This window comes from Pantoea sp. BR_17, assembly GCF_041955125.1.
GTDB classification, from domain to species: Bacteria; Pseudomonadota; Gammaproteobacteria; order Enterobacterales; family Enterobacteriaceae; genus Pantoea; species Pantoea stewartii.
Window position 1 is genome coordinate 56,302 of the sequence record NZ_JAVAXT010000008.1, and the last position, 57,671, is coordinate 113,972.

47 protein-coding genes and 3 tRNA genes (2 of these 50 only partly in view) are annotated in these 57,671 nt (G+C 55.7%); 15 read left to right on the top strand and 35 right to left on the bottom strand.

Features of this window, described 5'->3' with window-relative positions; all coding sequences use genetic code 11:
- Positions 1-399, bottom strand: the beginning of a protein-coding gene (gene cysI / locus RAC60_RS13645; RefSeq protein WP_324029889.1) for an assimilatory sulfite reductase (NADPH) hemoprotein subunit. It extends 1,323 nt beyond the left edge of the window; the window shows 399 of its 1,722 coding nt (coding positions 1-399); the start codon lies at positions 397-399; its stop codon lies off the left edge, out of view.
- Positions 399-2,201, bottom strand: a complete 1,803-nt coding sequence (cysJ, locus tag RAC60_RS13650) for an NADPH-dependent assimilatory sulfite reductase flavoprotein subunit (RefSeq protein WP_375093911.1) — start codon at positions 2,199-2,201, stop codon at positions 399-401. Before cysJ ends, cysI begins: the two co-directional genes overlap by 1 nt.
- 276 nt (positions 2,202-2,477) lie before the next feature.
- On the opposite strand from cysJ, the gene RAC60_RS13655 reads away from it, so the two are divergent.
- The 3 genes from RAC60_RS13655 to RAC60_RS13665 all read left to right on the top strand — a co-directional run bounded on the left by RAC60_RS13655 (position 2,478) and on the right by RAC60_RS13665 (position 4,557).
- On the top strand, positions 2,478-3,305 hold the full coding sequence (locus RAC60_RS13655; RefSeq protein WP_375093912.1) for an arylamine N-acetyltransferase: 828 nt from the start codon (positions 2,478-2,480) through the stop codon (positions 3,303-3,305).
- Between the two features lie 133 nt (positions 3,306-3,438).
- Complete coding sequence (queD, locus tag RAC60_RS13660; RefSeq protein WP_006120757.1) at positions 3,439-3,798, top strand: 6-carboxytetrahydropterin synthase QueD; 360 nt, start codon at positions 3,439-3,441, stop codon at positions 3,796-3,798.
- A gap of 159 nt (positions 3,799-3,957) precedes the next feature.
- Complete coding sequence (locus tag RAC60_RS13665) at positions 3,958-4,557, top strand: inorganic diphosphatase (protein ID WP_039338364.1); 600 nt, start codon at positions 3,958-3,960, stop codon at positions 4,555-4,557.
- A 33-nt stretch (positions 4,558-4,590) separates the two neighbouring features.
- Here RAC60_RS13665 and queE read toward each other — a convergent pair whose 3' ends face one another.
- The 7 genes from queE to rlmD all read right to left on the bottom strand — a co-directional run bounded on the left by queE (position 4,591) and on the right by rlmD (position 14,437).
- The gene (gene queE, locus RAC60_RS13670) at positions 4,591-5,262 is read right to left on the bottom strand and encodes a 7-carboxy-7-deazaguanine synthase QueE (protein ID WP_006120759.1); all 672 of its coding nucleotides are present in this window, start codon (positions 5,260-5,262) and stop codon (positions 4,591-4,593) included.
- 125 nt (positions 5,263-5,387) lie between these two features.
- Complete coding sequence (locus RAC60_RS13675; RefSeq protein ID WP_375093913.1) at positions 5,388-6,503, bottom strand: endonuclease/exonuclease/phosphatase family protein; 1,116 nt, start codon at positions 6,501-6,503, stop codon at positions 5,388-5,390.
- Positions 6,504-6,736: 233 nt separating this feature from the next.
- On the bottom strand, positions 6,737-8,032 hold the full coding sequence (gene eno / locus RAC60_RS13680) for a phosphopyruvate hydratase (RefSeq protein WP_006120761.1): 1,296 nt from the start codon (positions 8,030-8,032) through the stop codon (positions 6,737-6,739).
- Between the two features lie 76 nt (positions 8,033-8,108).
- Positions 8,109-9,746 carry a glutamine hydrolyzing CTP synthase gene (pyrG, locus tag RAC60_RS13685; protein WP_006120762.1) on the bottom strand — a complete coding sequence of 546 codons (1,638 nt, stop codon included), beginning with the start codon at positions 9,744-9,746 and terminating at the stop codon, positions 8,109-8,111.
- A gap of 229 nt (positions 9,747-9,975) precedes the next feature.
- Positions 9,976-10,764 (bottom strand): nucleoside triphosphate pyrophosphohydrolase, encoded by a 789-nt coding sequence (gene mazG, locus RAC60_RS13690; protein WP_033739678.1) that lies wholly within the window; start codon positions 10,762-10,764, stop codon positions 9,976-9,978.
- A gap of 89 nt (positions 10,765-10,853) precedes the next feature.
- A complete protein-coding gene (gene relA, locus RAC60_RS13695) occupies positions 10,854-13,085 on the bottom strand; it encodes a GTP diphosphokinase (protein WP_006120764.1) in 2,232 nt (743 codons plus the stop codon).
- Between the two features lie 32 nt (positions 13,086-13,117).
- Entirely contained in the window at positions 13,118-14,437 is a 1,320-nt protein-coding gene (rlmD, locus tag RAC60_RS13700) for a 23S rRNA (uracil(1939)-C(5))-methyltransferase RlmD (protein WP_375093914.1), read from the bottom strand.
- 87 nt (positions 14,438-14,524) lie between these two features.
- Here rlmD and barA point away from each other — a divergent pair, with 87 nt between their 5' ends.
- Positions 14,525-17,254, top strand: a complete 2,730-nt coding sequence (gene barA / locus RAC60_RS13705; RefSeq protein WP_375093915.1) for a two-component sensor histidine kinase BarA — start codon at positions 14,525-14,527, stop codon at positions 17,252-17,254.
- Positions 17,255-17,306: 52 nt separating this feature from the next.
- Here the strand turns inward: barA and RAC60_RS13710 are convergent, their stop codons facing one another.
- From RAC60_RS13710 to RAC60_RS13735, 6 genes are all read right to left on the bottom strand, one after another.
- The gene (locus RAC60_RS13710) at positions 17,307-18,443 is read right to left on the bottom strand and encodes a glycerate kinase (RefSeq protein WP_262959414.1); all 1,137 of its coding nucleotides are present in this window, start codon (positions 18,441-18,443) and stop codon (positions 17,307-17,309) included.
- A gap of 73 nt (positions 18,444-18,516) precedes the next feature.
- Positions 18,517-19,401, bottom strand: a complete 885-nt coding sequence (garR, locus tag RAC60_RS13715) for a 2-hydroxy-3-oxopropionate reductase (protein ID WP_133745657.1) — start codon at positions 19,399-19,401, stop codon at positions 18,517-18,519.
- Positions 19,402-19,419: 18 nt separating this feature from the next.
- Entirely contained in the window at positions 19,420-20,190 is a 771-nt protein-coding gene (garL, locus tag RAC60_RS13720) for a 2-dehydro-3-deoxyglucarate aldolase (RefSeq protein WP_033739566.1), read from the bottom strand.
- A 46-nt stretch (positions 20,191-20,236) separates the two neighbouring features.
- Positions 20,237-21,568, bottom strand: coding sequence for a glucarate dehydratase (gene gudD / locus RAC60_RS13725; RefSeq protein ID WP_375093916.1), 1,332 nt, complete (start codon positions 21,566-21,568; stop codon positions 20,237-20,239).
- Between the two features lie 10 nt (positions 21,569-21,578).
- On the bottom strand, positions 21,579-22,925 hold the full coding sequence (locus RAC60_RS13730) for an enolase C-terminal domain-like protein (RefSeq protein WP_375093917.1): 1,347 nt from the start codon (positions 22,923-22,925) through the stop codon (positions 21,579-21,581).
- Between the two features lie 9 nt (positions 22,926-22,934).
- Positions 22,935-24,278 (bottom strand): MFS transporter, encoded by a 1,344-nt coding sequence (locus RAC60_RS13735; protein ID WP_054633225.1) that lies wholly within the window; start codon positions 24,276-24,278, stop codon positions 22,935-22,937.
- A 510-nt stretch (positions 24,279-24,788) separates the two neighbouring features.
- Between RAC60_RS13735 and garD the strand changes: the two genes are divergently transcribed.
- Positions 24,789-26,348 carry a galactarate dehydratase gene (garD, locus tag RAC60_RS13740; RefSeq protein ID WP_375093918.1) on the top strand — a complete coding sequence of 520 codons (1,560 nt, stop codon included), beginning with the start codon at positions 24,789-24,791 and terminating at the stop codon, positions 26,346-26,348.
- Positions 26,349-26,435: 87 nt separating this feature from the next.
- Here the strand turns inward: garD and RAC60_RS13745 are convergent, their stop codons facing one another.
- The 4 genes from RAC60_RS13745 to syd form a co-directional block, all read right to left on the bottom strand.
- Positions 26,436-26,882 (bottom strand): flavodoxin, encoded by a 447-nt coding sequence (locus RAC60_RS13745; protein WP_033739574.1) that lies wholly within the window; start codon positions 26,880-26,882, stop codon positions 26,436-26,438.
- 12 nt (positions 26,883-26,894) lie between these two features.
- A complete protein-coding gene (gene truC / locus RAC60_RS13750) occupies positions 26,895-27,674 on the bottom strand; it encodes a tRNA pseudouridine(65) synthase TruC (protein ID WP_375093919.1) in 780 nt (259 codons plus the stop codon).
- Complete coding sequence (locus RAC60_RS13755) at positions 27,674-28,003, bottom strand: YqcC family protein (RefSeq protein ID WP_006120775.1); 330 nt, start codon at positions 28,001-28,003, stop codon at positions 27,674-27,676. Before RAC60_RS13755 ends, truC begins: the two co-directional genes overlap by 1 nt.
- Positions 28,004-28,580: 577 nt before the next feature.
- Complete coding sequence (gene syd / locus RAC60_RS13760; RefSeq protein ID WP_006120776.1) at positions 28,581-29,129, bottom strand: SecY-interacting protein; 549 nt, start codon at positions 29,127-29,129, stop codon at positions 28,581-28,583.
- 61 nt (positions 29,130-29,190) lie between these two features.
- Between syd and queF the strand changes: the two genes are divergently transcribed.
- The 3 genes from queF (at position 29,191) to xni (ending at position 32,362) form a co-directional block, all read left to right on the top strand.
- Positions 29,191-30,036 carry an NADPH-dependent 7-cyano-7-deazaguanine reductase QueF gene (queF, locus tag RAC60_RS13765; RefSeq protein WP_033739575.1) on the top strand — a complete coding sequence of 282 codons (846 nt, stop codon included), beginning with the start codon at positions 29,191-29,193 and terminating at the stop codon, positions 30,034-30,036.
- Between the two features lie 169 nt (positions 30,037-30,205).
- Positions 30,206-31,570 carry a nucleotide 5'-monophosphate nucleosidase PpnN gene (ppnN, locus tag RAC60_RS13770; protein ID WP_006120778.1) on the top strand — a complete coding sequence of 455 codons (1,365 nt, stop codon included), beginning with the start codon at positions 30,206-30,208 and terminating at the stop codon, positions 31,568-31,570.
- Positions 31,571-31,603: 33 nt separating this feature from the next.
- Positions 31,604-32,362, top strand: coding sequence for a flap endonuclease Xni (xni, locus tag RAC60_RS13775; protein WP_006120779.1), 759 nt, complete (start codon positions 31,604-31,606; stop codon positions 32,360-32,362).
- Positions 32,363-32,401: 39 nt separating this feature from the next.
- On the opposite strand, the gene rlmM is transcribed toward xni, so the two are convergent.
- The 4 genes from rlmM to RAC60_RS13795 all read right to left on the bottom strand — a co-directional run bounded on the left by rlmM (position 32,402) and on the right by RAC60_RS13795 (position 35,416).
- Positions 32,402-33,502, bottom strand: coding sequence for a 23S rRNA (cytidine(2498)-2'-O)-methyltransferase RlmM (gene rlmM, locus RAC60_RS13780; protein WP_375093920.1), 1,101 nt, complete (start codon positions 33,500-33,502; stop codon positions 32,402-32,404).
- Positions 33,495-33,890: a DUF423 domain-containing protein gene (locus RAC60_RS13785; protein ID WP_014605150.1), complete on the bottom strand. Its 396-nt coding sequence runs from the start codon at positions 33,888-33,890 to the stop codon at positions 33,495-33,497. The genes rlmM and RAC60_RS13785 overlap by 8 nt, the downstream gene beginning before the upstream one ends.
- 50 nt (positions 33,891-33,940) lie before the next feature.
- A complete protein-coding gene (locus RAC60_RS13790) occupies positions 33,941-34,858 on the bottom strand; it encodes a transcriptional regulator GcvA (protein ID WP_006120782.1) in 918 nt (305 codons plus the stop codon).
- A gap of 336 nt (positions 34,859-35,194) precedes the next feature.
- Positions 35,195-35,416, bottom strand: coding sequence for a YgdI/YgdR family lipoprotein (locus tag RAC60_RS13795; protein WP_375093921.1), 222 nt, complete (start codon positions 35,414-35,416; stop codon positions 35,195-35,197).
- 207 nt (positions 35,417-35,623) lie between these two features.
- Between RAC60_RS13795 and csdA the strand changes: the two genes are divergently transcribed.
- Positions 35,624-36,832 carry a cysteine desulfurase CsdA gene (csdA, locus tag RAC60_RS13800; RefSeq protein WP_006120784.1) on the top strand — a complete coding sequence of 403 codons (1,209 nt, stop codon included), beginning with the start codon at positions 35,624-35,626 and terminating at the stop codon, positions 36,830-36,832.
- A gap of 2 nt (positions 36,833-36,834) precedes the next feature.
- Positions 36,835-37,284, top strand: coding sequence for a cysteine desulfurase sulfur acceptor subunit CsdE (csdE, locus tag RAC60_RS13805; RefSeq protein WP_033739583.1), 450 nt, complete (start codon positions 36,835-36,837; stop codon positions 37,282-37,284).
- A gap of 105 nt (positions 37,285-37,389) precedes the next feature.
- Here the strand turns inward: csdE and tcdA are convergent, their stop codons facing one another.
- Both tcdA and mltA read right to left on the bottom strand, forming a co-directional pair.
- On the bottom strand, positions 37,390-38,190 hold the full coding sequence (gene tcdA / locus RAC60_RS13810) for a tRNA cyclic N6-threonylcarbamoyladenosine(37) synthase TcdA (protein ID WP_006120786.1): 801 nt from the start codon (positions 38,188-38,190) through the stop codon (positions 37,390-37,392).
- A gap of 49 nt (positions 38,191-38,239) precedes the next feature.
- Positions 38,240-39,388: a murein transglycosylase A gene (gene mltA, locus RAC60_RS13815; protein WP_039338403.1), complete on the bottom strand. Its 1,149-nt coding sequence runs from the start codon at positions 39,386-39,388 to the stop codon at positions 38,240-38,242.
- 204 nt (positions 39,389-39,592) lie between these two features.
- Here mltA and RAC60_RS13820 point away from each other — a divergent pair.
- The 4 genes from RAC60_RS13820 to dsdA all read left to right on the top strand — a co-directional run bounded on the left by RAC60_RS13820 (position 39,593) and on the right by dsdA (position 41,451).
- A tRNA-Met gene (locus RAC60_RS13820) sits at positions 39,593-39,669 on the top strand.
- Positions 39,670-39,731: 62 nt separating this feature from the next.
- Positions 39,732-39,808: transfer RNA gene (locus tag RAC60_RS13825), tRNA-Met, on the top strand.
- A 61-nt stretch (positions 39,809-39,869) separates the two neighbouring features.
- A tRNA-Met gene (locus RAC60_RS13830) sits at positions 39,870-39,946 on the top strand.
- 176 nt (positions 39,947-40,122) lie between these two features.
- Entirely contained in the window at positions 40,123-41,451 is a 1,329-nt protein-coding gene (dsdA, locus tag RAC60_RS13835; RefSeq protein ID WP_375093922.1) for a D-serine ammonia-lyase, read from the top strand.
- A gap of 117 nt (positions 41,452-41,568) precedes the next feature.
- Here dsdA and amiC read toward each other — a convergent pair whose 3' ends face one another.
- A complete protein-coding gene (gene amiC / locus RAC60_RS13840; protein ID WP_033739588.1) occupies positions 41,569-42,813 on the bottom strand; it encodes an N-acetylmuramoyl-L-alanine amidase AmiC in 1,245 nt (414 codons plus the stop codon).
- A 233-nt stretch (positions 42,814-43,046) separates the two neighbouring features.
- On the opposite strand from amiC, the gene argA reads away from it, so the two are divergent.
- On the top strand, positions 43,047-44,375 hold the full coding sequence (gene argA / locus RAC60_RS13845; RefSeq protein WP_033739589.1) for an amino-acid N-acetyltransferase: 1,329 nt from the start codon (positions 43,047-43,049) through the stop codon (positions 44,373-44,375).
- Between the two features lie 34 nt (positions 44,376-44,409).
- On the opposite strand, the gene recD is transcribed toward argA, so the two are convergent.
- The 9 genes from recD to RAC60_RS13890 all read right to left on the bottom strand — a co-directional run.
- Complete coding sequence (gene recD, locus RAC60_RS13850) at positions 44,410-46,263, bottom strand: exodeoxyribonuclease V subunit alpha (protein ID WP_033739591.1); 1,854 nt, start codon at positions 46,261-46,263, stop codon at positions 44,410-44,412.
- On the bottom strand, positions 46,260-49,799 hold the full coding sequence (gene recB, locus RAC60_RS13855) for an exodeoxyribonuclease V subunit beta (RefSeq protein WP_375093923.1): 3,540 nt from the start codon (positions 49,797-49,799) through the stop codon (positions 46,260-46,262). The genes recD and recB overlap by 4 nt, the downstream gene beginning before the upstream one ends.
- Positions 49,796-52,684 carry a pitrilysin gene (ptrA, locus tag RAC60_RS13860; RefSeq protein ID WP_375093924.1) on the bottom strand — a complete coding sequence of 963 codons (2,889 nt, stop codon included), beginning with the start codon at positions 52,682-52,684 and terminating at the stop codon, positions 49,796-49,798. Before ptrA ends, recB begins: the two co-directional genes overlap by 4 nt.
- Positions 52,685-52,783: 99 nt before the next feature.
- On the bottom strand, positions 52,784-56,161 hold the full coding sequence (gene recC, locus RAC60_RS13865; protein ID WP_325992067.1) for an exodeoxyribonuclease V subunit gamma: 3,378 nt from the start codon (positions 56,159-56,161) through the stop codon (positions 52,784-52,786).
- Between the two features lie 103 nt (positions 56,162-56,264).
- Positions 56,265-56,591 carry a prepilin-type N-terminal cleavage/methylation domain-containing protein gene (locus RAC60_RS13870; protein WP_172913418.1) on the bottom strand — a complete coding sequence of 109 codons (327 nt, stop codon included), beginning with the start codon at positions 56,589-56,591 and terminating at the stop codon, positions 56,265-56,267.
- On the bottom strand, positions 56,551-56,826 hold the full coding sequence (locus RAC60_RS13875; RefSeq protein ID WP_375093947.1) for a DUF2509 family protein: 276 nt from the start codon (positions 56,824-56,826) through the stop codon (positions 56,551-56,553). The genes RAC60_RS13870 and RAC60_RS13875 overlap by 41 nt, the downstream gene beginning before the upstream one ends.
- Before the next feature lie 6 nt (positions 56,827-56,832).
- Positions 56,833-56,955 carry a hypothetical protein gene (locus RAC60_RS13880; RefSeq protein ID WP_375093925.1) on the bottom strand — a complete coding sequence of 41 codons (123 nt, stop codon included), beginning with the start codon at positions 56,953-56,955 and terminating at the stop codon, positions 56,833-56,835.
- A complete protein-coding gene (locus tag RAC60_RS13885) occupies positions 56,952-57,479 on the bottom strand; it encodes a prepilin peptidase-dependent protein (RefSeq protein ID WP_081316783.1) in 528 nt (175 codons plus the stop codon). The genes RAC60_RS13880 and RAC60_RS13885 overlap by 4 nt, the downstream gene beginning before the upstream one ends.
- A protein-coding gene (locus tag RAC60_RS13890; RefSeq protein WP_033739681.1) for a prepilin peptidase-dependent protein crosses the window boundary here: on the bottom strand, positions 57,476-57,671 show its 3' portion. 275 nt of this gene lie beyond the right edge of the window; only the last 196 of its 471 coding nucleotides appear in the window; its start codon lies off the right edge, out of view; the stop codon is at positions 57,476-57,478. Before RAC60_RS13890 ends, RAC60_RS13885 begins: the two co-directional genes overlap by 4 nt.

A 57,671-nucleotide genomic window follows, 5' to 3' on the forward strand; every position in this document is an offset into this window, starting at 1 on the left:
CGTAGGTTTGACGTTCTTTTTCAGGATGCCGTGAAACTGGAACGTCTGACGGTTCGTCAGACGAATGCTGCCGTAAAGCGTTTTCTCGGTGGCAAACTTATCGATCGCCAGCCACTGGGTCGGCGTAATAATCCCACCCGGCAGGCGGCAGCGCAGCATCATGGCATGGCGCGGTTCCAGCTTTTGCTCGGCGCGTTCTGCGCGAATATCGCGATCATCCTGCTGGTACATGCCGTGAAAACGGATCAGCAGGAAGTTGTCGCCGCTGAAACCACCGGTCAGTCCATCCTCAAGATCGTCAAGAATGGTTCCACGCAGGTAATTGCTCTCTTTTTTTAACCGCTCTGCATCCGTCAGTTTGCCTTCAACCACCAGCGGTCCAGGGTATTTTTCAGTCATTAGTAAACGTCTCGCTGATAGCGGCGCTCAATGCGCAGCTCACTTAAAAATTCGTCAGCCGTTTCACGATCCATAGCACCGTGCTCGACCACCACATCCAGTAACGCCTGCTCAACGTCTTTTGCCATGCGATTTGCATCGCCGCAGACATACAGGTGCGCGCCATCCTGAATCCAGCGCCAGACTTCCGCACCCTTCGCGCGGATTTTATCTTGTACATATATTTTCTCTGCCTGATCGCGCGACCAGGCCAGATCGATGTGCGTTAACAGGCCGTCTTTAACATATTTCTGCCATTCCACCTGATACAGAAAGTCATCCGTAAAGTGCGGATTGCCAAAGAACAGCCAGTTTTTCCCGCTGGCCCCATCGTTATCACGCTGTTGCATAAAGGCGCGGAACGGGGCGATTCCGGTGCCCGGACCAATCATGATCACAGGTGCATCGGGATTCTCCGGCAGGCGGAAGTTATCATTATGTTCGATAAACACCCGGACTTCGCCGTCTTCTTCAACACGGTCTGCCAGCCAGGTTGATGCGCCGCCGCCGCGCTGACGTCCTTCGATATCAAAACGTACCGCACCCACGGTGATATGCACTTCGGTATCGGTCTCCGCCTGCGAAGAGGCAATGGAATACAAGCGCGGGGTTAAGGGACGCAGCAGGCCGGTCAGCTGCTCAGCCGTCAGTTGCGCAGGCGCCAGGCGAACCATATCGACAATCGGATAACGTTGCGCGTACTGTTGAAGTTTAGCTTTGTCATCCACCAGCGACAGCAGTTCATCGTTGCGGGATAAAGTGGCGTACTGCGCCACAATTTGCGCGGTGTTGACCGTTAACTCGAAATGTTTCTGCAGCGCCTCTGCCAGCGGCAGCGTCTGGCCCTGTACGTCAACCGGCTCATCGCCTTTTAACCACACCAGCTCCAGCAGTTCGCTGACCAACGCGGCATCGTTTTCATACCAGACGCCCAGCGCATCGCCGGGCTGGTAGCGCAAACCGGAATCGCCCAAATCAATTTCGATATGGCGGACGTCTTTATCCGAATCGCGGCCGGTGATTTTCTGATTGACCGATAAACTCGCGCTGAGGGGCTGCGTTTTGGAATAGGGGCTGGTGGACACTTCATTGACGCTGCCCGCCACGGTTGCCGCCGCCTGTGCGGGCGAGGCCGTCGGGACCCGTGCTTTCAGAATGTCGGTGAGCGCCTTGCGCCAGGCGCTGGCCTGCTCAGCATAGTCAACATCGGCATCAACCCGATCCAGCAGGCGTTCCGCCCCCAGCTCAGCCAGCCGTGTATCGAAATCTTTGCCCGCCTTGCTGAAGAATTCATAGGAAGTGTCGCCCAGACCCAGTACGGCAAAAGCCGCACCGTCCATTTTGGGCGCTTTTTTCGACATCAGGAATTTATGCAGCGCAACGGCTTCTTCCGGCGGCTCGCCTTCCCCTTGCGTGGAGGTCACCACAATCAGCAGCTTTTCCTGGCCGATTTGTTTAAATTTGTAGTCGCCGGCGTTTACCAGATTCACGGTCAGCTTTGCGGCCTGCAGGTCATCGCGGAGCTGTTCAGCCACCCGACGGGCGTTGCCGGTTTGCGAGGCGGAAAGCAGCGTAATCGCGGGCGCTTCAGGCTGTGCCGGAGCGCTGGCCACCGCCTGACCAGGCGCATGATTGACTTTGCCCCAGAAGTAGCCGGAGAGCCACGCCATTTGAGTGGTGGAAAAATCTGTCGTTGCTGCCTCTAAACGGGCAAGTTGCTCCAGAGAGAGCGGAAGCAGTGAACCTGGTGCCTGAGTCGTCATCGCGATAAAAATTCCAGTAGCAGAAATCCGGACCGAATAGTGGCGGAAGAGAGAGAAGGGTACAGCCAGCTATATTAACGATTAAAGACGCCTTCGACATATCAAATAACCAAAATGACTAAATGGTTTTTCAGATACAATTAATCGTTAAAAGTGGTAATTCTGACAGTCATCAACAGACTCAGGTAATCATCCTTCCCGCTCTGATTAATGGCGGGTGATTGCCCTGAATACGTGGCATAACGAATTGCCAACGCGACGATACGAGAGGATCGGGTGCCTGAGACAGTAACTGCATTATCGCCTGCGCTGACAGAGCGAATCCTGGATAAACTGGGCCTGGATCACTCCCCTGCCCCAGATGCGGCCGGACTTCAGGCGCTTTACCGCGCCTGGTGCCAGAAGGTGCCCTTCGACAATATCCGCCGGCGCATTCTCGCGGACGATCCTCCTTCCCAACCGTTGCCCGGCACCACGGCCGACGATTTTTTCACGCACTGGCTACAATTTGGCACCGGCGGCACCTGCTGGGCCGGTCATGGCGCACTCTTTGCGCTGCTCATGCAACTGGGATTTCGTGCGCAACTCGGTGTATCCAGGATGCTGTCCTCGCGTCCGTCCCCCGTCGATTCTCCCGGTCATGGTCTGCTGTTGGTCACCCTCAACGATCGTCCTCTGGTGGTGGATGCTACGATGCTTCATGACCATCCGCTGCCGCTTGAGGTGGCAGAGTATGCGCATCCCGTCTGGGGCACGCAGGTTCATCAGCAGGGCGACAGTTGGTTGATTAACTGGAAGCCGTTAGGTCGGGCAAGGCTGGATTGTCAGCTCCTGGCGCTTAATATCCCCTTCGCTGACTTTCAGGCGCGCCATCAAAAAAGCCGCAACACCAGTCGCTTTGACGGTGCACTGCTGATTCGTCGGGCAGGTCATGAAACACTCACCGGCATCGTTAAAGGTGAGCAGGTAGTAAGAGCCCAGGACGGAAGCGAAAGCTTCACGCCGCTGTCACAATCACAACAACATCAGTTGTTAATTGAACATTTCGGTATCGCCGAAGAAATCGTGGCGCGTCTTCCCGCCGACGTGTCGCACAACGGTTAACGGCTTTATGCCGGGTTAACGCCCTGATGCGCTTAACCATTCTGGCGATTGGCTGAGCAAACTGCGCTTAACGGGTGCGAAAAAGCTGCTTTTCAGGTAGAATTCGGCCCGTTTTTAATGCCTGAGAGCGATTATGTCTACCACGTTATTTAAAGAGTTCCAGTTCGAAGCCGCACACCATTTACCTAATGTACCGGCCGGACACAAATGCGGTCGTTTGCACGGTCACTCCTTCCTGGTGCGTCTGGAAATCACCGGCGAAGTGGATGCGCATACCGGCTGGGTGATGGATTTTGCCGAACTGAAAGCGGCCTTTAAACCCCTTTATGACCGGCTTGATCATTATTACCTCAATGACATTCCGGGACTGGAGAATCCGACCAGCGAAGTGCTGGCCAAATGGATTTGGGATCATATGAAGCCTCGCCTGCCGTTACTGAGCGCGGTCATGATCAAAGAAACCTGCACCGCAGGCTGTACCTACCGCGGTTAACCGGCCGCCCTTCGCCAACGGGCGGCTGATCGGGCACAGGGTTGATCAGTCGGCAGGGTTGCTGACATGTGCATTGTAACGTTCCGTCGGCTGTCATCCCGCTGTCATCTTTACCGACCAGGCTGTTCTCTCCTTCATTAAAGATCATGAGAATCAACAATGAACCTGAGAAAGCCTTTTCTGGCCTTGTCCGTTTTTATCACTGCCTCTGCCGCCGTGCAGGCGGAAAACATCCTTAACTTCCCGCAACCCGAAACGCTGCCGGACGCCTTCTATGCCGTCACGGAAATTCCGGCAGGCGGCATCATTAAATATGAAACCGATGCGAAAACCGGTTTCATCGTTGCCGACCGTTTTCAGTCCATGCCGGTTGCATATCCGGCTAACTACGGTTCGCTGACGCAATCACTGGGCGGTGATAACGATCCGCTGGATGTGATCTTCTATACGCGCGCCCCACTCGCCCCCGGGACACTCATTAAACTGCGCCCGATTGGCGTACTGAAAATGATCGACGGCGGCGAAGTGGATGACAAAATTGTCGCCGTACCCGCCAGTCATGTCGATCCAACCTATGATGCGATTCAGACGGTAGCCGATTTGCCCAAAATGGAGCAGCAGCGGCTGGAGGCTTTTTTTCGCGTTTACAAGGAACTGCCCGAGGGCCGTAAGAAGGTTGAGCTGAAAGGGTTTGAAGACGCGAACGCCGCAAAAGCGGAGATTAAGCAGGCTTATGAAACCTGGAAAGCGAAACAGTAAATGAAAAAGGCGGCCAGGGCCGCCTTTTTGCTGTCAGGCAATATTCAGGTATTTATGCGTCTGCATCGACAGGCGCCAGTTGCGCGCAATGCAGGTTTCGATACACAGTTTAGTCGCATCATCTTTGCGACTGATCGGCTGCAGCGCAATAATGCGCGCTTTCGTGTCCTGAATCCCGGCCAGTAAATCGTCTAAGGCCTCCACATCACGTTGCCGTGCTACCGGATGTTTGATCTCATCTGCACGGCTCAGCGCCTGTGCCAGGACATCATAACCGCCGCGCATATTAACCTTCGGCGACACGGTCACCCAGGTTTGTGCAGAGCAGTGGATTTCGTGGGTCCCGCTGGTTTCGATCTGGCACTGAAACCCTGCGGCTTCCAGCGCGTCGGTCAGTGGGCGCAAATCGTAGATGGCCGGTTCTCCGCCGGTGATCACAATGTGACGGGCCGTCCAGCCCTGTTGCGCGATGCTGCTGAGCAGCATTGGCACATCCGCGTTGCCCCAGGCATCGCTTTCCACCGTTTTAACCAGAATATCGCCTAATGCTGTTTCCCGATCCGCCTGTTTTTCCCAGGTGTGTTTGGTGTCACACCAACTGCATCCTACCGGACATCCCTGTAAGCGGATGAAAATCGCCGGCACGCCGGTGTAATAGCCTTCGCCTTGCAGCGTCTGGAACATTTCGTTAATCGGGTACTGCATAATCATCTCTGTGAAGTTTTAAAACGTGATTATCGCAGAACTCAGCGCTGAGATCATGTCAGGTGATGCTGAACCGACGCGATCTTCTGTGAACGCGCCAGGCGACAGGAGGACAGCAGGCGGGATCAGAGGGTCAGATCCACCCACACCGCCGCATGATCAGACGCTGCATTGACCTCTTTTTTCAGTTCGGGATAGGTTTCCCATTTTACCGGGCGAACACCGGGCCACATCCCTTTGCGCCACACGCCGCCTTTTTCGACCTTTTTCCACAGGGCGGGCGACAGCAAAATATAGTCAATTTTATTACTGGCGCTGCAACCGCCCCAGGTACCGGGATAGCCACCGTTATCAAACTTTTCATGGGTAAAGATATCTTTCAGGTCGGTGTCCTTCAGCAACGGCGATAAGGCCTCGCTGTCTGGCGTGTCGTTAAAATCGCCCGTGATCGCGATCAGGGTTTGCCCGTCTTTAATGCGTTGCTGATATATCGCTTTGACCCGCTCCGCCTGCCGTTTACGGCGGGCGTCAGAGGTGGCTTTTGCACCGTACCCTTTGCTTTTAAAATGGTTAACCAGCACAAGCAGGGTTTGACCGTCGGGCAAAGGAATCGTGAATTCGGGACAGTCGCGCGAGAAAATCAGCTCGCCCTGTTTATCTTTGTCATCGACATGACTTCGGATTGTGTCGATAGCAAAGTCTGCCGCGCTCATTAGCCCGACATCAATGCCCCGCTTATCGTTGCCATCAATCACCATCACATGATTAAACGGCGTGCCGCCGCGGGCAGGCAGCATCGTGTTACTAAATTCCAGCAACGCGGGGCGGCTTTCTGCTTCCACGACCGTCAGGATATCCGCCCTGAGATCTGTCATGACCTGCGCCGTTAATCCCATAGCAATCTCGTCTATCGGCGCACGTCGCAGTTCCAGCGATCCGACCCAGTCAGCACGGCCATTAGCGATAATGCGAATGCCGCTGTTGTCTGTGGGTCGGGTCAACAGTTTACCCCGGTTGCGCCGCAGGAGAACAAAATGCCCGGTGTCTGACTTTTGCAGTCCCAGCGCCACCATCAGTTCAACCATCTGTTTTTTCATCGCGTCGGTATACTCAGCCTGCCCCAGCAGGGCATTCAGCTCGGCGAATTTTTCGAGTACCGGTTTTCCTGCACGCCATTCGTTCTGATTCATCGCTCTGGCGCGATCAAACAGGTTTTCAACGTTATACGAAGCCAGCCTCACAGGTTTTCTCCTTCAGCCAGTTAATCTTTGCCTGAAAGCGGCGATTCATGCGCCTCAGGCGAGCAACAGGATGCGTCAGATTCGTGTATACAGCGTCAGTGTCGGTGGGTTGTGTTAAGCGCAGATGTATACAGCATAGACGTCGCAGAAAAAGGTGAGGAAGCCTGACAGCAAAGGCATAAAAAAACCCGCCACGTGGGCGGGTTTTCAACAGAAGTCAGAAGTCAGTAAACTTACTGGCCTTTTACTTCTTTCAGACCGTTGAAGGGCGCTTTTGAACCCAGCGCTTCTTCGATACGGATCAGCTGGTTGTACTTCGCAACACGGTCAGAACGGCTCATTGAACCGGTTTTGATCTGGCCTGCAGCAGTACCGACCGCCAGGTCAGCGATGGTCGCATCTTCGGTTTCACCTGAACGGTGAGAGATCACAGCGGTGTAGCCTGCGTCTTTCGCCATTTTAATCGCAGCCAGGGTTTCGGTCAGTGAACCGATCTGGTTGAATTTGATCAGGATGGAGTTCGCGATACCTTTCTCGATACCTTCTTTCAGGATCTTCGTGTTGGTAACGAACAGGTCGTCACCTACCAGCTGGATTTTGTCGCCCAGCACTTTGGTCTGGTAGGCGAAGCCATCCCAGTCAGATTCGTCCAGGCCATCTTCGATAGAAACGATCGGATACTGCTTCGTCAGATCTTCCAGGAAGTGGGTGAACTCTTCAGAGGTGAAGGCCTTACCGCCTTCACCGGCCAGCACGTATTTGCCATCTTTATAGAATTCAGATGCCGCACAGTCCATTGCCAGGGTGATATCTTTACCCAGCTCATAGCCTGCTGCTTTTACCGCTTCCGCGATAACCGCCAGCGCTTCGGCGTTAGAACCCAGGTTTGGCGCATAGCCACCTTCGTCACCTACCGCTGTGCTCATACCTTTGCTTTTCAGCACTTTCGCCAGGTTGTGGAACACTTCTGAACCCATGCGGATCGCTTCTTTCACGCTTGATGCGCCGACAGGCTGAATCATGAATTCCTGAATGTCGACGTTGTTATCCGCGTGCTCACCACCGTTGATGATGTTCATCATAGGCAGTGGCATAGAATATTTGCCTGGGGTGCCGTTCAGTTCAGCGATGTGCTCATACAGCGCCTGACCTTTAGAGGCTGCCGCCGCTTTTGCCGCAGCCAGTGAAACAGCCAGAATGGCGTTAGCACCGAAGTTAGATTTGTTCTCAGTACCGTCCAGGTCGATCATGATTTTATCGATGTTCGCCTGATCTTTCGCGTCTTTGCCTTTTACCGCTTCAGCAATCGGACCGTTAACCGCAGCAACCGCTTTAGTTACGCCTTTGCCCAGGAAGCGAGATTTGTCACCGTCACGCAGTTCCAGTGCTTCACGAGAACCGGTAGAGGCACCTGATGGTGCTGCAGCCAGGCCTACGAAGCCGCCTTCCAGGTGCACTTCAGCTTCAACAGTTGGGTTGCCACGTGAGTCGATAATTTCGCGACCGATGACTTTTACGATTTTGGCCATTACGATTTTCCTCAGTACAAGTTAGTCAATCCTAAGACAAACAACGCGCGAAAAGTTCGCGCGTTGTTCGTTAAACTTATTTCGCTAAACGCTTCTGATGCTCATGTGCTGCCTTCACAAACCCGGCAAACAACGGATGACCATCGCGTGGCGTCGATGTGAACTCAGGGTGGAACTGGCAAGCAATAAACCATGGATGGTTCGGGATCTCAATGATCTCAACCAACTGATCGTCGCCAGAACGTCCTGCCACGCGTAAACCCGCTGCTTCAATTTGCTTCAGCAGCATATTATTCACTTCGTAGCGGTGACGATGGCGCTCAACAATCGTGTCAGAACCGTACAGCTGGCGAACCTTGCTTTCCGGGGTCAACTGGCACTGCTGGCTGCCAAGACGCATGGTACCGCCCAGATCGCTCTGCTCAGAACGGACTTCAACGTTACCTTCTTCGTCACGCCATTCGGTGATCAAGGCGACCACCGGATACTTACAGTCTGGCACAAATTCTGTGGAGTTTGCGCCTTCCATACCGGCAACATTGCGCGCGAACTCCATCAGGGCAACCTGCATGCCAAGACAGATGCCGAGATAAGGCACGTTGTTTTCGCGGGCATATTTCGCCGTCATCAGCTTGCCTTCGACACCGCGGTAACCAAACCCACCCGGAATCAGAATGGCATCTAAATCTTTCAGCAATTCGACACCGCGGGTTTCTACGTCCTGGGAGTCGATCAGCTTGATGTTGACGGTAACGCGATTCTTCAGCCCGCCGTGCTTCAGAGCTTCAATAACAGATTTATACGCATCCGGCAGTTCGACATATTTGCCCACCATACCAATGGTGACTTCGCCGCCCGGGTTCGCTTCTTCATAAATCACCTGCTCCCACTCGGCCAGATTGGCTTCCGGAGCATTCAGATTGAAACGCTTACAGATATAGTCATCCAGACCCTGCGATTTCAGCATGCCTGGAATTTTGTAGATGGAATCGACGTCTTTCAGCGAAATAACGGCTTTTTCTGGCACGTTACAGAACAGGGCAATTTTGCCACGCTCGTTGGCCGGCACCGCCCGATCGGAACGGCAGATCAGGACATCTGGCTGAATACCGATAGAGAGCAGTTCCTTTACAGAGTGCTGCGTCGGCTTGGTTTTGACCTCGCCCGCTGCCGCCATGTAAGGCACCAGCGTCAGGTGCATGTACATCGTGTGTTCGCGGCCCACGTCGACGGCCATCTGACGAATCGCTTCCAGGAACGGCAGGGATTCGATATCACCGACCGTACCGCCGATTTCGACCAGCACGACGTCGTGACCTTCGCCACCTTCGATGATGCGCTCTTTAATCGCATTAGTAATATGCGGAATGACCTGAATCGTGGCACCCAGATAGTCGCCACGGCGCTCTTTGCGCAGGACTTCCGAGTAGATACGGCCAGTGGTGAAGTTGTTGCGGCGCGACATTTTCGTGCGGATGAAGCGCTCATAGTGACCCAAATCCAGATCGGTTTCGGCCCCATCATCAGTGACGAATACTTCACCGTGCTGTGTCGGGCTCATGGTACCCGGATCGACGTTAATGTACGGATCCAGTTTCATGATGGTCACGTTCAGACCACGCGCTTCGAGAATGGCTGCGAGGGAGGCTGCGGCAATGCCTTTACCCAGAGAGGAAACGACCCCGCCGGTCACAAAAATATAATTCGTTGTCATGCTGAACCTGAGAGTTTAGGTTTAAAGACGGTGGAATAACCAGGACGGGAAAACAGTATACTGGAAACCGCCATCAGCCACAATTGATGAATCACATCCCTCTCCTCACGCATTGCTGCGCGTACCTTAGCGGATAGCGGTTAACAAAATGTTGACGTACATCACAAAGTTGACGCGAAGCTGAATCGAGTAAGCCCGAGCGCGCACTTTATGCGCAGCGCTGGAATAATCAGCGTTTTTCGTCGGCTTTTACCTGCTGCCAGGCCGCTTCCATTTGTTCCAGCGTGGCGCCAGGCATAGACAGTCCCTGTGCAGTAATGATTGCTTCCACCGCACGGAAACGGCGCTCAAACTTATCGTTGGCCTTCTGTAGCGCGATTTCGGCTTTGCTGCCCAAGTGACGCGAGAGGTTAACCGTCGCAAACAGTAAATCGCCGATCTCTTCTTCCAGCTTTTGCGGGTCGACGACGCTTTGCTGCGCCTCGTGCATCACCTCATCGATCTCTTCATGCACCTTGTCGACCACCGGGCCCAGCGTGGTCCAGTCGAAGCCCACATTGTGGCAACGCTTTTGAATTTTATGGGCGCGCATCAGCGCAGGCAGCGCTTTTGGAATATCGTCCAGTGCCGAATGTTGGGCTTTCTCTGCCCGTTCCGCGCTTTTTATCGCCTCCCAGTTTTTCAACACCTCAGCGCTGTTCCCGGCGGTGCCTTCCGCAAAAATATGCGGATGGCGACGTTCCAGCTTGTCACTGATGGCATGGCAGATATCATCAAAATTAAAGCGCCCCTGCTCCTGTGCCATCTGGGCATAAAACACCACCTGAAACAGCAAATCGCCCAGCTCCCCCCGCAGATCGTCGAAGTCTTCGCGCTGGATCGCATCCAGTACTTCGTAGGTTTCTTCCAGGGTATAAGGCGCGATGGTGGCAAAGGTCTGCTCGCGATCCCACGGGCAGCCCTGTTGCGGATCGCGCAGGGTTTTCATAATGCCCAGCAGGCGATCAATTGACGTCATAGGGTAATCCTTCCGGTGTTTCGTTGGCATAAACGCGGTGATAAAAGCAGCCAGGCGCACGTCGGTCAAAACGTGCGCCTGATGACAGGTTAGTGCAGGCGGCGGGCATCGATGATGTCAGGTACCTGATTGAGGCGAGACAGCACGCGCCCCAGGACCTGGTGATTGTAAATCTCGATGTCCATATCAATGGTGGCGAGCTGTTTTTTGGTATCGCTGCGGCTCGATACGCCGAGCACGTTGACCTTTTCGTTGGCGAGAATCGTGGTGATATCGCGCAACAGCCCGCTGCGATCGTTAGCCGTGACGCGCACCACCAGCGAATAGCCGCTGGAGTAGCTTTCGCCCCATACGGCATCGACGATGCGCTCTGGCGCGTTGGAGATCAGCTCCGACAGCTGATCGCAGTCGGCACGGTGAATGGAAATACCGCGTCCGTGGGTGATAAAGCCGACGATATCGTCGCCCGGGATAGGCTGACAGCAGCGTGCGATATGGTGCATGAGGTTGCCCACGCCTTCCACCACGACGCGACCACTTTCCTTGCGGGCAGACGGCGCGTGCGATTTTTGCGTCAGCTGACGCAGGGCTTCACGGTCCTGCTCTTCCGCCGTCGGCTTATTAAGTTTGGCCTGCAGGAAATTCACCATCTGGTGCAGACGAATATCCCCGCCGCCAATGGCGGCCAGTAACTCGTCCAGCGAAGTGACGTTATAGCGCGGCAGCAGCAGCTTCTCGGCTTCACGCAGGCTGATATCCATCTGGTTCAGCTCGTTGTCCAGAATCTGGCGACCGGCGAGAATGTTTTTATCGCGATCCTGCTTACGGAACCAGTTGTGAATTTTGGCGCGGCCACGGCTGGTAGTGATGAATCCTAAATTCGGGTTCAGCCAGTCACGGCTTGGATTCGGCTGTTTTTGTGTGATGACTTCAACCTGGTCGCCCATCTGCAACTGATAGGTAAAGGGCACGATGCGCCCACCGATTTTGGCACCGATGCAGCGATGGCCGATATCGCTGTGGATATGGTAAGCAAAGTCCAGCGGCGTAGAACCGGCGGGCAAATCGACCACATCGCCTTTCGGGGTAAAGACGTAGACGCGGTCATCAAACACCTGACTGCGGACCTCTTCCAGCAGCTCGCCGGAATCGGCCATCTCTTCCTGCCAGGAGATCAGCTTACGTAACCAGGCAATGCGTTCTTCATGGCCTGCCGCCCCACGGGCATGGCTGGACGACGGACCTTCTTTGTATTTCCAGTGTGCCGCGACGCCGAGTTCCGCGTCCTCATGCATCTGACGCGTACGAATCTGGATCTCAACGGTTTTACCCTGCGGTCCCAGCACCACCGTATGAATGGACTGATAACCGTTAGGCTTCGGGTTAGCGACATAGTCGTCGAATTCACTGGGCAGATGGCGGTACAGCGTATGTACCGTACCCAGCGCGCCATAGCAGTCCTGCAAACGCTCAGCCACAATTCGCACCGCGCGCACGTCGAACAGCTCATCAAAGGCGAGCGATTTTTTCTGCATCTTGCGCCAGATGCTGTAGATATGTTTGGGACGGCCGTATACTTCGGCACGAACGCCCTCTTTCGCCATCTCTTTACGCAGGTTAACGACAAAGTTATCGATATATTGCTCACGATCGATACGACGTTCGTGCAACAGTTTCGCAATGCGCTTGTATTCTTCGGGGTGCAGATAGCGGAAGCAGTAATCTTCCAGCTCCCATTTCAGCTGGCCGATGCCCAGCCGGTTGGCCAGCGGCGCGTAAATATTGGTGCTTTCTTTGGCGGCCAGAACGCGTTCGTCTTCCGGTGCATCCTTCACCTCGCGCAGGTTCATAATGCGCTCTGCCAGCTTGAGCACCACGCAGCGGAAATCTTCCACCATCGCCAGCAGCATGCGGCGCACGTTATCCACCTGCTCTGAGGCCATTGAATCGTTATGAATGGCTTTCAGCTGGCGAATCGCATCCATATCGCGCACGCCATGTACCAGCGAAACGATGCCTTTGCCGACGGTTTTTTCCAGCTCTTCTTCGCTGACCACTTCGTCATTGGCGAGCGGGAAAATCAGTGCCGCGCACAGGCTCTCAATGTCCATGCTGAGCATTGAGAGGATTTCCACCATCTCAATACCGCGCCACAGCAGCAGCGACTGGTCGGGATGGCCTTGCGTCTGCGCCTCACAATAGCGCCAGGTTTCAGCAAGACGTTCACATGATTGCGGGTTAGCCACGCCAAGACTGGCGATCCACTGGTCGAGGGCAAATTCCCCTTCCGTATTTAAATGTGCACTTCTGACCGCAACCATATCCTCTCCTGCACAGCGCCCCTGCCGGACACTTATGTTTTTTTTCTGAACAGCACCATGGATTCGAGATGACGGGTATGCGGAAACATATCCAGCATCGCGACCCTTTCCAATTGGTAGCCCGCCGACAACAGTGTTTCGCTGTCACGCGCGAGTGTTACAGGATTACACGACACATAGACCACACGCTGTGGTGATAGTTTGACGACATGGGACATGACACCCGCCGCCCCGGCCCGCGCCGGATCGAGTAACACCTTGTTAAAGCCTTGCGTCGCCCAGGGCTGACGCGAAACATCGTCTTCCAGATTGTGCTGAAAAAATCTGACGTTTTTAAGATCATTGACCTCAGCATTATACTCCGCCTGCTGGACTAATGCTGCAACGCCCTCCACACCTACGGCATTTTGTACCGTTTTTCCTACAGGGAGCGTAAAGTTTCCCATGCCGCAAAACAGGTCCAGCACACGATCGTCAGGCTGTAAATCCAGCCACGCGATTGCCCTGGCGACCATCTGCTGATTCACCGTATCGTTAACCTGAATAAAATCCTGTGGACTGAAGGTTAGCGTAAGCTGGTGTGAATGATAAAACGGGCGTTGTTCACTGATTGCGCGCAGTGCCTCGCCGCCATCATCCAAAAACAGCATGAACTGATGCTGATGCGAAAACCGTTCCAGTTTTGCCATATCGTCAGCAGTTAATGCATCCAGATGACGCAATAACATCACCGGCCCGTTATCAGCCAGCACCAGTTCGACATGGCCTAAACGGTTGACAGCATTAAGCGTAGTGAGACAATTGCGCAGCGGAATAATCAGCGCCTCAAGTTGGGGCGCCAAAACGGGGCACTGCTGGATATCGACCAGATCGTTGGTGGCTTCCTGGCGAAAGCCCATATGGAGCTGCTGTGTTTTGCTGTGCCACTGCAGGCCAAGGCGGGCACGGCGGCGATAGCCCCAGGCAGGACCGGCGATGATCTCATCCACCGTGATCGGCTGCTTTGCTGCCTGAGTAAGCATTCGTGCCAGCGCACGCGCTTTACTCTGCTGCTGTAGCGGCTCATCAACATGTTGCTGTTGGCAGCCACCACAGCGGCTAAAATGCGGACAGCGAGGTTCAACCCGTGACGGGCTGTGGTTCAACAGACGCTCTGTTTTGGCGCGAGCATACTGGCGCTTCTCCTCCAGCAGGGTGACTTCCGCCTGTTCGCCGGGCAGCGCACCCGCGACAAACAGGGTTTTTCCTTTGTGCCGGGCCACGCCCTGACCGAAAGGATCCAGGTCTTCGATAGTGACGGTCAGCCTTTTTCGGGTCGTCACGCGCTGTTTTGCGGAATAAAATTGCGCCATAGTGTAGTTCTTTCTCTTTAAATTCGATGTGCATCCATTTCAGCGACGTGCACAGGGACGTTCAGGCCGAAACAGCAGGCGACTATTATGACTAAATACAGCCTGCGGGCGCGAATGATGATTTTAATCCTGGCGCCTACGCTAATGGTAGGCTTACTGCTCAGCTCATTTTTTGTGGTGCATCGCTACAATGAATTACAGCGCCAGGTGATTGAGGCGGGGGCAAATATCATTGAACCGCTGGCGGTCTCCACAGAATACAGCATGACCTGGCACAATCGTGATGCGCTGCGTGAACTGGTGAGTTTACTCCATCGCCGCCATTCCGGCATTGTACGGGCCATTTCTGTTTTTGATGATAATAACCAGCTCTACGTCACCTCCAACACCAACCAAAACCTCAGCCTGAAGACAAAGCAGGCGATCCAGGCGCTGCCCGAGGATGTTTCCCTGGAGGGCAGCGGCAACCTGTTGATCCTGCGCAAACCCATCACCTCCGAGCGTTACGCGGTGGATGAATTGCCCGGACAGGATGCCAAGCCCGCCGGGAATCCGCTGGGCTACGTGGCGATAGAGCTGGATTTGCAGTCCGTGCGTTTACAGCAATACCGGGAAGTCTTTATTGCCACCCTGATGCTGCTGTTCTGCCTGTGTATTGCCATGTTGTTTGCCTATCGCCTGATGCGGGACGTTACTGGCCCCATTCGCAATATGGTCAGCACCGTTGACCGGATTCGTCGTGGGCAACTGGACAGCCGGGTGGAAGGCCACATGCTGGGCGAGCTGAGCATCCTGAAGAATGGGATCAATGCCATGGCGATGTCGCTTACCGCCTACCACGAAGAGATGCAGCACAACATCGATCAGGCGACCTGGGACCTGCGGGAAACGCTGGAGCAGCTCGAAATTCAGAACGTTGAGCTGGATCTGGCCAAAAAACGTGCCCAGGAAGCTGCCCGCATCAAATCCGAATTCCTGGCGAACATGTCCCATGAACTGCGCACGCCGCTGAATGGCGTGCTGGGCTTTACCCGTCAGATGCTGAAAACGCCGCTGCGCACCACCCAGCGTGACTATATGCTGACGATTGAACGTTCGGCCAATAACCTGCTGTCGATTATCAATGACGTACTGGATTTCTCGAAGCTGGAAGCCGGAAAGCTGATGCTGGAATCCATTCCTTTCCCGCTTCGCGCCACGCTGGATGAAACGCTGGTTTTGCTGGCCCCATCGGCCCACGAAAAGAAGCTGGAGTTGACGGTGGTATGCGATAACAACGTCCCCGACAATGTGATCGGTGACGCGCTTCGCCTGCAGCAAATCCTGATTAACCTGATGGGCAATGCGATTAAGTTCACCGAAAAAGGCACCATCAATTTACGGGTTGAGCAACATACCCTTACGGCAACCCAGGTTGAGCTGGAGATTCAGATGCGTGATACGGGGATCGGCATTTCCGAAGAACAGCAGGCGCAGCTGTTTCAGGCTTTTCGCCAGGCGGATGCCAGCATTTCCCGTCGCCACGGCGGATCGGGGCTGGGACTGGTGATCACCCAGAAACTGGTGCGGGAAATGAACGGGGAGATCACCTTCGTCAGCCGCCAGAATCACGGTTCCACCTTTTGGGTGCGCGTGAAACTTGATCTCAATCCGAATGCACCGAGTATGCCGCGCGTCCTTGACGCACTATCGAACACCCGCATGGCCTATGTGGAAGCGAATCCCGATGTTGCCAGCGCAGTCGTCGAGATTTTAGGCGCGACGCCGTTACAGGTAGAGCACAGCTTAACGCTGGAAGGCCTGAGTCAGCCGCGTTATCCCCTGTTGCTGATGGCGATGCCTGTCGATGCCAGCCAGTCGCAGGTGCTGGAAAGCCGGTTTATCAATTCGCTGCTGGAACGCGCCGATCAGGTCATCATGGCGCTGCCAAGCCCAATGATGTTGCTGGCCGATGAGCTAAAAGTACGTGGCATTGACGGCTGTATTGCCAAACCTGTCTCACAAACGCGTTTACTGCCCATGCTGCTGGAGCTGCATGCCCGCCACAGTAACGATACCTCTTCCTCGCCGCGTCTGCCGTTAACCGTCATGGCGGTGGATGATAATCCTGCGAATCTCAAGCTGATCGGCGCACTGCTGGAAGAACAGGTTGAGCACAGCATCCTGTGCAATAACGCCGAGCAGGCCATCCACGTCGCCCACCGGCAAGCACTGGACGTGATTTTAATGGATATCCAGATGCCCGACATCGATGGCATTCGCGCCAGTGAAATTATCCGCACGCTGCCAAACCATGCCAACACGCCGATCGTCGCTGTAACCGCGCACGCGATCGATGGTGAACGTGAGCACCTGATCCGGGCCGGCATGAACGACTATCTTGCTAAGCCTATTGATGAAAATAAGCTCAGTCAGGTGTTGACGCGTTATATGCCCAGCCCGGCCAGCGCTGTGCCTGAGGTTCCCCAGATCCTGCCCACGCTGGACTGGAAACTGGCGTTGCGTCAGGCGGCCAACAAACCTGATTTAGCGCGGGATTTATTGCGAATGCTGCTGGAATTTTTGCCGGAAGTGCACGCTAAGATCGTACAGTACATGGCTGAAAACGATGCGGTTGCCTTGCGGGAAATTATCCATAAACTTCACGGCAGCGCCAGTTACAGCGGTGTACCGCGGATGAAGCAACTCTGTCGTAAACTGGAAAAAGAACTGCATCAGGCCAGTGATATTGAGGCGCTGGAGCCGGAGTTGCTGGAGCTGCAGGATGAGATGGAAAATGTGGCCAGACAGGCGCGCCGCGTGCTCGCTATGCCGTGAAAAGCCGGTCAGCCAGCAGGCCCCTGAACGCCAGGGGCCGACAAATTAGCGTTTAAAAACCCCCGATTTTCAGGGTGGCCGCCACATTGCGTGCAGTAAGCCGCACATTGTTGCGTGCGCCATCCAGCGCTTCATCCAGCGAACAGATACGGTATAGCACGCTGAATACCGCATCAATGCCATGTTGATGAACGACGCCGACATCGTCCGTCAGGCTACCGGCAATGCCAATCACCGGAAGACCAAACCGCTTTGCAACTTTCGCGACGCCAATCGGCACTTTGCCATTGATACTCTGACTGTCTATGCGCCCTTCGCCCGTAATCACCAGTTGGGCGTCCTGCAACTGCGCCGCCAGCCCCAGCGCTTCTGTAACGATTTCGATGCCGGGGCGCAGGGCCGCCTGGCAAAATGCATACAGCGCGGCCCCCATTCCCCCTGCGGCACCGCCACCGCTGACCTGCAGGACATCCATGCCCAGATCGCGCTGAATCATCGCAGCATAGTGCGTCAGCGCCTTATCGAGCAGTGCCACCCGTTCAGGTGTTGCGCCCTTTTGCGGGCCAAAGACCGCCGACGCACCGTCATCGCCTGTCAGCGTATTGGTCACATCACAGGCCACTTCGAAACGGCACGCCCGGATACGGCTGTCCAGGCGGGAAATATCAATGCGGGCCAGATGCGGCAGCGCGCCGCCGCCAGGGCCAATCTCTTCACCTTGCTTATCCAGCAAACGTGCACCCAGCGCCTGCATCATTCCTGCGCCGCCGTCATTGGTGGCGCTGCCACCAATGCCAATAATGATGTGCTTTACCCCTTTATCCAGCGCGTTTTTGATCAGTTCACCTGTGCCAAACGAAGTGGTAATCAATGGGTCGCGCCGCGCCGCCGGGACCAGCTCCAGGCCACTGGCGGCGGCCATCTCGATATAGGCGGTCTCGTCGTTGCCCGACACCCCATAGAACGCCTCTACAGGTTCCCCCAGTGGACCGGTCACCTTTAACCTGATCTTTTTTCCCTGGGTTGCGGCGACCATCGCTTCAACCGTGCCTTCACCGCCATCAGCGACCGGTATTTTCACATAATGCGCATCGGGGAAAATCTCGCGAAATCCCGCTTCGATTGCCGACGCCACATCCAGGGCAGAGAGACTTTCTTTATATGAATCCGGTGCGATGACGATTTTCATAAGCAATCCAGGCGGTATGGTTTGACGGTAAGGGAAGGACATTCGCCCGGCATCCGCAGATACCGGGCAACCCTTAGCGCGAAATTTCGACGTTTGCTAACTTTTCATAATAGCAGGCCAGCGCGCTGTGGTCGGCGGTTCCCTGTCCGTCGTTACGCAGTGCCTGCATCATCTCCATCACCGCCGCTGTCAGTGGCAGAGGAGCACCAATGTCATGTGAGGTATCCAGTGCGTTAGCCAGATCTTTAATATGTAAATCGATACGGAAGCCGGGTTTAAAATTGCGGTCCATCACCATCGGTGCTTTCGCATCCAGCACGGTGCTTCCTGCCAGACCGCCACGTATAGCCTGATAGACCAGCTCCGGATTGACACCGGCTTTGGTCGCCAGTGACAGCGCTTCTGACATCGCGGCAATATTCAGCGCCACAATCACCTGATTGGCCAGCTTGGTCACGTTACCGGCACCGATATCGCCGGTATGCACGACCGAGCCCGCCATGGCTTTCATGATGTCGTAACACTGGTCAAACACCGCTTTATCGCCGCCCACCATCACCGACAACGTGCCTTCGATGGCTTTGGGTTCGCCGCCGCTGACCGGCGCATCCAGCATACGGATCTGTTTTGCCGCCAGCGCATCATGGATTTCCCGGCTTGCCAGTGGGGCGATTGAGCTCATATCGATGACAATCAGACCGGGTTTTGCCCCATTGATAATGCCATTATCACCCAGACAAACCTCTTTGACCTGCGGCGAGTTCGGCACCATGGTGATGACCACATCGCACTGCCCGGCAATCTCTTTCGCGTTGCTGGCCGTTGTCGCACCCAGCGCGACCAGCTCGGCCTCGTTTTCGGCATGATGATCCCGCACGACCAGTGAATAACCCGCCTTCAGCAGGTTTTTACTCATAGGTTTGCCCATAATCCCAAGGCCAATAAAGCCAATTTTCATTGCGTCTCTCCTGGATGATTACGTTTTAAATTTGTCACACAACGCCTGCGTGGCACTGCGGAAAACACCGAGATCGCTCCCCACAGCAACAAAGGTCGCGCCCCACTCGAGGTAGCGGCGGGCGTCGGCCTCGACCGGCGCCAGAATCCCGCTGGGTTTGTTGGCAGCTTTTGCCCGTTCAAAGATGTGTTTGATGACGGGCAATACCGCCGGGTGCGCAGGCTGGCCGAGATAACCCAGCGCGGCGGACAGATCGCCCGGTCCGACAAAGATCCCGTCCACGCCCTCAACGGCCGCGATAGCATCGATGTTGTCCACGGCCTGCTGCGTTTCTATCTGGACTAACACCGTAATGTTGTCGTTGATAGTGCTGTTGTACGCTGGCATGGTGCCGTACATATTGCTGCGATGTGAAACGGATACGCCGCGAATCCCCGCAGGCGGATAACGCGTCGAGGCGACCGCACGTCTGGCCTCGTCTTCGTTCTCGACGAAGGGCACCAGAATGTTGTTAAAACCAATATCCAGCAGGCGTTTAATAATCACCGGCTCGTTACAGGGTGGACGCACAACCGGCGCACTATTGCTGCCTTTCAGCGCCATCAGTTGAGGCACAAAGGTGGTGATATCGTTAGGCGCATGCTCGCCGTCCAGCACCAACCAGTCAAATCCGGCCAGCCCCAGGACTTCGGTCGAAAGGGGATTCGCCAGGGCACACCAACTGCCAATCAGGGTTTCACCTGCCAGCAGGCGATGGCGAAATTCATTGCGCCAGGCTGTATTACTCATGGTTTTACTCCTGTGAAACGGGTTTCCTGCAGGAAGCCCAAAAACGTTAACGCACCAGGCACGGACGCTTGTGATCGAACGTCCACTGCGGAATCAGAAACTGCATGGCCTGTGCATCATCACGGGCACCCAGGCCATGCTTTTGATAAAGCGCATTAGCCTGCATCACCCGCTCCCTGTCCAGCTCAATACCCAGGCCCGGCTTCTGCGGCACTGCCACCCTGCCACCTTCAATCTGGAAAGGCGCTTTTGTGAGCCGTTGATTGCCCTCCTGCCAGATCCAGTGCGTATCAATGGCGGTGATGTTGCCCGGTGCGGCGGCCGCAACGTGCGTGAACATCGCCAGGGAAATATCGAAATGGTTGTTGGAATGGGAACCCCACGTCAGGCCAAATTCATGGCACATTTGCGCCACGCGCACGGATCCCTGCATCGTCCAGAAGTGCGGATCGGCCAGCGGGATATCGACTGACTGTAAAGACAAGGTGTGTCCCATCTGACGCCAGTCTGTAGCGATCATATTGGTGGCGGTAGGCAGGCCGGTGGCGCGCCGAAATTCGGCCATAACTTCGCGTCCGGAGTAGCCCTGCTCTGCGCCACAGGGATCCTCTGCATAGGCCAGCACACCTTTAAGCTGTTTACCCAGCGCGATGGCCTCCTCAAGCGACCAGGCCCCGTTGGGATCGATCGTGATACGCGCCTGGGGGAAACGCTTCGCCAGCACAGCGATCGCTTCCGCCTCATCATGGCCGTTCAGCACACCGCCTTTCAGTTTAAAGTCGTTAAAGCCGTATTTTTCATAGGCCGCTTCGGCCAGCCTGACCACGGCCTCAGGCGTGAGCGCTTCCTCATGACGCAGGCGATACCAGTCACAGGTCTCGCTGTCCTGATTCTGATAAGGCAAGGTGGTTTTTCGGCGGTCGCCGACGTAAAACAGGTAACCCAGCATCTCGACGCTGTCGCGCTGCTGCCCGTCCCCTAACAGTGAGGCGACATTCACGCCCAGATGCTGTCCCAGCAGATCCAGCAGCGCGGCTTCGATGCCGGTGACGACGTGAATGGTGGTGCGCAGGTCAAACGTCTGATTACCGCGCCCACCGGCATCCCGATCGGCATAAGACGTGCGCACCAGATTCAGGATATTTTTATATTCACCCACCGTTTTACCCACCACCTGCGCGGCAGCCTCTTCCAGCGTCTGGCGTATCTTTTCGCCGCCGGGGATTTCTCCCAGGCCCGTATTGCCGGCATTATCTTCAAGGATGACGATATTACGGGTAAAGAAAGGTGAATGGGCGCCGCTCAGGTTCAGTAACATACTGTCATAGCCGGCGACCGGAATGACCTGCATGGCGGTGATCTTCGGTGTCGTGTTCATCTGTTATCCCTTAAGCAGAGGCCCGGCCAAAAGCCGGGCGTTTACGGTCAAATGTCCAGCCGGGAACCAGGTACTGCATGGCCGTCGCGTCATTACGTCCGCCCGCTGGCAGTGATTTGTAGCGTTCGTTTGCCCGTCGCAGTTGCGCCCAGTCCAGTTCAATGCCCAGGCCCGGTGCAGTGGGCACTGCAATTTTTCCCTGCTGAATCGGCAGTGGGTTTTTCGTCAGGCGCTGGTCGCCCTCCTGCCAGATCCAGTGCGTGTCTATCGCGGTGGGGTTACCGGGTGCCGCAGCGCCGACATGGGTAAACATGGCCAGGGAAATATCAAAGTGGTTATTGGAGTGACAGCCCCAGGTGAGTCCCCATTCATCGCACAGCTGAGCGACCTGCACGGCACCGCTCAGCGTCCAGAAATGGGGATCGGCCAGCGGGATATCGATCGCGTTGAGCATCAGTGCATGCTGCATCTCGCGCCAGTTGGTGGCGATCATGTTGGTGGCGACCGGCAGGCCCGTCGCGCGCCGAAACTCTGCCATCACCTCACGCCCGGAATAACCCTGCTCCGCCCCACAGGGATCTTCTGCATAGGTCAGCACATCCTGCATGCCTTTACACAGCCGGATCGCCTCGTCCAGCCGCCATGCGCCGTTAGGATCAACGGTGATACGCGCAGCGGGAAAGCGTTTTTTCAACGCCTGCGCGGTCGCGATTTCCTGTTCGCCCGGCAGCACGCCGCCCTTGAGTTTAAAATCGTGAAATCCGTATTTATCCTGAGCCGCTTCCGCCAGCCTGACGATGGCCTCACTGCTCAGGGCTTCCTGATGACGCAGCCGATACCAGTCATGCTGCGCTTTCTCACCAGTGAGGTAAGGCAGATCGGTTTTGCGCCGGTCGCCGATATAGAACAGGTAACCCAACACCGTGACCGCATCGCGTTGTTTACCCGGCCCCAGCAGCTCGGCGACCGGCACGCCCAGACATTGCCCCAGCAGATCCAGCAGCGCGGCCTCCAGCGCCGCAACCGCATTTACGCGCAGTTCAAACGTCCAGGCGCCCTTGCCAAAGGTCTCGAAATCCGCAGACTGATTGCCCCGATGCACCTGCTGTACCAGCCGGTTCAGGCAGGCGACCTGCTGACCTGTCACCTGCGGTACGGCATCCAGCAAGGTCTGATAAATGGTCTCGCCTCCCGGTGCCTCACCCAGCCCGGTATGACCCGCACTGTCCGTCAGTATCACAATGTTGCGGGTAAAACTGGCATTGTGTGCCCCCCCAATGTTGAGCAGCATACTGTCGTAACCGGCCACCGGCACAACCTGCATAGCGGTGATAACGGGCGTGGATTGCGTATTCATACAGGCTCCTTAGCGGGTTTTCAGCTCAATGCGCTTGATGTTATCCACCAGCACCAGATAACTGAGTACCGCGACAAAGGCGTGGATACCCACGTATACCAGCGCACCGTTATACGATCCGGTCGAGGCAATGATGTAGCCAATCGCGACAGGCGTGATAATGCCGGACGCATTACCAAACATATTGAACAGGCCGCCGCTCAGACCGCTGATCTCCTTCGGCGCGGTATCGGCCATCACCGCCCAGCCCAACGCACCAATGCCTTTGCCAAAAAAGGCCGTCGCCATAAACAGCACCACAACCCAGTCGGTTTCAACGTAGTTACATATCACCATAGAGGTCGAGAGCAGCATCCCGAGCACAATGGGCGTTTTGCGGGCGATGTTCAGGGAACCGGTTTTGCGCATCAGCCAGTCAGAGATCACGCCACCCAGCACGCCGCCAATAAAGCCGCACAGTGCCGGTACGGAGGCAACAAAACCGGCTTTAAGAATCGACATTCCGCGCGCCTGAACCAGATAAACCGGAAACCAGGTGATAAAGAAATAGGTCAGTGCGTTGATGCAGTACTGGCCAATATAGATACCGATCATCATGCGTGACTGCAGCAGCTGTTTGATCTGGAACCGCTTGTCACGGAAGCTGACGTTTTGCTTTTCGCTTTTCTGATCCATGTTGATCAGCGCACCGCCCTGCTCCATGTATTCCCGTTCCGCCTGATTAACGCCAGGATGATCGCTGGGATCGTGAATCACTTTGAGCCAGATAAGGCTCAGGATGATGCCCAGTCCCCCCATGAACCAGAAGACATGAGCCCAACCGACTGCGGAGGTCAGCCAGCCCATGATGGGTGCGAAAATCACGGTCGCAAAATACTGGGCAGAATTGAAAATGGCCACGGCGGTGCCGCGCTCCTGAGCCGGAAACCAGGCGGCCACAATCCGGCTGTTACCCGGAAATGAAGGTGCTTCTGCCAGCCCCACCATAAAGCGCAACATAAACAGCGCCATCACGATGGTGTAACCGCTGAACAGGTCCACGAAGCCTTGCAGCAAGGTAAATAACGACCAGAGGAAGATGCTCCAGAAATAGACGCGTTTGGACCCAAAGCGATCCAACAGCCAGCCGCCGGGGATTTGTCCAATAACATAGGCCCACGAAAACGCCGAGAAGATGTAACCCATGCCCACGGGATCGAGGCCAATATCCTTTGCCATCGCGGAGCCAGCGATGGATAACGTCGCCCGGTCGCCGTAGTTGAATGAGGTCACAATAAACAACATGACCACAATCCAGTAGCGTGCATTTGTCCGTTTCTGGACCGCCTCTGACGTCTGGTGAAAACTACTCATGATGCACTCCTGAAAAATAGCGAAAGTGACATTCGCTCTGACTGCATACACATCGCGTTGGGTATCAGAGAGATGTAGGTTAAACACGGCGATTTTTTTATTGGCAAATTACTCACGCGGCGTGACATATAACCTGACCGGGGAAACGGAAATCAGTATAAGAAGTGGGTTTCACGGTGACATTGGAATATCTCCCTGGAATAAGGAGAAGGAATCGTGCTTTTTTGGGCTATTGCATAAAACACTGCGGCGCATTTCACGTATTTTGGTATTTCTCACCCAAAGCCAGCTCCTACGCCCGACGATCGCCGGCTTTGTGAGAATCTTCACTTGATTTGGTAAAAAGACATGAAAATGGCCGTCTCTGAAGGCTGAATGTAGGTCAATTGCACAATGTGCAGGTGAGAACCCCTCTTTATACTGACGGTGGCAAATACTGAACCTGTGACACCTGACTTCTTATAATGAATGCGCCACAGAAATAAGGCGCGACGCACTGGAAGGTGAGCGATGATCCCCCTGTCAAACGAACAACCGCTCTATATTAAAGTTCATGAAAACGATAACGTGGCCATTGTGGTTAACAGCCAGGGACTGCCTGCCGGTACCACGTTTCGTGATGGCTTAACTCTGACCGAGCATATTCCCCAGGGACACAAGGTGGCGCTGCAGGCTATTCCTGATGGGCAGCCCATACTGCGCTATGGCGAGGTGATTGGGCTGGCCATGCGTGATATCGCCCAGGGGAGCTGGCTCGACGAATCGCTAATTGCTCTGCCGGACGCCCCGGACTTAGCGCATTTACCTTTAGCGAATAATGTGCCGCCGGCGTTACCGCCGCTGGACGGTTATACCTTTGAGGGCTATCGCAATGCCGACGGCAGCGTGGGCACCCGTAACCTGCTGGGGATCACCACCAGCGTGCACTGCGTCGCGGGCGTGGTGGATTATGTGGTGCAAATCATTGAGCGTGATTTACTGCCCCGCTATCCCAACGTTGATGGCGTGGTGGCGCTGAATCATCTTTATGGCTGTGGCGTGGCGATCAATGCCCCCGCGGCGGTGATCCCGATCCGAACCGTTCATAATCTGGCCCTGAATGCCAATTTCGGCGGCGAAATCATGGTGGTCAGTCTGGGATGCGAAAAGTTACAACCCGAACGCCTGCTGACCGGCACGCCTGACGTACAGCCCATCTCGCTGGACGATGCGGATATTGTGCGTTTGCAGGACGAGAGCCGGGTGGGCTTCGGTGCCATGGTGGATGACATTTTGCAGGTCGCAGAGCGCCACCTGAGCCGCCTTAATCAACGCCAGCGCGAAACCTGCCCGGCCTCTGAACTGGTGGTTGGCATGCAGTGTGGCGGCAGCGACGCGTTTTCGGGCGTGACCGCGAATCCCGCCGTCGGCTTCGCCGCTGATCTGCTGGTACGCTGCGGAGCCACCGTAATGTTTTCTGAAGTCACGGAGGTACGGGATGCCATTCATTTGCTGACGCCACGCGTGGTTGACCAGACCGTGGGCCAGCGACTGATTGAGGAAATGGCCTGGTATGATCGCTATCTCGATCAAGGCAAAACGGACCGCAGCGCCAATCCCTCGCCCGGCAACAAGAAAGGCGGACTGGCCAACGTGGTGGAAAAAGCATTAGGCTCGATTGCCAAATCAGGCCGAAGCCCGATTATGGAAGTGCTGTCACCGGGACAACGGCCAACACGACGAGGGCTGATTTTTGCCGCCACGCCCGCCAGCGATTTTGTCTGCGGCACGCAGCAGCTGGCCTCAGGCATCACCTTACAGGTTTTTACAACAGGCAGGGGAACGCCTTACGGCCTAGCGGCGATTCCGGTGATTAAGATGGCGACCCGTACCGCATTGGCTGAACGCTGGCATGATTTAATGGATATTAACGCCGGTACGATTGCCACGGGCGAAGAAACCATCGAGCAGGTTGGCTGGCGGTTGTTTACATTAATTCTGGACATTGCCAGCGGCCGGAAACAAACCTGGTCAGACCGCTGGGGCATCCGCAATCAGCTGGCGGTCTTTAATCCCGCACCGATCACCTGATGCCGTTTTTATGCAGACAGGCCGTGCTGACACCCGCGTGGCGCGCATGTCAGCCACGCGGGTGCCGTCTTCCCCCACCCTGTACAGTCAGAGCTGTTTGCCCCACTGCTCAACCCAGGGAGACGTTACCGACTCTGGCTCCGGATTTTCGGTGGCGTCGATGAGCAACACGTCACCGATCCGCTTCGCCTGGTGCGCCTGCAGCAATGCATCAAAACGCTTGCCTGCGCCGCAGAAATTTTCATAACTGCTGTCGCCCAACGCTATCACGCCATAACGCAGCGTGGGCTGATGGCCCAGCTTATCCTGCATAGCATGAAACAGGCCGGAAATCGTATCCGGAAAATCGCCCTGACCGGTGGTCGAGGTGATGATCAGAGCGACATCACTGGCATAGTGTTGCCAGTCGGCCAGTGTCGGATCTTCGAAAATCGTTACCTCATGGCCCTGCTGCTGCAACAACGGCTCAGCTTCTTCTGCAACCAGTAAGGCGTTCCCATAGACGGTGCCTACAAAAATCCCAATCTTTGCCATTTCTTTTCCCCTTTATTCCGGAACGCTATCCTGACCTGAGCCTGCGAGAAACTCAACCCGTGGCACATCAGGAATACAGGCCTGCCAGCCAAACTGCTCCATCACCCGTTGCCAGACAGGATCGAGCCCGGCACGAATAAGCAGCGGTTCGCCCGTCACAGGATGGTTAAGGGATAAGCTGCTGGCATGCAGCATCAAACGGCTGGCCCCAAAGTACGCAGCCGCACCACGATTCTGGCGTAAATCCCCGTGGGCCGAATCGCCGATGATGGGATGACGCAAATGGGACATGTGCCTACGGAGTTGATGTTTCCGCCCGGTTTGCGGTTTAAGCTCAACCAGGCTGTAACGTGCCGTGGGATAGCGACTGATGGCGACCGGCATTTCTACCGTTGCCAGTGCGGCGTAATCGGTCACCGCCGGCTGCGGCGCACGGGGTTCGCTGACAAATTTGTCCGCGATCTTGTCCAGCTCTTCCACCAACGGATAATCCAGCCTGTCACTGCCTTCAAGCCAGCCGCGCACAATGGCATGGTAGGTCTTTTCCATGTGGTGATGCTCAAACTGCTGGGACAGCAGGCGGCCTACCTCACTGGACAGCCCCATCAGCAGCACGCCTGATGTGGGGCGATCCAGCCGATGCGCCGTGAAAACATGCTGGCCTATCTGGTCGCGTACCGTCTGCATCACAAACCGGGTTTCATGGCGATCAAGCCAACTGCGGTGCACCAGCCAGCCTGCGGGCTTATTCACCGCGACCAGCCACGCATCCTGATAAATGATTTCCAGCATCAGACCGGGTCATCCTGCAGCAATGCATCCAGTTGCTGTAAGGTCAGCAACAACAGTGTGCGCCCCGGCTGAACCGGCGTTAACGCCATTTCAAAATAGGGGGCAACCGCAAAATTTTTTGGCAATGCCTGGCCCGCACGAATCAGCATCTGCACCCGTGGAATCAGGACCCACTGCAACCATTCCAGCGGCTGCATCGTGTCGAGGAAAAAAGGTTGCTGGCTTGCGAAAGCCTGTTCGTCTGGCGCGTCCACCTGCCACAGATCGTGCTCACGCATGACGGCTTCGAGCTGTTCAAGCCGTTGCATAATAAACTGTTCTGACGTCATGCCTCACCTCTGACGAATAAAAAGGGGCGGCAAGGATAACCCGCAGGCACAAAAAAAGGGAGCACTGTATTAAACAGTGCTCCCGGTTCGTTTGCAGCTCTCCTGCTACGTTAATGCTCCCTGCTCATCCTTGACAACTTTTCCCGTGCGTAGTCCTTCCGCGAATCATCCTGATCACTCCTTAGCCTCCTGGCCCACCGCCTCGTCCGAGGGGCTCTCATTCTCCATCCTGGAGGTGTCCCTTAACTCATTCCTGAGTGTCCTGCTTCGTCCTGAAGCCTTCCTTGTGACGTAACAGCATTACGTTCCTGCCTCCTGGCCACCGTCTTCCTGACGGTTCCTGCTGTCCATGACGTCCTGTCAGCGAGACCTATTCTCTTAAGAAAAGCCTCAGGACACAAGGTGTTAAAACACGATATAACGCGATCCTGTTCAAGAGATTGAACAGCGGTGCTAATAAGTTAATGATTTACAATATTTTTACATCTCGGCCGCCACTTCACCGTTTCGCTAATATGGCGATCTCTCACACGGCATGTAAGAGATCTCTCACACGCGAAGCGGCACATCTCTGCAATTAATCACTAAGCGGTTGTAAATTATTAAGAAAAGTACAGATATCCGATGCCAGCGTAATACGTTTCTTCTGGCCGGGCGTTTCAAGGATGATGTCACCGCTCAGATTGCACAGGGAAATAATGTTCTCTTCTGACGCAGTGGTGGCAATAAACAGTGTTGGATTCTGCTTCAGGCGCCGCTGCATGACGAGGTGCCCGATCAGGTTTTCCTGCAGCCGGACAAAGTCGGTTTCACTCCAGACCTGGAGCAGCGTTAGCCTGTGGTCCTGCCACATGGCCTGCATGTCCCCCGCGAACTGGTGCGTATAAAAGGCCGTAATCTGCGGTTGCAGCGCAATCTCCAGCGCCCGCTCAACCGCCTCCAGCGAGGGCGGTAGTGTAAAGGGTTGCGGTTGCCAGAGCGCACACTCATCACGGTTTTCCAGCAAACAGGGGGAAGGAATACCATAAAGATCGCGACTGGCTGGCGCATGGCCCCGGCTCTGCTGCCAGTGCTGGCAGTAGCGCGTGGTAAAATCCGTTAACGCTTCAGCGGTTTGCTGCATCATTCAAATTCTCACTTCTGATAGGTTACACTTACTCACTTTGATGACTCTAGTGGTAACCGTTATGTCTTCTTACCAGCCGGACCCGGCACTGAGCAACCTGACGCTGGGCAAGCCTACAGCGTATCACGATCGCTATGACAACAGCTTATTACAGGCCGTGCCGCGCAGCATGAATCGCGAGCCTTTGGGCCTTTATCCCGATAATTTGCCGTTCTCGGGCAGTGATATCTGGACGCTCTATGAACTCTCATGGCTCAACAGCAAAGGCGTGCCCCAGGTGGCCGTGGGCGAAGTCGAGCTTGATGCCCGGAGCCGTAATCTTATCGAATCAAAGAGTTTTAAGCTCTACCTTAACAGCTTTAACCAGACGCGATTTACAGACTGGGCCGAGGTACGCCAGACGCTGGAGCAGGACCTGCGCGCCTGTGCCGAGGGCGATGTCCGTGTGGCGCTGTTTCGCTTACAGGAGATCGAAGGTCAGCCTGTCGGTCACTTTGCGGGCACCTGCATTGATGAGCAGGACATCGAGATTGAAGATTACGGCTTCAATGCCGATTATCTGATCGACGCCGCCGGTCAGGAACAGGTGCAAGAAACGCTGGTCAGCCATCTGCTTAAATCCAACTGTTTGATCACCAATCAGCCTGACTGGGGATCGGTAATGATTCGCTATCAGGGCCCGCGCATCGATCGTGAAGCTCTGCTGCGCTATATCGTTTCATTTCGTCAGCATAATGAGTTTCATGAACAGTGCGTGGAGCGTATTTTCAACGACCTGATGCGCTTTTGTCAGCCATCACAGCTGACCGTCTACGCACGTTACACGCGACGGGGTGGACTGGATATCAATCCGTGGCGCAGTAATGTGCCCTTTACGCCGGGCCATTCTCGTCTGGTTCGTCAATAGTTTGCGAATCCTTTCTCAGACTGTTAAACGCGCATACGGTTCCACTTGAGCAAACCTTGCCGACAAGGCTACTCTGGACAGGGCGGTAACCTGCGGGTTGCCAACCAGGGATTTTGGTCACTGCATTTGCAGTGTCAGTTATCACCCCAGCGGGTGCAAAGGAGTTCATTTGATTACACATGTCAGCCCTCTTGGCTCTATGGATCTGCTCTCCCAACTGGAAGTAGATATGCTGAAGCGCACGGCCAGCAGCGATTTGTATCAACTTTTCCGTAACTGCTCGCTCGCCGTACTCAACTCTGGCAGTCAGACTGACAGCAGCCATGAACTGCTGTCGCGTTTTGAGAACTTCGACATCAACGTACTGCGCCGTGAGCGCGGCGTTAAGCTGGAACTGATCAATCCCCCGGAAGAAGCCTTCGTCGACGGTCGTATCATCCGTTCACTCCAGGCCAACCTGTTTGCCGTCTTGCGCGACATCCTGTTTGTCAATGGCCAGCTCGCCAGCTCGGGGCGTTTACCCTGCGAAGAGGACAACGACTCAGCCACCATCACCAACACGGTGTTTTCCATTTTGCGCAATGCCCGCGCCCTGCATGTGGGTGAATATCCCAATACCGTTGTCTGCTGGGGTGGCCACTCGATCAACGCGGTGGAATACCAGTATTGTCGCAACGTGGGCACGCAACTGGGGCTGCGTGAGCTGAACATTTGTACCGGTTGTGGGCCGGGCGTGATGGAAGCGCCGATGAAAGGTGCCGCCGTGGGCCATGCCCAGCAGCGCTATCGTGACAGCCGCTTTATCGGGTTAACTGAGCCGTCTATTATCGCGGCTGAGCCACCGAATCCGCTGGTGAACGAACTTATCATCATGCCGGATATCGAAAAACGCCTGGAAGCCTTTGTGCGCATCGCGCACGGCATCATCATCTTCCCGGGCGGCGTGGGCACCGCAGAGGAGTTCCTCTATCTGTTGGGCATTCTGATGAATCCACAGAACGCGCATCAGGTTCTGCCGCTTATTCTGACCGGCCCGAAAGAGAGCGCCGATTATTTCCGCGTACTGGACGACTTCATTGTCAGCACGCTCGGCGAGCAGGCACGTAAGCATTATCAGATCATCATTGACGATGCTGCTGAAGTTGCCCGTCTGATGAGAAAAGCCATGCCGCAGGTGAAAGAGCATCGCCGTGAAACCGGTGACGCCTACAGTTTTAACTGGTCAATGCGTATTGCTCAGGATCTGCAGGTGCCGTTTATGCCAACGCATGAAAATATGGCCAACCTCAATCTCTACACAAACCAGGCTCCAGAAAAACTGGCGGCGGATTTGCGCCGGGCCTTCTCAGGGATTGTTGCAGGAAACGTCAAAGAGATGGGCATTCGCGAAATCCGCGAAAAAGGCCCTTACAAACTGCACGGCGATGCCGACATCATGCACCGCATGGATGAACTGCTACAGGGCTTTGTGGCGCAGCAACGTATGAAACTGCCCGGCACTGCCTATATTCCGTGCTACGAAATCATCAAGTAAATCTGGAGGCAGCCTGCGGGCTGCCCATATCTTATGTCTCTTCACTTACTCATTGTTGACGCCCTCAATTTAATTCGTCGCCTGCATGCGGTACAAGGCTCGCCCTGCGTCGACAGTTGCGTAGGCGCGCTGCGTCAGCTTCTGGGGCACACGCGGCCGACGCATGTGGTGGCGGTGTTTGATGGTGAAGCCCGCCATCAAGGATGGCGGCACCAGTTGTTGCCTGACTATAAAAGTGGCCGCCCGCCGATGCCCGACGATTTGCAGGCCGAAATGCCCGCGCTGAAGGACGCCTTTCGAAACGCGGGCGTCAGTTGCTGGATAGCCGACCAGGATGAAGCCGACGATCTGGCGGCGACGCTGGCGGTCAAAATGGCGCAGGCAGGTCATCAAGCGACCATCGTTTCAACCGACAAAGGTTACTGCCAGTTACTGGCACCGACGATTCGCATCCGTGACTATTTTCAAAAGCGCTGGCTGGATGTGCCTTTTATTGAAGCCGAATTCGGCGTTGCACCCGCGTTGCTGCCTGACTACTGGGGATTATGCGGCATCAGCAGCAGTAAAATTCCCGGCATCGCAGGCATTGGCCCCAAAAGCGCCCGGGAACTGCTACAGCAGTTTGGTTCACTGGAATCGCTGTATCAGCAGTTGGATCAGGTGCCGACCAAATGGCGTAATAAGTTACAGGCCGGACAGGAGATGGCGCTGATCAGCCGCGATGTGGCCCGGCTGAAACAGGATTTGGTGCTGGAAGGGAATCTGAATCTACTGCGTTACCATGGCGGCTAATCATATCAGACCGGGCACAATCGCGCCCGGTCTGCAGGGTTAACGCTCGTCGCGGCGGCCACCGACAGCGGCCCAGATGCGACGAATGTGCACTGTCACTTCTTCACGATCGTGATAAAGCTGACGTGCCCGAATCTGCGCGTTAACGCCATTTTCATTGAGTCGCTGCTCGATCATGGCCAGATTCTGCGTGACTTCTTCGTAGCGCTTCTTCATGGGCAGTTTCAGGTTAAATATGGCTTCGCGGCACCAGCCGTTGACCAGCCAGTCCGCCATCAGGTTCGCCACGCGAGCCGGCTTTTCCACCATGTCGCAGACCAGCCAGCTGATGTTGGTGCGGGGCGGACGGAAACGGAAACCGTCTTCACGCTCGTGAAAAACCTGGCCGGTCTCCATCAGGCTGGGCGCCATCGGCCCGTTATCCACGGCGTAAACCATCATGCTGCGCTTTACCAGTTGATAGGTCCAGCCGCCTGGACAGGCCCCCAAATCGACGGCATACATTCCACTGGCCAGACGTTCATCCCACTCATCGGCCGGAACAAAAACGTGAAAGGCCTCTTCCAGCTTAAGCGTGGACCGACTCGGCGCATCAGACGGGAACTTAAGACGCGGAATGCCCATATAAAAGGGTGAGCTGTTCTCCGGCAGTGAATACCCAACGTAGCAGGTGCCGGGGGCGATAAAGAACACATGCACGACCGGGCGTTTTGGGCTTTCATAGCTGAGCAGGATTTTGCTCTCACGCAGGCTGGCGCGCAGCGGGACGGTAAACTTGCGGCAGAACCTGGTGAGCTCTTTGGCTTCGTTGGTGTCCGGCACTTCAACACGCAGTTCCCCGCCCTTTTCCACCACGCCGCTTAACATGCCTACGATGGGGGAAATACGATCGTCCTGGGGCAGATCCCGCAGCAGTTCGCCAACAACCAGCATCTGACGGGCAAAAATCAACTGCTCAAACGGCAACTCGCGGATCAGTCTCTCCGCATCGGGCTGCTGGTAGCACTCAAACAGGACATAACCTGCATCCTCTTTAACCCGAGGAAAGCCGTAAACATTGCGCTCGGCGGCTTTAGCACTAATTTCCGCCGCACACTCTTTTTCAAAGCCAGCGCGGCAATACAGTAAAACTTTATTCATGGCGTTCTGCCTTGGTTTTAAGACGCAGTGCGCCAATCAACATCAATAGCCAGCCAACGAGGAAGAACAGCCCCCCGACTGGCGTGATAAAAACAAAAAACGTTAAGTGCGACAGCGCCAGGGAATAGAGGCTGCCGCTGAATAATACGGTACCCAGTGCCATAGAGGCGCTGCTCCAGTAGAACCAGATATTACAGCGATAAAGCATCGCCGCTCCCAGCCCCAGCACAGCCAGCGTATGATAAGCCTGGTATTCCAGCCCGGTATGAATCCAGGCCATTTCAGTCGCTCCCAGCGTTTTATTCAACACATGAGCACCAAAAGCACCAAATGCCACCAGGAAAAACCCACTGATGGCCGCAAAAATAAACATGGCACGTCTGGACATGAATGTATCCTCAAGGTGCGTTTGCAGGTCCCTGCAAAAAAATAAAAAAGTTACTGATCATAACGAAAGCGGAATTTTTCTTGTTCGGTAGCCGCTTTGGCGAGGATCCACTGTCGAAAGGCGGCTATTTTACCCAGTTCTGCCTGACTGTCATGACAAACCAGATAAAAAGCATTTTTGCTCACTAAAACGTCATTAAACGGACAAATCAACCGTCCCGCTTCGATTTCGCTTTGCGCCATAACGTTATTGGCCAGGGCAACGCCCTGCCCATGGATGGCCGCCTGCAGCACCATCGCGCTGTGGCTGAAAATGGGCCCCTGTTGCACATTGATATGCTGGACGCCTGACTGACGGATATACGCCTGCCAGTCACGGCGGGAAGCATCATGCAACAGTGTAAAACGAGCCAGATCCATGGGCGTTTTCAGGGGATTTTCACCCGTCATCAGCGATGGCGAACAAACCGGCAGCAAATATTCGGCATAGAGTTTTTCGACCCGCAGGCCTGGCCAGTTTCCCCGGCCATAGAAAATGGCCACGTCCACATCATCGGCCAGCTTCTCTTCATCCCGATCGACCGCCTGAATGCGGACGTCAATTCCCGGATAAGCCAGATTAAAGCTGGAAAGACGCGGGACCAGCCACTGAATCGCAAAGCTTGGCAGCAAACTCACCGTCAACGCCCCTTTGGCGCTGCGTGCCTGCAGTTTACGCGTCGCCTCGTTGAGCGCAGAGAAAATTTCTTTGATATCCAGATAGTAACTTTGGCCTTCCTCGGTGAGTAAAAGCGACCGGTTTCGCCGTCTGAACAGCTTCAGTCCCAGAAAATCTTCCAGTGATTTGATCTGGTGACTGACAGCAGCCTGGGTCACAAACAGCTCTTCAGCGGCTTTGGTAAAGCTTAAATGGCGTGCTGCGGCATCAAATACCCGCAGTGCATTCAGGGGAGGAAGACGTTTTGACATGGTTATCCATAGCCAGCCTGGCAAAAAATACGCGGACTAATACAAAGCCTTAACGTATTAGAATTTATAATCCGAGACATTATAAATTGTCCGTTGAGGAAGCTCCAGCAAATACCTATAGTTGCGGTACTTCCTGAGCCGGAACGAAAAGTTTTTAGATTTGTGAGTGAGTTCGCAGATTTTCTGAAAGCTTTTGGCTTGTGGTCGTGATGTTGTGTTTGCAATTTTGATCTGACCTTTACAGATCAAGCTTTTTTATTTCCTGTAGATTTACCCTGTCTGTCCATTGTGATATTGAGTAGCACCGCAAATTGCGGTGCTTTTTTTATGCACGGATTACTTCATCTCAACCATTTCTTTCACATCTGAACGGTTAATCTGCTGCTCATTGCCATTCGCATCTTTATAGCTAATCATACCGGTATCAGTATCGACTCTTGGTTTACCTTCAGCAACGATAGTGCGTCCGTCATTGGTATGCATTACGTAGTTGCTTGAACAGGCAGCCAGGGTAAAGGCCATTGTACAAACGACCAGCATTGCGGCGAGTTTTTTCATCTTCTATCTCCTTGCAGATTGATTGCACCAAACCGCCCGCGTTACGCTGACCCGAGAAATGGTCAAGTGGGATCGACTATCAGAATGTCGTATCGCCATGCGGGTGAAGTTTTTACCTTGCAATATTCAGCATAACCCGCTTTTCCAGCTTTGCCAGACAGACATCCATCTTTCAGCCTGAGTCTGATAATTAACAACGAGCTATGTATGCGTGCCTTTAATCCTTCTTCATTCCGGCAGCAGTTTCCTGCCCTGAGCGACGCGGGTGTTTATCTCGACAGCGCCGCCACCACGCTAAAACCGCAGGCGGTAATCGAGGCGACTCAGCAGTTCTACAGCCTGAGCGCCGGTACGGTTCATCGTAGCCAGTTTGCAGCGGCTCGCCGGTTAACCGAGCAGTATGAGCAGGCGCGGGGCCAGGTGGCGCAGTGGCTCAATGCCGCCAGCGACCGGCAGATTGTCTGGACGCGCGGTACCACCGAAGCCATTAACCTGGTGGCGCAAAGCTGGTTAGCCCCGCGTTTACAGCCCGGCGATGAAATCCTCGTCAGCGAAGCCGAGCACCACGCCAATCTGGTTCCCTGGCTCATGGTCGCACAGGCCACGGGCGCGCGCGTGGTAAAATGGCCAATCGGTGAGGATCGCCTGCCCGATATCGCCGTGCTGCCCTCACTGATCACTCACCGGACGCGTCTGCTCGCGCTGGGTCAGATGTCCAATGTCACAGGCGGCTGCCCCGATTTATCCCGGGCCATCGCTCTTGCCCATGCGGCAGGCGCAAAAGTTATGGTCGATGGCGCGCAGGGCGTCGTACATTGCCCACCGGATGTACAGGCGCTGGATATTGATTTCTATGCCTTTTCCGGCCACAAGCTCTATGGCCCAATGGGCATCGGTGTGCTGTACGGTAAAGCGGAATTGCTGGAAGAGATGGCCCCCTGGCAGGGCGGCGGTAAGATGCTGACGAAGGTCGACTTCACCGGCTTTACGCCCCAGCCGGTGCCCTGGCGCTTTGAGGCCGGTACGCCAAACGTGGCGGGCGTGACCGGACTGAGTGCCGCGCTGAGCTGGCTGCAACAGCATAATATGTCTAAAGCGGAGATCTGGAGCCAGCAGTTAGCCAGTCTGGCCGAGGAACAGCTTGCAGAACTGCCGGGCTTTCGCAGTTTCCGTTGTGGCCAGGCCAGCCTGCTGGCCTTCGACATTCAGGGAATTCATCACAGCGATATCGTGACACTGCTGGCAGAGCATGGGATCGCCTTACGTGCGGGTCAACATTGTGCCCAACCGTTAATGGCGGCACTGGGCGTTGAGGGGACGCTGCGCGTATCGTTTGCCCCCTATAATAATTTACAGGACGTCGATGCGCTGCTGCGCGCTATGCACAGCGCTGTCGCGTTGTTATCGGAGTTTTAATCATGCACGCATCCCTGCTTGCCCCGCATCCGTTCGGTGTTGAAATTACGCCTGCGGATCTGAAAGAAACCTTCTCTCACTGTCGGCAGTGGGAGGATCGCTACCGGCAGCTGATTTTACTTGGCCGACAGTTGCCGGCCTTACCTGACGCATTAAGAACACCGGACAGTGAGCTGAGTGGTTGCGAGAATCGCGTCTGGCTGGGCAGCCAGATCCGGGAAGAAGGTTCCCTGCATTTTTACGGTGACAGCGAAGGTCGCATCGTTCGTGGTTTGCTGGCCGTGCTGCTCACCGCTGTTGAAGGCCAGACGCCCGCGCAATTACTGGCGGCCGATCCGCTGGATCTGTTTGAATCGCTGGGCCTGCGTGCGCAGCTTAGCGCCTCACGCAGTAGCGGCCTGAAAGCGCTGGCCGATGCCGTCCAGCAGCATGCGCAACGGGCGCTGGGTTAACCGCTCATGGCGCAGTCGTCGGCCAGTGTTTAGCTAATCAGGTCAGGCTGGCGGCCTGGCAAACGCGGGCTAAAGCCGTACAACCGCGTTGCACGGCAGATAGCATTACGCCTGGCGCGCGGCCCGTGCCAGAAATTTCTTCAGGGCATGCGAAACGGCAACAAAGCCAAAGGTGGCGGTGACCATCGTGGCTGCGCCAAATCCGGATTCACAATCCATTCTTTTCGGCCCTTCCGCTGTGCTGCGTGAGGCGCAAACCGAGCCATCCGCCTGCGGATAAACCAGCGCCTCTGTAGAGAAAACGCAGTCGATGCCCAGCTTGCCTTTGCTGTTTTTTACCACGCCCAGCTGTTTAAGCCGCTCGCGTAATTTAGCTGCTAGCGGATCCTGGATGGTCTTCGCTAAGTCAGTCACCTGGATTTGCGTGGGATCGATTTGCCCACCTGCGCCGCCCGTGGTGATCAGGGGAATCTTATTGCGTCGACACCAGGCAATCAGCGCCGCCTTGGGGCGCACACTGTCGATAGCGTCAATCACATAGTCGATATCGGCAGTCAGCAGCGTCGCCGTGTTTTCCGGGGTGATAAAGTCATCAATACAGATCACCTCACAGTCAGGATTAATGGCGCGCAGACGCTCGGCCATCACGTCCGTTTTGGCTTTACCCACATTGCCGCTCATCGCATGTATCTGACGATTGGTGTTGGTGATACAGACATCATCCATATCGATCAGGGTAATCCTGCCGATGCCGGTTCTTACCAGTGCCTCGGCAGCCCAGGAGCCCACGCCGCCAATACCAATCACGCAGAAGTGGGCATCAGCGAAATGCTGCAACGCCGACTGCCCATAAAGACGTGCCGTGCCACCAAATCGCTGGTGCCAGGCATCGTTTAACACTTTCATAGTTGAACCTGTTACTGAGCGCGGGCCCGATCGCCCGCCGCTTCAAAATTTAGTTAGCGCCTAACAGCAGGCTGCCGTTGTTGTTGCTCTGCGCGTTGCTGAACAGCGGCTGACCGGCTCCCGGTGCTGATTTCAGCACCCACACACGACCATAATGGTTATAGAACCCCGCCAAATGGGCAGCATCTGGCCCTACGCCCTGATAGATATCGAAGTGCTGGCCTTTGATAGCGCCGCCGACATCCAGCGCCACCATCACCCGCATTTCATATTTCCCGTTGAATTTGCCCTTTTCATTGAGCTGCGGCACTTCCGCCAGCAGCACCGTTCCGGCAGGAATCAGTGAACGATCGGATGCCACAGAGGCTTTCGCCACCAGCGGTACCGCGCTCGCGCCACGTACCGGCACATAAGGTTCGGGTTTGAAAAAGACAAAGGAGGGGTTAGTTTCTAGCAGCGCCCGCACTTCCTCGGGGGAATGTTCCTCAGCCCACTGGCGAATAGCCTGCATTGACATGTCTTCACGCTTGACCTCGCCCCGGTCGATCAGCTCTTTACCGATGCTATGATAACCCCAGCCGTTTTTGCCGCCATAACCAAAAAAGCTCATCGGACGTCCGTCACCAAAATCGACATAGCCGCTGCCCTGCACATCCATAATAAAGTTATCGATGAGTGAGTTACTCCAGGCAATCACGTAGCGATCGTCTAACGCCCCACTGTATATCGATGCGCGGCTGGGTAATTTCTGACCGCGTTTGCGCGGCGGCATGCGGTAAATAGGGTACTGAAACTCACCCTGTCGCGTGTAGCGTGCCTGAACGACCGGCGTGTAGTAGCCCGTGAACTGGACGTTACCGTAATTATCGGTGCCTTCCATCTGAAACGCATTTAACCCAAACTGGCGCAACTGTCGTGTATCGCCCCCCGCCATCAGCCAGTTTTCAACCGCACTGTAAGTGCTGTTGTTACGGCCAAACAAACCCGAAGCGGCCGCCTGGATTTGCTGAATCTGTTGCCCAAAATCTCTGCCGTTAACCGGACGGCCTTTGGCGTTAGGTTGATTCACCAGCGCTAAGGGCTGATCAAGTTTTCCGTCTTTATATTGTTGACCCCGATCGGTCGGCTTAGAACTACAGCCCGCCAGAAGCGCTAAAAATGCGCCAGTAAGTGCGTACTTCGCCCAACGTCCTTTCATCTTCATCTCTTTTTATAAGTGTTCGCCACGCGACGATAGCAAAGCCGTCATCAGAATGAAATCCATCCTCTTTCGTCATAACGGATATCGGTGCAATAAATCACCAATTGGTGGAATCCTTCAGCAATTAACAGCAAATTTAGCCTTTTAGGGCAAAAAGGGGTTGCAACAATCATCGTGCGGAGTATAGTGCGCATCCACGGACGCGGGGTGGAGCAGCCTGGTAGCTCGTCGGGCTCATAACCCGAAGGTCGTCGGTTCAAATCCGGCCCCCGCAACCAGTTCTTCTGTAGTTTTGCTCAGACAGAAGAAACAATGTGAAAAGTCGCTATGCGCAATCGGACGCGGGGTGGAGCAGCCTGGTAGCTCGTCGGGCTCATAACCCGAAGGTCGTCGGTTCAAATCCGGCCTCCGCAACCAATTCTTCTGAGATAATGCTCACTCAGAAGGGACAATGTGAAAGTCGCTATGCGCAATCGGACGCGGGGTGGAGCAGCCTGGTAGCTCGTCGGGCTCATAACCCGAAGGTCGTCGGTTCAAATCCGGCCCCCGCAACCACTTTAAACACCTGAGAAGGTGTTTTTTTGTTTCTGGCCTCCGTCAGTCAATCCCCCTCTCCTTTTTACCGCTCAGACACGCAGTAAGATCAGACCGCACGCGAATGTCGCAACAGATCTTGCTCTGGCCAACCCGTTTCTGCTTTTATGATTCATCCGGACACGACAAGGTCTGTTATGAATACCTTCAACATTGCTGCACTTGCTGCACAGTACCCGCCGGTTGCGGATATGATCGCGCTGAAAGAAACCATCTGGTTCAATCCTGCCACCACAACCGTCGCCGACGCCCTGCCCTTTGTGGGTCTGACAGAGCAGGACGTTGAAGCCGCCCATGCCCGCCTGAAGCGGTTTGCGCCTTTGCTGGCTCAGGCCTTTCCTGAAACCGCCGCCGCGGGCGGTATAATCGAATCAGATGTGGTCGCGATCCCCGCCATGCAGGCCCGGCTGGAACAGGCGTACGGCCAGAAAATTGCAGGCACACTGCTGCTGAAGAAAGACAGCCACCTGCCGATTTCTGGCTCCATCAAAGCGCGTGGCGGCATTTATGAAGTCCTGAATCATGCCGAGAAACTGGCATTAGCTGCCGGTTTGCTGTCCCCGGAGGCGGATTACCGCACGTTGCTCTCCCCCACGCTTCGGCAGTTTTTTAGCCAGTACCGTATTGCCGTGGGATCGACCGGCAATCTCGGGCTGTCGATTGGCATCATGAGCGCCCGCCTCGGCTTTAACGTAACCGTTCATATGTCGGCGGATGCCCGGGAATGGAAGAAAGCAAAACTGCGCAGCCATGGCGTAACGGTGGTGGAATATGAACAGGATTACGGCGTGGCGGTCGGGCAAGGACGCAAAGCGGCCGCATCGGACCCCAACTGTTTCTTTATTGACGATGAAAACTCCCGCACGCTGTTTTTAGGTTATGCGGTCGCCGGCCAACGGCTGAAAGCGCAGTTTGAACAACAGGGCCGCGTGGTTGATGCTCAACATCCCTTATTTGTGTACCTGCCCTGCGGCGTGGGCGGTGGCCCCGGCGGCGTCGCGTTTGGCCTGAAGCTGGCATGGGGTGACCATGTTCACTGTCTGTTTGCGGAGCCCACTCATTCGCCCTGCATGTTGCTGGGCATAACAACGGGCTTACACGACGGCATTTCCGTACAGGACATAGGTATTGATAATGTCACGGCTGCGGATGGTCTGGCGGTAGGCCGGGCGTCCGGCTTTGTGGGCAGAGCCATGCAACGTCTGTTGGATGGCATTTACACACTTGATGATGCGCGCATGTACGACATGCTCGGCTGGCTGGCGCAGGAAGAAGGTCTGCGGCTTGAACCTTCTGCGCTGGCCGGGATGATCGGTCCACAGCACGTATGTGCTTCAGCGCACTATCACGCGCTGCACGACTTCAGCCCAACACAGTTACAACAGGCCACTCACCTGGTCTGGGCGACGGGCGGCGGCATGGTGCCGGAACAGGAAATGGCGCACTACCTGGCAAAAGGCCGCTAAGTGGACGCACATCGTCGGCGAGACAGGAACGCCACGCAACCCGGTCCCTGTTCCGCTTCTGACGGCAAACCCTGACAGCAGATAAGGCCGGGCGGGTGATTTTTCCTGCCCGGCAGCTTAACGGTGTGCCAGCGCCGCCCCGTTTTTGAAATAGGCCTTAATGCCTTCCAGAATGGCCTCGGCGACCTGATGTTGATAACGCGTGGTGCGGAGTTTACGCTCTTCTTCGACGTTGCTGATGAACGCGGTTTCCACCAGGATCGAGGGAATATCCGGTGCCTTCAGCACCGCAAAACCGGCCTGATCCACAGTGCGTTTGTGCAGATGGTTAATCCGCCCCATCCGGTGCAGCACTTCTTTGCCAAACTTCAGGCTGTCATGGATCGTCTGGCGCTGCACCATATCAAACATGGTGTGATCCAGATAGCGATCGCCACTCATGCTGACGCCGCCAATCAGGTCGGATTCATTCTGGGTTTGCGCCAGAAAACGCGCCGCGGCTGACGTCGCCCCCCGGGTCGAAAGGGCAAACACAGAGGAGCCCCGTGCGGCCCGGCTGGTGAACGCATCCGCATGAATGGAGACGAACAGATCGGCCCGCTGTTTACGGGCTTTGGCCACGCGAACCCGCAGGGGAATAAACACATCCTCGTTACGCGTCATGTACGCCTTCATATTGTGTTCTTTCTCAATCAGCGCCTTAAGGCGGCGGCCAATCTTCAACACAATGTCTTTTTCACGGGTTTTGTATTTACCGTGCGCGCCCGGATCTTCCCCGCCATGGCCAGGATCGATCATGATAATGATGGGGCGATCGCGCCCGGCTTTACCGGGTAACGGCGGCTGAACGCTTTCATTTTTATCCAGATCGCCCTGGTTGTAATCTTTCAGTAATGCCAGCAGCGGATCATCTTCTACCGTATTCTGGCTGGGGTAGAGATCGACCACCAGCCGGTGTTGAATACTGGAGACCGGTGCAAGGCTGAAGATTTTTGGCGAGACGTTGCGTTTCAGTTCCAGCACCACCCGCACGGTATTGGCATCGAACTGCCCGACCCTGGCGTTTTTGATAAAAGGATCGTCCACCCTGACGTGCTGGTTAACACCCTTAAGGACCGAATTAAGGTGCAGGTTCTCAATGTCGATGACCAGCCGGTCCGGATTCGTCAGTGCGAACTGCTTATACTTAAGGGCAACATTGGATTCCAGCGTCATGCGCGAATAGGTTGAAGAGGGCCAGATGCGAACCGCCATAATATGGCTGGTGGCCGCGATGCCCACACCGCTTACGCTGAGCAGCAGCAGTGCCCCAGTACCTTTTAATAATCGTCTACGTGAAATAAGGGGATGACCTTCCGACATGCCACTCCAGCTGTTATATCGTGTTTAAAAAAACGGCAACCAAATAAAATGGCGGCGAAAACTTTATCCAATCCGGCTGACGATGTCACCCCGGAAACTCTAAATAATGCAGTCTGTTAGCGGCGTTATCACCTGAAAAAACGTAAATAAACGTCAGGATTAGCGCTTGCAAAATGGCCGCCAAAGGCATAAAAATACAGAAAATACGAATAAACATTCACTGAGGGTTAGCCGTGAAGGAACGTAGTACTGAACTGGTTCAGGGTTTTCGCCATACCGTTCCCTATATCAATGCGCATCGGGATAAGACATTTGTCATCATGCTTGGCGGTGAGGCCATTGAGCATGAAAATTTCTCCAGCATCGTCAACGATATTGGCCTGCTTCACAGCCTTGGCATTCGTTTAGTCGTCGTGTACGGCGCACGTCCGCAGATTGATGCCAGCCTCGCCGCAAACCAGCTGGAACCGGCTTACCACAAATATACCCGCGTAACCGACGCGCAATCACTGGAGCTGGTAAAGCAGGCCGCAGGCCGTCTTCAGTTGGATATTACCGCCCGCCTTTCCATGAGCCTGAACAACACTCCGTTACAGGGCGCGCATATCAACGTGGTGAGCGGCAACTTTATCATTGCCCAGCCGCTCGGCGTGGATGACGGCGTCGATTACTGTCACAGCGGTCGCATTCGTCGTATTGATGAAGAGGCTATTCACCGCCAGCTCGACAACGATGCCATTGTGCTGCTGGGTCCGGTGGCCGTGTCAGTGACCGGTGAAAGTTTTAACCTGACTTCTGAAGAAGTGGCCACGCAACTGGCAATTAAGCTTAAAGCAGAAAAAATGATTGGCTTCTGCTCGGAACAGGGCGTAATCGATCGTGAAGGCAACATTGTTTCGGAGTTATTTCCCAATGACGCTCAGGCACGCATTGATGAAATGGAACGCGATGGCGATTTTCTGTCTGGCACGGTGCGCTTTCTGCGTGGCGCCGTTAAAGCCTGTCGCAGCGGCGTCCGTCGCAGCCATCTGATCAGCTATCAGGAAGACGGCGCCCTGTTACAGGAACTCTTCTCGCGCGACGGCATTGGTACGCAGATTGTCATGGAGTCCGCCGAGCAGATTCGTCGGGCCACGATCAACGACATCGGTGGCATTCTGGAGCTGATTCGTCCGCTGGAGCAGCAAGGGATTCTGGTACGCCGTTCACGCGAACAGCTGGAAATGGAGATCGACAAATTCACCATCATTCAGCGGGATAACCTGACCATCGCCTGCGCCGCGCTCTATCCGTTTATGGATGAAAAGATTGGCGAAATGGCGTGCGTTGCGGTCCATCCGGATTACCGCAGCTCCTCACGCGGAGAGCTGCTGCTGCAACGCGTTGCACTTCAGGCGAAGCAGATGGGGCTGGAAAAACTGTTTGTGTTAACCACACGCAGTATCCACTGGTTCCAGGAGCGCGGCTTCACGCCGGTGGATATCGAGTCGCTGCCGGAGAGTAAGAAAGAGATGTACAACTACCAGCGCCGTTCCAAGGTGCTGATGGCCGATTTAACCTGATGGCAGCCGGGCGGCCATCCCGCCGCCCGACCTGTTATCCCTGCGTTTCCGCCCCCAGCCTTTCCACCAGGCCACTTCGCCGCTGCGTCTGCAGCTGGACTGCCCGTTCAAATATCGCGCGATCGCTGTAAAGGGTCAGTTGTTTGCGTGCACGGGTAATGGCCGTGTAAACCAGCTCACGGGTCAGGACCGGCAAAAACTGCGTCGGCATGACCAGCGCGGTATGATCAAATTCTGAACCCTGCGACTTGTGCACCGTCATCACCCATGCCGTTTCATGAGACGGCAAACGGCTGGGCTGAATCGCTTTCACGCTGCCGTCTGGCAACGGAAAAAACACCCTGAGTTGCCCTTCAGCATCACGCAACGTAATGCCGATATCGCCGTTAAACAGCCCCAGGGCACTGTCGTTGCGGGTGATCATCACCGGACGTCCCGGATACCAGCGGCTGCCCAGTGCAGGACGCCGGATGCGCTGCAGCTGCATCAGACGCTGTTCGATGCGCTGATTTAATCCGTGCACACCGAATGGCCCTTCACGCAGGGCACACAGGAGCTGATAACGGCTAAATGCCGCAATGGCCTGTTCTGGCGCAGCCTGACGCTGAACGGCATCCAGATAGTCCTGATAGCCCTGCGCCACCTCGTTCAGCATGGTCTGATATGCCTCACCGTCATTCAGCGGCTGAAAAGACAGGTCAGCATGTCCGGCGGCGAACACCTTACTCATCTGGCGCGCATCGCCCTGGTTGACGGTGCGGGCAAGCTGGCCAATACCGGACTTTTCGTCAAAGCGGTAACTCTGGCGGAGCAGACAAATGCTGTCGCGAACGGCAGGCGCGGTATCGTCATCGCTGCCCGTAAGCGCACATTCGGTAAGCGTCACCAGTTGTGCGGCGCGCGCCGGACTGAAGCCGGTTTCGCTGCAACGACAAATGTCCCCCAACACCGCTCCGGCTTCAACCGAAGCCAGCTGATCGCGATCGCCCAGAAACACTACTCTGGCGTGAGGCGGCAAGGCGGAAATCAGTTTTGCCATCATCGTCAGATCAACCATCGACGCTTCATCAACCACCAGCACATCCAGGTGCAACGGGTTACCCGCATGGTAGCGCATGCGCTGCGAGTCAGGCTGTGCGCCAAGCAGGCGATGCAGCGTGGTCGCTTCAGCAGGAAAACGCGCACGCTCGTCATCGTCCACCGCCAGTCCCTGCAGAGCTTTTCCCAGGGATTCGGTCAGACGGGCTGCCGCTTTCCCTGTCGGTGCCGCCAGCTGTATGCGCAGAGGTTCGGGATTCAGGCGAATCAGCGCCGCCAGCAATTTCGCCACCGTCGTGGTTTTGCCGGTACCGGGTCCGCCTGAAATAACGGCGGTTTTACGGGTCAGAGCCACCGCAGCAGCAATTTTTTGCCAGTCGTCAGGCTGACGACCAAATAACGTCTGCAGAACATCTCGTGCCTGTTGCGAATCGAACGTCCCGCTATCCGGCTGCAATGAGAAAAACCGGGCAACCTGGCCTTCACTTTGCCAAAGCCGGTGCAGGTATAAACGCTGGTGACTCAGCACCAGGGGCGTCACAACACGGCCATCGCTCACCGCTGACCAACTGGCCAGCTGTGCATGCCGCTCTGCTTCATCGGGCGCGCCTGCGGCCTGCCACAGTGCCTGCGCCAGTGCGGGCTGACGACCGGAGAACAGCCCAGCCTCATTCAGGTTAGCCAGCGGCAGGCAGACATGTCCTTCGCCCGCGTCGGCACTCACACAGGCCGCTGCCAGCAACCGAAAGGGTTGCGTCTCATCTGCAATCAGGCGGGCAAACTGAATATCCAGAGGACGCAGTAAACGCTTTTCGACTGCCTGAAGCAGCAAGGCGTTTATATCACTCATAAGCTCTCCTCTGTATGACCAAACAATGCATCCAGTTCCTCAATAAAGGCGGGATCGGGACGAGTGGTAAAGATGCCGTTATCGGCAGAGGTGCCATCCACCCCGCGCAGGAATACATAAAAGACGCCGCCAAAATGCTGTTGGTAATCATAGCCCGCCAGGCGGTGCTGCAGATACCGGTGCAGCGCCAGTGTGTACAGCTGATATTGCAGGTCATAGCGATGGTCGATCATGGCCTGCGCCATCGCCTCCTGCGTATACGCGGTATGGCTGTCACCCAGCCAGTTCGATTTGTAATCCAGCAGATAATATTTTCCCTGCCAGCGAAATACCAAATCAATAAAGCCTTTTAACATGCCTCTCACCTGACGGAAATCCAGCGCGGCAGCGCGCTGCGACAGTGGATCGTACCGGCGCATCAGCGCATCCAGATCGGCAGCCGTCAGCAGGCGGTTGATCGGCAGGTAAAACTCCATCTCAATCAGCCGATCAGCGCTGCGGATGCTGTCCAGGGTTAAGCCGTCTTTGTTGAGCGGCGTGGTCAGTACGCGGGCGATCCACTGCTGAATCACGGGCAGCCAGTTCAGGGAATAGCCCTGTTGCTGAAGCTGATCCTCCAGCCAGAATGCGTCCGGCGGCTCAGTGAAATCCATGGCCTCAAACAGCCCGTGCAGAAACGTGCCGGGAGCCGCACCGCGGGGGAAGTGGTGCGGCGTTAACAAGGGTTCTTCATCCTCAGCCGCCTCACCAGCAGCATCAATATCGAATTTCGGCAAAGCATCCAGCAGGGGGGAACTGCCGTGCTGTTGTAATCCGGAGTAACTGGTGACGCGCCAACTGTCCGCCAGCGCTCGGGTCATTTCCCGACTGCTCAGCGCGTTCTCGCGGTGTTCGCTGTCCTGCCACTTCGCGCCGGGCTGCAGCTCGCTCCGTATCACCTCAATCCCTTCGCCTGCGAGCGCCTCAAGATGGTGACTGAGCACGGCGGCATCGCCGCTCTCACCGCGCTGTACCAGGTAGCCCAGCGCGCTCTTATGCAGATCGCTGTCGCCCTCTTTTTTACGCGCGCCTTTGATTAGGGGCGCAATACCCACGCTGCAGTGGTAAACCGAGCGCGTCAGCGCGACATAGAGCAGCCGTAAATCCTCGGCCAGTCGCTCCTCTTCCGCCAGCGTCAGGCTCTGTGCATCGCCCTGCACGTCGAGCATGGCAGCAAAACTTTCACGGTCGTGATACAGGGCGCTGGCCGCTTCGCGAAATCCGGCCGCAAACGGCAGCCAGACCAGCGGATACTGCAGGCCTTTGGATTTGTGAATCGTGACGATCTGCACCAGGTGGCGATCGCTTTCCAGACGCAGCTTCTGACTGGCGGCCTGGCTGTCAGGGCGGGCAATTTGCTGTACCAGGAAACGCACCAGAGCGTGCGTGCTGTCGAGCTGCGTTGCCGCTTCCTGCAGTAATTCGCCCAGATGCATCAGATCGGTTAAGCGCCGCTCGCCATTTTCGGAAGCCAGCATATTTTCCGCCAGCTGCCGTTTAATCATTACATCGCGCAACATGGGCAGTACGCCACGTTGCTGCCAGATCTGCTGCCAGCTGACAAACTGCTCTACCAGCGCATCCCACTCACGTTCGTTTTGCGCCAGCGCATCAAGTTGGGCGGCATCGATAGCAAAGATGGACGTGGCCAGCGCGCTACGCAGCAGTCGCTCCTGTTCAGGTGACTGCACCGCCTGCAACAGCCATAACAACTCGCGCGCTTCAGGCGTGGTATAAACGCTGTCGCGGCTGGAAAGATAGACCGACGGAATGGCCAGCTTATTCAGCGCATCACGAATCAGACTGGCTTCATTGCGGCTACGCACCAGTACGGTGATATCCGAGGCCTTAACCGGCTGCAGTGCATCGCCTTTCCCTAACCGCGCCTTGCCCTGCTGACCGGCCGCCAGCCAGCGGCTGATATCGGCCGCACACTGCTGGGCCATAAATTGTTGGTAATCACTTACTCCTACACCTTCGCCCGGCTGGAGCCAGAAGCGCAAGGCAGGCTGGGGCTGATCATGGTAAACCAGCGTTAACGCCTGATTCGGGGCGGCCGGGCTGACCGCAAGAAACGGAATGGAAGAAAACAAAAAGGGTGCGTCAACCTGTGAAAACAGGCGGTTGACGCTGTTCACCATCGCGGGCGATGAGCGCCAGTTCGTCTCCAGCGTATAGTGAGCACTAACTTCACTACGGGCGCGTAAGTAGGTAAAAATATCTGCGCCGCGAAACGCATAGATCGCCTGCTTGGGATCGCCAATGAGCAGCAACGCCACATCCGGCTGTTGAATATACAGCGTACGGAAGATTCGGTACTGTTGCGGGTCGGTATCCTGAAACTCGTCAATCAGGGCCACCGGGAAACGGCCACGAATAGTTTCGGCCAGCAGCGCCCCGCCCGGCTGCTGAAGCGCTTCATCCAGACGACTTAACAGATCGTCAAATCCCAGCAAGGCACGCTGCCGTTTTTCCCGCTGCACCGTTTCTTTCACCTCGCTCAGCGCCTGCCAGATGATGATATCGCGGAGCGTCAGCGGTTCGGCAAGAAAGCCATCGACGGCATCGAACACCGCATGTTGCGGTGCCTCGCCCTTTTTGGTTTTTTCGTGCAGCACCTGCTGGCCAAAGCGTTCAAGCTCTTTAGGAAACTGGTAATCCAGCGTATCGCTCTGTGCCCACTGAGTCACTTTCGCCACCCAGTTAGGTAAGTGCTTACTGCTGTAGCTGCGTTTGTCGACGCCGGAAGCCGCGATCATCCCTTCGATATCGGCACAGACAGTCTGCCACTGCTGCTTGAGGGCCTGGATGCGTTGCAGGTTAGCGGTATGACGTGATGCCAGCGTTTCGTCTGCGCGAGGCGGACGCTTCAGCCTGGGGGATTCCCCCTGCAGCCAGGGCCGTAACGTCGTCAACAAACTGTCCGGGCCGCTCCACTCCGCCGCGATCACCCGGGCCACATCCAGTGACAGGGGATAACACTGGCGACGCCAGAAATCCGCCGCGGCCTGGCGGAGTAACGTTTGTTCGTTTTCGATGAGTTCCTGCTCGAACAACATGCCTGACTCAAAGGCATTCAGGTTGAGCATGCGCTGGCAAAAACCATGAATGGTAAAAATCGCCGCTTCATCCATTTGCCGCTCAGCCGCCAGCAGCAGCGAGGCCGCCTGGGGCAAATCCGCTATCTGCTCAATCAGCTGTTGGTGCATGGTGTTATGGCTTTTACCCCGCACGCAGGCGAGCCGAAGCTGATGAATATTGTCACGAATACGGCCGCGCAGCTCCGCCGTGGCGGCTTCTGTAAAAGTCACCACCAGGATCTCTTCGACTGACAGCGGCCTGCGCCAGGCGTTCTCGCCCCCCAGCCCTAATAACAAACGCAGGTAGAGCAGACCAATCGTAAAGGTTTTACCGGTGCCCGCTGAGGCTTCAATTAACCGCTCGCCGTTGAGGGGCAGCGTTAGGGGGTTTAACGGTTCAGGTCTGGACGCCGTCATGGTGTTTCACTCTTGACCGGCAAAGACTGCTGTAATTTGGCGATTTCTGGCCAGGTCCGCCAGCCCGGTAACGGTGCGAAGGCGATGTTATGCTCGCCGCTACCGGCGATTTGAGAGGTCATTGCCATGCCCTTTTTCTGCATGACGGCCTGATGAAAGAAGTCCGCCAGTCCGGCAGGGGTAAGCTGTTGAACCTGCTCCATCAGCTTTTGTCGGGTATCAAAATCGTAATTCTGCCGATCAAAATCGCGGCTGTAACGGTCGGCCTCTTCATTCAGCGTTTGTGGACGCTGTTTCAAATCGTTGATCATGGCCTGCTGATACTGCACAAAATCGGCCTGACTCATCGAGCGCAGGCGGTGTTCCGCCTGGGGATAAAACGCCTGATAGCGCTGCATCAGATAAGCGGGTGGCTTACTGTTACTTTGCAGCAGAAAGCCAATCCCCCACTGACGCCCTACCGGCATCCTGAACGCAAACACGGCATAACCTAACTGCTCCTCGGTACGCAGTTGGTTATAGAACCACGGCTGGACAATCTGACTGAGCATCGCGCTGTTGGCCATACTCTGGTATTCGTCATAACCCAGGGGAATATAGAGCGCCGCCAGCGCAGAGTCCGTGCTGCTGCCGTGCTGCTCCAGATTCGCCTTAAGCGGCTTTTCGACACTGAGGTAATTGCTGTGCCAGTAGTGCGTACCGTCGCACTGCATCTGCTGTTTCAGCTCGCGTCCCAGTTGCGTCACACTGTCAGCACTCAGGTTACCGATCACCATCATTTCTGGCGTGGCATTTTTAATTAAGGCATCGCGATAGGCCACGACATCATTCAGTGTAATCCCGTTGACCAGCTTACGGCGCGTGTCTCGCTGCGTGTAAGGCAGCTGGGATAAGAGCTGCATAGGCTGGATCGCCTGCTCAAAGGCTTTTCCTTTCTCTGCGGCATCCAGACGCTCCAGATACCAGGATTTGGCCTGTTGTAGCTGTGCCTCGCTGGGCTGAAAAGTGCTGTAGCGATTAACTAACTGCTTAAGCAGGTCAGGCAGGCGCTGTGTAAAGCCGCTGGCATTAAAGACCAGACCATCGTTTTCGCTGGTTGAAAAACTGATGCCGCCAATAGACGCCTGGGAACTCAGTTCATCCAGCGCCAGGCTTGCCAGATAATCATTCAGGCCGAACAGTACCTGCTGACGCGCATCACTGATCGCCTGCTGATTTCGCAGCGCGACGGTGATGCTGGCCTTTGGCTCGCTGGCATAGAACTGGCTTGGCATCCAGTAAATACGCATCCCGAAATCATTGTCGAGCTTAACCGGATGACGGTAGGTTTTGTCAGTCGACACCAGGGTAAACGCATCGGGAATGTAGGGATTTAAGCGCGGCATGGCGAGCTGAATCGCCTGGCCACGCTGTTGCCATTGCGTCAACGTCTGGGCTGTTATCTTATCAACCTGATAAGGCGCATTCACAAAATAGGCCAGCTTGTTATGCGGTTCCTGCGGGCTGATGTACCAGATTCGCGCCTGCGCTGGCGTCATGCTTTCCAGACGAGCATTGATAGCCGCGGGATCGTAGCGATCGGCCAGATAAGGCGCATCCAGCGTATGCTCAACCGGGACACGCAGCATCGTATCCGCCAGCCACTCAATGTAGTCCATGTCGCGGGTGATTGACGGATAACGGAAGTCCAGCGCCAGCACATGCGAAACTTCATCGAAATAGCGTTGGTCGATACCGTTTTTGCGCAGCATCGCGAGATAGCTAAAAACAGCCGCGACGACCTCATCACGTTGTGCCAGACCTTTGTCCGTTAATGACACGCTGATGGAGAACACGCCGCTGGTGCGCTCGGTCACCGGATCGGCCCCCGCGCTGACGCCGTCGGCCAGGCCCTGTTTTTGCAGCCAGTCGGCCAGCGTATTGGGGCTGCGGTTACCAATGACATAGCTGATAAGCGTGTCCGTTTTACTGCGAAAGCGGTCACTGTTATTCGGTATACGGAACTCGATTTTTAACTGCTTACGCGGCTGCGCCGGCACATAGTGAATGATGATGCCCTGCTGGGCTTCCGTGACGACCGGCTCGGTAATCGCGGGAACGCTGGCATTGTGGTTAGCCACGCGCCCAAACGTATTCACGGCGATGGTCGCCATCTCTGCCAGCGGTTTATTACTGTAGATCACCGCCTTCATCAGATTGGCTGAATAGTGCGTGTGGTAAAAGTCCAGCAGCGCCTGATGCAGATTACTGCCGGGCTTATCGCGCAGGGTATCCAGATTGCCGCCGTAAAAATGCGCGGCCGGGTGCGCCGGGTTAATCGTCTCAGCCCCGACCTGTCCCATGCGCAAACCGTCACGGGACCGTGCCATGGTCAGCTCCGCATTGACCGCATGGCGTTCCCGATCGGCATTGACCGGATCCAGTAAGGGTTCGGCAATCGCGTCGGCCAGACGATCAACGGCAGGCTCAAGCGCATCGTTTTCGACTTCGAGGTAATAAGCCGTGCGATAGGAGGCGGTGCTGGCATTATGGCTGCCACCGTGTTTCTTGAGAAAATCGGCAAGGCTGTCAGGCTGTGGGTAACGCGTTGAGCCCATCAGCACCATATGTTCAAGGTAATGCGCCAGGCCGGGCTGCTGCGCGGGATCATCCAGTGAGCCAATGGGCAATGTCAGCGCAGCAAGGGATTTCGGCGCCTGAGTATCTGAAACCAACAGCACCGTCATGCCATTATTCAGCGTGATGGCCTGATACTGACGCGGATCCTGTTCGCTTTTCCCGATGGGCGTGTTGACAGGCTGCCAGCCCGCGCCGGTTTCGGCTTGTACCGCCAGCGCCAGTAAGCCCAGCAGAATGGCGGCGATCAAGCGTGCATGTGTGCGCATGTAAAACCTCTTACGTTACCCAAAAGCCGCGTTGCGAGCGCATTAACGGCTGAAAGTACAACAAACTTTTTGATGTTTTCATTACCCGGCAGCGGTCGCTTACCGGTCGTCCTGATGCGCCTGGAGTACCGGTAAATACCAGCATTCAGCCGCGTCGGTTATCTGCTGTATCCGGGGTTCATCCAGTGCCCTGCATAACCGTTGCAGGTAGGGATCGCTTCCCTCACCTTCCTGTTGGTAACCGCCGACCCAGGCGGCAAGCAGAGCGTTACGGGCTTTGAGCTGTGTCGCCTCATCTGTCATAAACTGATGATTTTTCTTATCAAAACAGGCATTAAGCCAGGCACCACCGCTTTTGGTCAGCAACATCAAAGGCTCGCGCATGCCCTGCAGATAGCCTTGCATATAGTGCGCCAGCGCATCAGTCGCCTCATCCGGCGGCACGGCAGGGAAGCACCAGTAGCTGTGCTGTCGACCAAACATCCGACTTTTACCGTCGCCACCCAGTGCACAATAAACTAAATGTTCCAGCCACAGTAATAAACCGTCATTGATATTCAGCACACCCGGTCGCCAACGCAGCAGGCCATCGCTCTGCACCTGGGTTAACCAGCCAGTTAATGTGACGCCCGCCAGTGCCAGATTGATCTCCCGACTTTCACCCTCACTGCGCTGAGTGATCACCTCTGCGGCCACCTCCTGCATCTCTTCGCGCTGAGCCTGCCAGAACAGCTCGCCAAACGCCCCATAAGGTAAATTGCCGGCGGCGCGGTGATGGGCATAAAGGCGATCGGTGTCCTCCCCTGTTACCAGCGCATTCAGTAGCTGCGCATTGATCTGATAGCGCTCCAGGCTGTCCAGAGCAAAAGGTTCACTGTCGGGCAGTTCATTTTCTTCAAGCCAGAAATTGACCCCCAGGCGCTGCTGAAACCAGGCCCGAACAGGATGACGCCAGAAGCGCAGAAACTGTTCGAAGGCTAATGTCTCTACAGGCGGTGTGCTCAGTGGCTGAACAAAATCAGGCTGGGGCTGACCGGTGCCCTGCGCGGCAGGCAGCCATTCACGGGCAAAGCTGTGTGCCGCTGACGCAGGCTGGAAGTTTTCCGGCGCAAACGGCATCCGGCTGTGTAAATGTTCCAGGTGTGCCCGTACCCGCTGTGCGCTGTCATCCAGTTCCCTGTCCTCGTCGCCAGGCAGGTAAAAACTTTGCCCGATATACTCCAGCAATTCGGTGACCAGCACCGAAGGGTAACGTTCGGTATTGTCCTGAATAGCGCGGCCAATATAGCTGATATAGAGCTGTTGCTGAGCGGAAATCAGGGCTTCCAGAAACAGATAGCGGTCGTCATCACGACGGCTACGGTCACCTTTGCGCGACTGCTGCTGCATCAGGTCAAACCCCAGCGGCGCTAAGGTGCGCGGATAAACGCCGTCGTTCATCCCCAGTAAGCACACCACGCTGAAGGGAATCGAGCGCATCGGCATCAGGGTACAAAAATTGATTTGCCCGGCCAGAAAGCGTTGACTGATCCGCTGCTGATCCAGCCGCCCACGCAGATCGTCGCGCAGGAGCACGACCGGAATCGCCTCATTGAAACGAGCGTCCATACCGTACTCAATCAGCGTTTTCCACTGCTCTTCCACCAGCAGCAATGCCGCTTCTGTTTCGGTATCCGGTGTAAAAAAGGCATTCAGCAGTTCGCGACACAGCGGCAGCCAGGCCTCCAGCGGGCGCGGCTCCGATAAGACCTGTCGCCAGTGATTAAGCCGGGACAGCAGTTCGGCCAGATGGCCCGCCAGTTCGGCGACCAGCCCACTTGATTCGTCATAAGGCAGAATACCTTGCCAGTCGCCATGCTGGCTTTCCATTGCATATCCCAGCAGCATACGTTGCAAACCAAAGCGCCAGGTATGCTGACCGGTGACCGGCAGAGCCAGCGCTTCCACACTGGCATCATCCAGCCCCCAGCGCACGCCTGATTCGCTGACCCAGCGGCGCAACAGACGCAGGCCGCTTTCGTCAATCGAGAAGTGATTCGCTAAGGCCGGGACATCCAGCAGCGCCAGCACATCTTCAGAGACAAACCGGCTGTCCGGCAGTGACAGTAATTGCAGAAACGCAACGATAGCAGGATGCGCCTGACTGGCACGACGGTCAGAAATGGCAAACGGCAGATAGCGTTCTGCCGGGGCGTTTGCAAACACGGCCTGAATAAAAGGCGCGTAAGCGTCAATATCGGCCACCATGACGATAATATCCCGCGCTTTCAGCTCAGGATCGGCTTCCATCAACGCCAGAAGATGATCCTGTAGCACTTCAACTTCGCGCTGCGCACTGTGGCAAACCTGGATGGCAACAGAGCGATCCTGCGGGTCCAGCCGCCGTTTCTGCCCACTGTAAGCCAGTTCATCCGCCGTCAGGCCAATGATTGCCCTGTCCTGCAGATTAAGAAGATCGTGCTGCATGCAGTGCAGCAGGTTGTCTTCTTCGACGTCAACAAACGCATCGATTTCGCTGTTCAGCTCCATCTGGCTGAGCAGGAAGAGGTTATCGCGGCCTAACTTGCCCCAGGAGGCCAGCAGCGGGTTAGTCAGATGTTGTTCCCCTTGCTCACTAAACAGGGCTGGCGCGCGCGCCACATCACTGAATAAACCGCGATATTCTTCCCGGTCATGACGCCGCCGCTGGCGGCTTTGTAGCTTCGCCAGAAACGCATAGTCCTGAATATCGCCCCAGTAATCACGGCAGGGATTGGTAAACAGCAGATAGATATCAACATGCCGCCCCAGCGCCTGCAACGCCTGTAAATAGACCGGCGGCAGCGCTGAAATACCACAGATAAACACCCGCTGCGGCAGGTTATCAGGTCGGGTTTGTGCCTGCTCAAGCGTGGTAATAAAGCGCGCATAGAGGTTGGCACGATGCCATTTGGGCTGGCCCAGCGCGTCGGTATAGTCGACTAAATCACGCCACAACGCGGCCTGCCACACCTGCGCCTCTCCCAGGCCCTCGATCTGTTGACCGCGTTCCCAGCTGTTAAGCCAGTCCGCGCGGTAAACCAGATACTGGTCAAACAGGTCGGCAATGCGGGCACTGAGCTGAAAAAGTTTGCGCCTGTCTCCGTCGTCACTCAGATAATGGCGCAGTGAGGCAAACTCGTCCTGCAGCAGCAACGTGGGTAAACGATGCATCAGTTTCCAGCTCATGCTGGCTTTGCTGAAGGCGCTCTCCGGCGGAATGTCTGGCAGGACGCGCACAAACATTTCCCAGATAAAGCTGGCCGGGAGCGGGAATTCGATATTTGCCGCAATGCCAAAGGTGCGCGCCAGTTCCATCTGCAACCACTGCGCCATCCCCGGGCTTTGCACCAGCACCATTTCTGACGCAAAGGGATCGTCAAGCGGATCCAGTTTAATCACTCTCGCTGCCAGACTTTTGAGCAGATCAAGCTGATTAGAGTGATAAACGTGAAACATGCAAACTCCTGTGGAAACACTAAACGGCATGGCGATGGCAGACGGTACTCACTCTACCGCGTATCGCATTTGAAGCCTACCGTGAAAACCCATTCTCATCCGCTCAGCAGTGTAATCGCGTCAGGCTGGCCTGACGTTGATGCGGACCGCTCACCGTAACCGTTTCCAGCGTGCAGCCGCCCGGCCCCGTTTTTTTATCTGACCGCGTTTGCCAGCCCGCCACCTCGCGCCCCAACAACCGCTGTTCCGCCACACGCCAGGCTTCACGCTGCTGCCATTGCTGACTAAAGCCCAGCGTTAACACCCGGTGATACTGCAATAAGGCGCTGGTGCTGACGGCCATCAGTAACAGGGCAAACAAGGCTTCCGGCAGGCTGAATCCTGCCGCCTCACAGGCACTGCTCCGGCGCGGATTGCGGGCAATAATCAATCCAGCCCTGTGGCAAGGGACTGATTTTGCTGCCCTCCAGCCTGACCCAGTGCCATAACGCCTTATCACTTTTTTGCGTTTCACCTTTAAGCAATCCTTTCTCATCGTCCACGCGATGCAGGCACGCCTGCCAGCCATACTGCGACTCGCGCTGGCAGGTGGCAGGTGGTTGCGCTGGCCACGTTAATGTCAGTCCCCATTGCAGTGCCGACTGGGCCTGCCAAAACCCCTGAATAGCGTGTTACTCATCGGCGACGATAAACATTCCCTGCGCCAGCATCTCGCGGCTGGCCTGAAGCGTGATGCCGCCTGTCAGCAGGATGACGAGTACCATCCCCAGCGCACTGTTGCCCTCGGCGTTCACAGATTCATTCCTTCGACCCGGCTTTCCAGCGTTTCGGTTCGGTTCCCGCTTCGCCCCTGCAGTACAACGGTGACCAGCCGGCCTTCACGGCGCACGTCGAATGCCTCAATCGAAAGGAAAGCCGGATCGGAAAGCCGTTCCCATCCACTGCCGTTGCAGTTATCCACACCACGCTGCATCTCCAGTTGGTGTTGTCGCAGCCGGTAACCGTAGTAATCGCTCTCACTGTGCGTAACCCCTTCCCACTGACCGTTGCTGTTCTCGTCAAACCGGATCAGCACACAGCCTTCGGCTGTCATCAGGCCACCCGTTCCGCACTCCCCGTGGCAATAACCCGCCCGCCGGATCGCTTTTTCCAGCGTGGACAGCATTTGCTGTAACTCCTGACGCAGTTGAACCTGTTGTTGCAGCCTGAGGTTTTCGGCCAACAGTCGCGGCATAAAGCGTCCTGCACTGACCATCAGCACCGCACTGATCGCCATGGCGATGAGCATTTCCAGCAGACTAAACCCGGCCATTTTCATTCGCAGTCCGCATCGTCAATACGGCAAAGACGAATTCGCGCCCGTGCAGAAATAATCACCCGTATTTTTCCGGCGCGATTGCGCAGCTCAATGCTGCCCGCTTTGGCCACGTTGCGGCGTCCGTAAAAACCCGGCTCGCCACGCAGGGCGTGAAGGGTGATGTCCGCATACGGCGCGATAAAGTGCAGGCGG

What these genes read in the sequence shown, in the direction of transcription:
- relA (WP_006120764.1), bottom strand. Translation starts at nt 13,085, where the DNA reads ATGGTTGCGGTCAGAAGTGCACATTTAAATACGGAAGGGGAATTTGCC.
- RAC60_RS13745 (WP_033739574.1), bottom strand. Translation starts at nt 26,882, where the DNA reads ATGGCAAAGATTGGGATTTTTGTAGGCACCGTCTATGGGAACGCCTTA.
- amiC (WP_033739588.1), bottom strand. Translation starts at nt 42,813, where the DNA reads ATGTCGGAAGGTCATCCCCTTATTTCACGTAGACGATTATTAAAAGGT.
- RAC60_RS13735 (WP_054633225.1), bottom strand. Translation starts at nt 24,278, where the DNA reads ATGAGTAGTTTTCACCAGACGTCAGAGGCGGTCCAGAAACGGACAAAT.
- RAC60_RS13730 (WP_375093917.1), bottom strand. Translation starts at nt 22,925, where the DNA reads ATGAATACGCAATCCACGCCCGTTATCACCGCTATGCAGGTTGTGCCG.
- RAC60_RS13710 (WP_262959414.1), bottom strand. Translation starts at nt 18,443, where the DNA reads ATGAAAATCGTCATCGCACCGGATTCATATAAAGAAAGTCTCTCTGCC.
- dsdA (WP_375093922.1), top strand. Translation starts at nt 40,123, where the DNA reads ATGAATACCTTCAACATTGCTGCACTTGCTGCACAGTACCCGCCGGTT.
- tcdA (WP_006120786.1), bottom strand. Translation starts at nt 38,190, where the DNA reads ATGAAAGTGTTAAACGATGCCTGGCACCAGCGATTTGGTGGCACGGCA.
- RAC60_RS13790 (WP_006120782.1), bottom strand. Translation starts at nt 34,858, where the DNA reads ATGTCAAAACGTCTTCCTCCCCTGAATGCACTGCGGGTATTTGATGCC.
- recD (WP_033739591.1), bottom strand. Translation starts at nt 46,263, where the DNA reads ATGAGTGATATAAACGCCTTGCTGCTTCAGGCAGTCGAAAAGCGTTTA.
- recB (WP_375093923.1), bottom strand. Translation starts at nt 49,799, where the DNA reads ATGACGGCGTCCAGACCTGAACCGTTAAACCCCCTAACGCTGCCCCTC.
- garD (WP_375093918.1), top strand. Translation starts at nt 24,789, where the DNA reads ATGATCCCCCTGTCAAACGAACAACCGCTCTATATTAAAGTTCATGAA.
- barA (WP_375093915.1), top strand. Translation starts at nt 14,525, where the DNA reads ATGACTAAATACAGCCTGCGGGCGCGAATGATGATTTTAATCCTGGCG.
- RAC60_RS13885 (WP_081316783.1), bottom strand. Translation starts at nt 57,479, where the DNA reads ATGAAAATGGCCGGGTTTAGTCTGCTGGAAATGCTCATCGCCATGGCG.
- csdA (WP_006120784.1), top strand. Translation starts at nt 35,624, where the DNA reads ATGCGTGCCTTTAATCCTTCTTCATTCCGGCAGCAGTTTCCTGCCCTG.
- RAC60_RS13795 (WP_375093921.1), bottom strand. Translation starts at nt 35,416, where the DNA reads ATGAAAAAACTCGCCGCAATGCTGGTCGTTTGTACAATGGCCTTTACC.
- syd (WP_006120776.1), bottom strand. Translation starts at nt 29,129, where the DNA reads ATGATGCAGCAAACCGCTGAAGCGTTAACGGATTTTACCACGCGCTAC.
- xni (WP_006120779.1), top strand. Translation starts at nt 31,604, where the DNA reads ATGTCTCTTCACTTACTCATTGTTGACGCCCTCAATTTAATTCGTCGC.
- rlmM (WP_375093920.1), bottom strand. Translation starts at nt 33,502, where the DNA reads ATGAATAAAGTTTTACTGTATTGCCGCGCTGGCTTTGAAAAAGAGTGT.
- truC (WP_375093919.1), bottom strand. Translation starts at nt 27,674, where the DNA reads ATGCTGGAAATCATTTATCAGGATGCGTGGCTGGTCGCGGTGAATAAG.
- gudD (WP_375093916.1), bottom strand. Translation starts at nt 21,568, where the DNA reads ATGAACACGACACCGAAGATCACCGCCATGCAGGTCATTCCGGTCGCC.
- eno (WP_006120761.1), bottom strand. Translation starts at nt 8,032, where the DNA reads ATGGCCAAAATCGTAAAAGTCATCGGTCGCGAAATTATCGACTCACGT.
- cysJ (WP_375093911.1), bottom strand. Translation starts at nt 2,201, where the DNA reads ATGACGACTCAGGCACCAGGTTCACTGCTTCCGCTCTCTCTGGAGCAA.
- queE (WP_006120759.1), bottom strand. Translation starts at nt 5,262, where the DNA reads ATGCAGTACCCGATTAACGAAATGTTCCAGACGCTGCAAGGCGAAGGC.
- queD (WP_006120757.1), top strand. Translation starts at nt 3,439, where the DNA reads ATGTCTACCACGTTATTTAAAGAGTTCCAGTTCGAAGCCGCACACCAT.
- mltA (WP_039338403.1), bottom strand. Translation starts at nt 39,388, where the DNA reads ATGAAAGGACGTTGGGCGAAGTACGCACTTACTGGCGCATTTTTAGCG.
- RAC60_RS13785 (WP_014605150.1), bottom strand. Translation starts at nt 33,890, where the DNA reads ATGTCCAGACGTGCCATGTTTATTTTTGCGGCCATCAGTGGGTTTTTC.
- pyrG (WP_006120762.1), bottom strand. Translation starts at nt 9,746, where the DNA reads ATGACAACGAATTATATTTTTGTGACCGGCGGGGTCGTTTCCTCTCTG.
- rlmD (WP_375093914.1), bottom strand. Translation starts at nt 14,437, where the DNA reads ATGGCGCAATTTTATTCCGCAAAACAGCGCGTGACGACCCGAAAAAGG.
- mazG (WP_033739678.1), bottom strand. Translation starts at nt 10,764, where the DNA reads ATGACGTCAATTGATCGCCTGCTGGGCATTATGAAAACCCTGCGCGAT.
- ptrA (WP_375093924.1), bottom strand. Translation starts at nt 52,684, where the DNA reads ATGCGCACACATGCACGCTTGATCGCCGCCATTCTGCTGGGCTTACTG.
- garL (WP_033739566.1), bottom strand. Translation starts at nt 20,190, where the DNA reads ATGAGTAATACAGCCTGGCGCAATGAATTTCGCCATCGCCTGCTGGCA.
- RAC60_RS13755 (WP_006120775.1), bottom strand. Translation starts at nt 28,003, where the DNA reads ATGACGTCAGAACAGTTTATTATGCAACGGCTTGAACAGCTCGAAGCC.
- RAC60_RS13665 (WP_039338364.1), top strand. Translation starts at nt 3,958, where the DNA reads ATGAACCTGAGAAAGCCTTTTCTGGCCTTGTCCGTTTTTATCACTGCC.
- queF (WP_033739575.1), top strand. Translation starts at nt 29,191, where the DNA reads ATGTCTTCTTACCAGCCGGACCCGGCACTGAGCAACCTGACGCTGGGC.
- csdE (WP_033739583.1), top strand. Translation starts at nt 36,835, where the DNA reads ATGCACGCATCCCTGCTTGCCCCGCATCCGTTCGGTGTTGAAATTACG.
- garR (WP_133745657.1), bottom strand. Translation starts at nt 19,401, where the DNA reads ATGAAAATTGGCTTTATTGGCCTTGGGATTATGGGCAAACCTATGAGT.
- recC (WP_325992067.1), bottom strand. Translation starts at nt 56,161, where the DNA reads ATGTTTCACGTTTATCACTCTAATCAGCTTGATCTGCTCAAAAGTCTG.